55 protein-coding genes (2 of these 55 running past the window's edge) are annotated in these 56,657 nt (G+C 68.9%); 26 read left to right on the top strand and 29 right to left on the bottom strand.

Annotated features, from left to right (window positions below):
* Positions 1–378 carry the end of an ABC transporter permease gene (locus AB0C30_RS17050; protein ID WP_357944271.1) on the top strand. 384 nt of this gene lie to the left of the window's left edge, so 378 of the gene's 762 nt are visible here — the last part of the coding sequence; the start codon falls outside the window, past its left edge; the stop codon is at positions 376–378.
* A gap of 184 nt (positions 379–562) precedes the next feature.
* Here the strand turns inward: AB0C30_RS17050 and AB0C30_RS17055 are convergent, their stop codons facing one another.
* On the bottom strand, positions 563–1,294 hold the full coding sequence (locus tag AB0C30_RS17055; protein ID WP_357944273.1) for a sulfite exporter TauE/SafE family protein: 732 nt from the start codon (positions 1,292–1,294) through the stop codon (positions 563–565).
* Between the two features lie 155 nt (positions 1,295–1,449).
* On the opposite strand from AB0C30_RS17055, the gene AB0C30_RS17060 reads away from it, so the two are divergent.
* The gene (locus AB0C30_RS17060) at positions 1,450–2,148 is read left to right on the top strand and encodes an alpha/beta fold hydrolase (RefSeq protein WP_357944275.1); all 699 of its coding nucleotides are present in this window, start codon (positions 1,450–1,452) and stop codon (positions 2,146–2,148) included.
* A gap of 6 nt (positions 2,149–2,154) precedes the next feature.
* On the opposite strand, the gene AB0C30_RS17065 is transcribed toward AB0C30_RS17060, so the two are convergent.
* From AB0C30_RS17065 to AB0C30_RS17095, 7 genes are all read right to left on the bottom strand, one after another.
* Positions 2,155–7,134 (bottom strand): SDR family NAD(P)-dependent oxidoreductase, encoded by a 4,980-nt coding sequence (locus AB0C30_RS17065; RefSeq protein ID WP_357944278.1) that lies wholly within the window; start codon positions 7,132–7,134, stop codon positions 2,155–2,157.
* Positions 7,135–7,193: 59 nt separating this feature from the next.
* Positions 7,194–8,987 carry an AMP-binding protein gene (locus AB0C30_RS17070; RefSeq protein ID WP_357944280.1) on the bottom strand — a complete coding sequence of 598 codons (1,794 nt, stop codon included), beginning with the start codon at positions 8,985–8,987 and terminating at the stop codon, positions 7,194–7,196.
* 51 nt (positions 8,988–9,038) lie between these two features.
* Complete coding sequence (locus AB0C30_RS17075) at positions 9,039–10,241, bottom strand: peptidogalycan biosysnthesis protein (RefSeq protein WP_357944282.1); 1,203 nt, start codon at positions 10,239–10,241, stop codon at positions 9,039–9,041.
* A gap of 45 nt (positions 10,242–10,286) precedes the next feature.
* Positions 10,287–11,219 (bottom strand): sulfotransferase domain-containing protein, encoded by a 933-nt coding sequence (locus AB0C30_RS17080; RefSeq protein ID WP_357944285.1) that lies wholly within the window; start codon positions 11,217–11,219, stop codon positions 10,287–10,289.
* Positions 11,220–11,382: 163 nt separating this feature from the next.
* Complete coding sequence (locus AB0C30_RS17085) at positions 11,383–12,561, bottom strand: hypothetical protein (protein WP_357944287.1); 1,179 nt, start codon at positions 12,559–12,561, stop codon at positions 11,383–11,385.
* Positions 12,558–13,043, bottom strand: coding sequence for a SigE family RNA polymerase sigma factor (locus AB0C30_RS17090; RefSeq protein ID WP_357944289.1), 486 nt, complete (start codon positions 13,041–13,043; stop codon positions 12,558–12,560). The genes AB0C30_RS17085 and AB0C30_RS17090 overlap by 4 nt, the downstream gene beginning before the upstream one ends.
* Positions 13,044–13,147: 104 nt before the next feature.
* Positions 13,148–14,284, bottom strand: coding sequence for an Mrp/NBP35 family ATP-binding protein (locus tag AB0C30_RS17095; RefSeq protein WP_357944292.1), 1,137 nt, complete (start codon positions 14,282–14,284; stop codon positions 13,148–13,150).
* Between the two features lie 158 nt (positions 14,285–14,442).
* Between AB0C30_RS17095 and AB0C30_RS17100 the strand changes: the two genes are divergently transcribed.
* On the top strand, positions 14,443–14,946 hold the full coding sequence (locus AB0C30_RS17100; RefSeq protein WP_357944294.1) for a MarR family transcriptional regulator: 504 nt from the start codon (positions 14,443–14,445) through the stop codon (positions 14,944–14,946).
* Between the two features lie 56 nt (positions 14,947–15,002).
* Here AB0C30_RS17100 and AB0C30_RS17105 read toward each other — a convergent pair whose 3' ends face one another.
* Together AB0C30_RS17105 and AB0C30_RS17110 are read right to left on the bottom strand one after the other, a co-directional pair.
* The gene (locus AB0C30_RS17105; RefSeq protein WP_357944296.1) at positions 15,003–15,491 is read right to left on the bottom strand and encodes a DUF1003 domain-containing protein; all 489 of its coding nucleotides are present in this window, start codon (positions 15,489–15,491) and stop codon (positions 15,003–15,005) included.
* Entirely contained in the window at positions 15,481–16,692 is a 1,212-nt protein-coding gene (locus AB0C30_RS17110; protein ID WP_357944299.1) for a CBS domain-containing protein, read from the bottom strand. The genes AB0C30_RS17105 and AB0C30_RS17110 overlap by 11 nt, the downstream gene beginning before the upstream one ends.
* 71 nt (positions 16,693–16,763) lie before the next feature.
* On the opposite strand from AB0C30_RS17110, the gene AB0C30_RS17115 reads away from it, so the two are divergent.
* Complete coding sequence (locus AB0C30_RS17115) at positions 16,764–17,750, top strand: EamA family transporter (RefSeq protein WP_357944302.1); 987 nt, start codon at positions 16,764–16,766, stop codon at positions 17,748–17,750.
* A gap of 50 nt (positions 17,751–17,800) precedes the next feature.
* Here AB0C30_RS17115 and AB0C30_RS17120 read toward each other — a convergent pair whose 3' ends face one another.
* From AB0C30_RS17120 to AB0C30_RS17135, 4 genes are all read right to left on the bottom strand, one after another.
* Positions 17,801–18,166 carry a hypothetical protein gene (locus AB0C30_RS17120; protein WP_357944304.1) on the bottom strand — a complete coding sequence of 122 codons (366 nt, stop codon included), beginning with the start codon at positions 18,164–18,166 and terminating at the stop codon, positions 17,801–17,803.
* Between the two features lie 222 nt (positions 18,167–18,388).
* Positions 18,389–18,796, bottom strand: coding sequence for a RidA family protein (locus AB0C30_RS17125; protein ID WP_357944306.1), 408 nt, complete (start codon positions 18,794–18,796; stop codon positions 18,389–18,391).
* Between the two features lie 858 nt (positions 18,797–19,654).
* Complete coding sequence (locus tag AB0C30_RS17130) at positions 19,655–19,876, bottom strand: hypothetical protein (RefSeq protein ID WP_357944308.1); 222 nt, start codon at positions 19,874–19,876, stop codon at positions 19,655–19,657.
* Positions 19,877–19,896: 20 nt separating this feature from the next.
* Positions 19,897–20,187 carry a DUF6247 family protein gene (locus AB0C30_RS17135; protein ID WP_357944311.1) on the bottom strand — a complete coding sequence of 97 codons (291 nt, stop codon included), beginning with the start codon at positions 20,185–20,187 and terminating at the stop codon, positions 19,897–19,899.
* Positions 20,188–20,481: 294 nt separating this feature from the next.
* Here AB0C30_RS17135 and AB0C30_RS17140 point away from each other — a divergent pair, with 294 nt between their 5' ends.
* Positions 20,482–21,420, top strand: a complete 939-nt coding sequence (locus AB0C30_RS17140) for a CoA ester lyase (RefSeq protein ID WP_357944315.1) — start codon at positions 20,482–20,484, stop codon at positions 21,418–21,420.
* 14 nt (positions 21,421–21,434) lie between these two features.
* On the opposite strand, the gene AB0C30_RS17145 is transcribed toward AB0C30_RS17140, so the two are convergent.
* Positions 21,435–21,977, bottom strand: a complete 543-nt coding sequence (locus tag AB0C30_RS17145) for a DUF6529 family protein (protein WP_357944317.1) — start codon at positions 21,975–21,977, stop codon at positions 21,435–21,437.
* Positions 21,974–22,705, bottom strand: coding sequence for a hypothetical protein (locus AB0C30_RS17150; RefSeq protein WP_357944320.1), 732 nt, complete (start codon positions 22,703–22,705; stop codon positions 21,974–21,976). The genes AB0C30_RS17145 and AB0C30_RS17150 overlap by 4 nt, the downstream gene beginning before the upstream one ends.
* 99 nt (positions 22,706–22,804) lie before the next feature.
* Between AB0C30_RS17150 and AB0C30_RS17155 the strand changes: the two genes are divergently transcribed.
* The gene (locus AB0C30_RS17155; protein ID WP_357944323.1) at positions 22,805–23,806 is read left to right on the top strand and encodes a type II CAAX endopeptidase family protein; all 1,002 of its coding nucleotides are present in this window, start codon (positions 22,805–22,807) and stop codon (positions 23,804–23,806) included.
* A gap of 274 nt (positions 23,807–24,080) precedes the next feature.
* A complete protein-coding gene (locus AB0C30_RS17160) occupies positions 24,081–26,954 on the top strand; it encodes a hypothetical protein (protein WP_357944324.1) in 2,874 nt (957 codons plus the stop codon).
* Positions 26,955–27,193: 239 nt separating this feature from the next.
* Here the strand turns inward: AB0C30_RS17160 and AB0C30_RS17165 are convergent, their stop codons facing one another.
* Positions 27,194–28,846 (bottom strand): ATP-binding cassette domain-containing protein, encoded by a 1,653-nt coding sequence (locus AB0C30_RS17165; RefSeq protein WP_357944327.1) that lies wholly within the window; start codon positions 28,844–28,846, stop codon positions 27,194–27,196.
* 82 nt (positions 28,847–28,928) lie between these two features.
* Here AB0C30_RS17165 and AB0C30_RS17170 point away from each other — a divergent pair, with 82 nt between their 5' ends.
* Both AB0C30_RS17170 and AB0C30_RS17175 read left to right on the top strand, forming a co-directional pair.
* The gene (locus tag AB0C30_RS17170; protein WP_357944617.1) at positions 28,929–29,654 is read left to right on the top strand and encodes a TetR/AcrR family transcriptional regulator; all 726 of its coding nucleotides are present in this window, start codon (positions 28,929–28,931) and stop codon (positions 29,652–29,654) included.
* A gap of 884 nt (positions 29,655–30,538) precedes the next feature.
* Positions 30,539–31,282: a class I SAM-dependent methyltransferase gene (locus tag AB0C30_RS17175; RefSeq protein ID WP_357944329.1), complete on the top strand. Its 744-nt coding sequence runs from the start codon at positions 30,539–30,541 to the stop codon at positions 31,280–31,282.
* Between the two features lie 74 nt (positions 31,283–31,356).
* On the opposite strand, the gene AB0C30_RS17180 is transcribed toward AB0C30_RS17175, so the two are convergent.
* Positions 31,357–32,199: an SMP-30/gluconolactonase/LRE family protein gene (locus AB0C30_RS17180; protein WP_357944332.1), complete on the bottom strand. Its 843-nt coding sequence runs from the start codon at positions 32,197–32,199 to the stop codon at positions 31,357–31,359.
* Positions 32,200–32,526: 327 nt separating this feature from the next.
* Between AB0C30_RS17180 and AB0C30_RS17185 the strand changes: the two genes are divergently transcribed.
* The gene (locus tag AB0C30_RS17185) at positions 32,527–33,042 is read left to right on the top strand and encodes a GNAT family N-acetyltransferase (protein ID WP_357944335.1); all 516 of its coding nucleotides are present in this window, start codon (positions 32,527–32,529) and stop codon (positions 33,040–33,042) included.
* A gap of 78 nt (positions 33,043–33,120) precedes the next feature.
* On the opposite strand, the gene AB0C30_RS17190 is transcribed toward AB0C30_RS17185, so the two are convergent.
* A complete protein-coding gene (locus AB0C30_RS17190; protein WP_357944338.1) occupies positions 33,121–33,630 on the bottom strand; it encodes a GNAT family N-acetyltransferase in 510 nt (169 codons plus the stop codon).
* A gap of 125 nt (positions 33,631–33,755) precedes the next feature.
* Here AB0C30_RS17190 and AB0C30_RS17195 point away from each other — a divergent pair, with 125 nt between their 5' ends.
* Positions 33,756–35,060, top strand: a complete 1,305-nt coding sequence (locus AB0C30_RS17195; RefSeq protein ID WP_357944341.1) for an MFS transporter — start codon at positions 33,756–33,758, stop codon at positions 35,058–35,060.
* A 181-nt stretch (positions 35,061–35,241) separates the two neighbouring features.
* Here the strand turns inward: AB0C30_RS17195 and AB0C30_RS17200 are convergent, their stop codons facing one another.
* The gene (locus AB0C30_RS17200) at positions 35,242–35,664 is read right to left on the bottom strand and encodes an NUDIX domain-containing protein (RefSeq protein ID WP_357944344.1); all 423 of its coding nucleotides are present in this window, start codon (positions 35,662–35,664) and stop codon (positions 35,242–35,244) included.
* A gap of 74 nt (positions 35,665–35,738) precedes the next feature.
* Here AB0C30_RS17200 and AB0C30_RS17205 point away from each other — a divergent pair, with 74 nt between their 5' ends.
* The 9 genes from AB0C30_RS17205 (at position 35,739) to pqqE (ending at position 42,595) form a co-directional block, all read left to right on the top strand.
* Positions 35,739–36,362 (top strand): DUF6758 family protein, encoded by a 624-nt coding sequence (locus AB0C30_RS17205; protein WP_357944346.1) that lies wholly within the window; start codon positions 35,739–35,741, stop codon positions 36,360–36,362.
* Between the two features lie 77 nt (positions 36,363–36,439).
* Positions 36,440–37,150, top strand: a complete 711-nt coding sequence (locus AB0C30_RS17210) for an MBL fold metallo-hydrolase (RefSeq protein WP_357944349.1) — start codon at positions 36,440–36,442, stop codon at positions 37,148–37,150.
* Positions 37,131–38,153 (top strand): PD-(D/E)XK nuclease family protein, encoded by a 1,023-nt coding sequence (locus AB0C30_RS17215; protein ID WP_357944351.1) that lies wholly within the window; start codon positions 37,131–37,133, stop codon positions 38,151–38,153. Before AB0C30_RS17210 ends, AB0C30_RS17215 begins: the two co-directional genes overlap by 20 nt.
* Before the next feature lie 101 nt (positions 38,154–38,254).
* Positions 38,255–39,412, top strand: a complete 1,158-nt coding sequence (locus AB0C30_RS17220; protein ID WP_357944354.1) for an MFS transporter — start codon at positions 38,255–38,257, stop codon at positions 39,410–39,412.
* A 108-nt stretch (positions 39,413–39,520) separates the two neighbouring features.
* Positions 39,521–39,676: a pyrroloquinoline quinone precursor peptide PqqA gene (pqqA, locus tag AB0C30_RS17225; RefSeq protein ID WP_357944357.1), complete on the top strand. Its 156-nt coding sequence runs from the start codon at positions 39,521–39,523 to the stop codon at positions 39,674–39,676.
* A gap of 12 nt (positions 39,677–39,688) precedes the next feature.
* The gene (locus tag AB0C30_RS17230; RefSeq protein ID WP_357944359.1) at positions 39,689–40,489 is read left to right on the top strand and encodes an MBL fold metallo-hydrolase; all 801 of its coding nucleotides are present in this window, start codon (positions 39,689–39,691) and stop codon (positions 40,487–40,489) included.
* Positions 40,486–41,157: a pyrroloquinoline-quinone synthase PqqC gene (gene pqqC, locus AB0C30_RS17235; protein ID WP_357944362.1), complete on the top strand. Its 672-nt coding sequence runs from the start codon at positions 40,486–40,488 to the stop codon at positions 41,155–41,157. The genes AB0C30_RS17230 and pqqC overlap by 4 nt, the downstream gene beginning before the upstream one ends.
* Positions 41,154–41,441 (top strand): pyrroloquinoline quinone biosynthesis peptide chaperone PqqD, encoded by a 288-nt coding sequence (gene pqqD / locus AB0C30_RS17240; RefSeq protein ID WP_357944365.1) that lies wholly within the window; start codon positions 41,154–41,156, stop codon positions 41,439–41,441. The genes pqqC and pqqD overlap by 4 nt, the downstream gene beginning before the upstream one ends.
* Positions 41,438–42,595 carry a pyrroloquinoline quinone biosynthesis protein PqqE gene (gene pqqE, locus AB0C30_RS17245; protein WP_357944368.1) on the top strand — a complete coding sequence of 386 codons (1,158 nt, stop codon included), beginning with the start codon at positions 41,438–41,440 and terminating at the stop codon, positions 42,593–42,595. Before pqqD ends, pqqE begins: the two co-directional genes overlap by 4 nt.
* On the opposite strand, the gene AB0C30_RS17250 is transcribed toward pqqE, so the two are convergent.
* The 3 genes from AB0C30_RS17250 to AB0C30_RS17260 all read right to left on the bottom strand — a co-directional run bounded on the left by AB0C30_RS17250 (position 42,546) and on the right by AB0C30_RS17260 (position 46,497).
* Entirely contained in the window at positions 42,546–43,457 is a 912-nt protein-coding gene (locus AB0C30_RS17250; protein ID WP_357944371.1) for an oxygenase MpaB family protein, read from the bottom strand. The two genes, pqqE and AB0C30_RS17250, sit on opposite strands and share 50 nt — an antisense overlap.
* Positions 43,458–43,470: 13 nt before the next feature.
* Positions 43,471–44,367 (bottom strand): alpha/beta hydrolase, encoded by an 897-nt coding sequence (locus AB0C30_RS17255; RefSeq protein WP_357944374.1) that lies wholly within the window; start codon positions 44,365–44,367, stop codon positions 43,471–43,473.
* Positions 44,368–44,538: 171 nt separating this feature from the next.
* Positions 44,539–46,497 (bottom strand): DEAD/DEAH box helicase, encoded by a 1,959-nt coding sequence (locus tag AB0C30_RS17260; protein WP_357944377.1) that lies wholly within the window; start codon positions 46,495–46,497, stop codon positions 44,539–44,541.
* A gap of 337 nt (positions 46,498–46,834) precedes the next feature.
* On the opposite strand from AB0C30_RS17260, the gene AB0C30_RS17265 reads away from it, so the two are divergent.
* Positions 46,835–47,479 (top strand): ferritin-like fold-containing protein, encoded by a 645-nt coding sequence (locus AB0C30_RS17265; RefSeq protein WP_357944380.1) that lies wholly within the window; start codon positions 46,835–46,837, stop codon positions 47,477–47,479.
* 105 nt (positions 47,480–47,584) lie between these two features.
* On the opposite strand, the gene AB0C30_RS17270 is transcribed toward AB0C30_RS17265, so the two are convergent.
* From AB0C30_RS17270 to ligD (AB0C30_RS17290), 5 genes are all read right to left on the bottom strand, one after another.
* Positions 47,585–47,818 carry a DUF3107 domain-containing protein gene (locus AB0C30_RS17270; protein ID WP_225300631.1) on the bottom strand — a complete coding sequence of 78 codons (234 nt, stop codon included), beginning with the start codon at positions 47,816–47,818 and terminating at the stop codon, positions 47,585–47,587.
* 83 nt (positions 47,819–47,901) lie between these two features.
* Complete coding sequence (locus tag AB0C30_RS17275) at positions 47,902–48,522, bottom strand: TetR/AcrR family transcriptional regulator (RefSeq protein ID WP_357944383.1); 621 nt, start codon at positions 48,520–48,522, stop codon at positions 47,902–47,904.
* Between the two features lie 62 nt (positions 48,523–48,584).
* On the bottom strand, positions 48,585–48,797 hold the full coding sequence (locus AB0C30_RS17280) for a hypothetical protein (RefSeq protein ID WP_357944386.1): 213 nt from the start codon (positions 48,795–48,797) through the stop codon (positions 48,585–48,587).
* A gap of 33 nt (positions 48,798–48,830) precedes the next feature.
* Positions 48,831–49,712, bottom strand: a complete 882-nt coding sequence (gene ligD / locus AB0C30_RS17285; protein ID WP_357944388.1) for a non-homologous end-joining DNA ligase — start codon at positions 49,710–49,712, stop codon at positions 48,831–48,833.
* Entirely contained in the window at positions 49,709–50,611 is a 903-nt protein-coding gene (gene ligD, locus AB0C30_RS17290) for a non-homologous end-joining DNA ligase (RefSeq protein WP_357944391.1), read from the bottom strand. Before ligD (AB0C30_RS17290) ends, ligD (AB0C30_RS17285) begins: the two co-directional genes overlap by 4 nt.
* A gap of 60 nt (positions 50,612–50,671) precedes the next feature.
* Here ligD (AB0C30_RS17290) and AB0C30_RS17295 point away from each other — a divergent pair, with 60 nt between their 5' ends.
* Entirely contained in the window at positions 50,672–51,559 is an 888-nt protein-coding gene (locus AB0C30_RS17295) for a Ku protein (RefSeq protein WP_357944393.1), read from the top strand.
* Positions 51,560–51,866: 307 nt separating this feature from the next.
* Here the strand turns inward: AB0C30_RS17295 and AB0C30_RS17300 are convergent, their stop codons facing one another.
* A complete protein-coding gene (locus tag AB0C30_RS17300) occupies positions 51,867–52,223 on the bottom strand; it encodes a hypothetical protein (RefSeq protein ID WP_357944396.1) in 357 nt (118 codons plus the stop codon).
* Between the two features lie 406 nt (positions 52,224–52,629).
* Here AB0C30_RS17300 and AB0C30_RS17305 point away from each other — a divergent pair, with 406 nt between their 5' ends.
* The 4 genes from AB0C30_RS17305 to AB0C30_RS17320 form a co-directional block, all read left to right on the top strand.
* Entirely contained in the window at positions 52,630–53,529 is a 900-nt protein-coding gene (locus AB0C30_RS17305; RefSeq protein ID WP_357944399.1) for an alpha/beta hydrolase, read from the top strand.
* A 47-nt stretch (positions 53,530–53,576) separates the two neighbouring features.
* Positions 53,577–54,758 (top strand): adenylyltransferase/sulfurtransferase MoeZ, encoded by a 1,182-nt coding sequence (gene moeZ, locus AB0C30_RS17310; protein ID WP_357944403.1) that lies wholly within the window; start codon positions 53,577–53,579, stop codon positions 54,756–54,758.
* 91 nt (positions 54,759–54,849) lie between these two features.
* Entirely contained in the window at positions 54,850–55,569 is a 720-nt protein-coding gene (locus AB0C30_RS17315; RefSeq protein ID WP_357944406.1) for a hypothetical protein, read from the top strand.
* Positions 55,563–56,657: the 5' portion of a S8 family serine peptidase gene (locus AB0C30_RS17320; protein ID WP_357944409.1), read on the top strand. It continues 168 nt past the right edge of the window; the window shows 1,095 of its 1,263 coding nt (coding positions 1–1,095); the start codon lies at positions 55,563–55,565; its stop codon lies beyond the right edge, outside the window. Before AB0C30_RS17315 ends, AB0C30_RS17320 begins: the two co-directional genes overlap by 7 nt.

Genomic DNA, 56,657 nt, shown 5'->3' on the forward strand with positions numbered 1-56,657 from the left:
GGCTTCCGCTCGGGGGCGGGAGTGCTGGCGTGGTTGTCGGTGGCGGGCGTCCTGATCCTGTTCACCCTGGCGTTGACCTGGATCGCCGTCATCCCCGGCCTGTCAGCCAAGACCATGGAAGGCGCCAGCGCCTTCTCCTACCCGCTCATCTTCCTGCCGTTCCTCAGCTCGGCATTCGTGCCCACCGACACCATGCCCGGCCCGCTGCGCGTCTTCGCCGAGAACCAGCCGGTGACCTCCATCGTCAACGCCATCCGCGCCCTGTTCGCCCAGCAGCCGGTCGGCACCGACATCTGGATCGCCCTCGGCTGGTGCGTCGGCATCCTCGTCGTCGCCTACGCCTTCGCCATGAACACCTACCGCCGCAAGATCTCCTAGGCCACGTGCGGCAGCCGCTGCTCCTCTCGGAAGCCAGTTGGCGGGAGTCCACGCGGGCGGTCTCACCGTCTCGTCACGGCGGTCGGCCACCTCCACCGGAGGAGCGTCTCCCTGGACAGAGGCCGGCCCCGTGTGGCGGTTGGGGCCCACCGTGCTTGCCGTAAAAGAGCTGTAAAAGCGGAAGTCAGCCGTTGAGTGCGGCGGAGAGGGTTACCACCGCGCTGACCAGGAGGGCCGCCAGCACCACCTTGCGGAAGCGCTCCGGATCGATGCGGCGGAAGACCGCGTTTCCGGCGAACCACCCCAGCTGCACGATCGGCAGGCCCACCACGCCGATCCAGATCGACTGGGTGTTCACCTCGCCGGCCACGGCGAATCCGACCAGACTGAGCACGCTGGTGCCGGCGAACACCACCGAGAGGGTGGCGCGGAACTTCGTGGGGTCGTAGCCCATACCCTGGAAGGCGGCGACCATCGGCGGCCCATTGGTGCCGGTCGAGGTGGAGAGCGCGCCGGAGATGAAGCCGACTCCCACCAGTACGGGAACATTCCCCGGCACCTTCACCCGCCGCCACACCATCACCGTGCAGCCCAGGACTCCGACTCCGATGAGGGCCGTGAGCACTCGCTCCGACGTCACTCCATACACCCAGAGGCCGAGCGGCATGCCGAGCACAATGCCGGCCATGGCGATCATGGCCACCTTCCACTCGGCGTGGTGACGCTGACGCACGGCGATCGTGACGGTCATGGCCAGGGCGGACATCGTCGTGGCGACCACCGCTGTATGAGGGTCGACCGTGAGGGCCAGTAGGGGAGTGGCGACGAGGGCGTACCCGAATCCGGTCACCGCGTGCACTGTTGAAGCGATCAGGATAATCACGGCGGCAGCTAGCAGCGTGGACACCTGCCACACTTTGCCATGATCTACTGAAATGAACCAGTATTCTCGGAAAATTTGCCTCTGGCGGTTGATGTTGCGATATATGGAGACTGTCCGGGATGGGGTAGTTACACGTTGGTAAATGGTTGGCCCTTGTACTTCGTCACTTGTCAATAGGAGCGAATGAAATGGGTGGTCAGGAGCCTGCGAGCTACATTGTCAGCCCGGCACTCGATGGTGGCCAGGCCGTCATCTTCGTTCCCGGTCTGGGCGGCCGGACGAAGTTCGTGGAGCGGTGGAACGAGCCGGGCCGGGAACCTGTCGTCCGCCGGGCCACCTGGAGCGAGCCGATGAATGTGCCCTCCGTTGACGAGCGCGGCGCGGCGCTCGCGACCCTCATCGCGGACTCTGGCGTCACGGATGTCGTGCTCGTGGGCCACAGCATGGGCGCTCTGGTCTGCCTGGAGGCGGCCAAGCACCTGGAGCGACAGCTTCGCGGCGTCGTCGTCATGTGCCAGTACCCGCCGCATCGCACGCCTGTCTCGCCTTTGGCGGAGCTGCCGGACCGGGCATTGGCCGAGGAGTTGGAGGCGCCGTCACACATCATGGAAACGGCGGCTCTCCCCGAGTACGCACGTCTCTGGCGGTCTGAATATCAGCTGCTCAATCGCTATCTTGAGACAGATTCGCGCCCGATGCTCAACGCGCCGATAATCGCGGTCGGTGCCAAGGATGATGCGAGCTCCTGGAACACCGAGTGCCTCAATGACTGGAGCCAGTACACGACGGAATGGCTGTCGGTCCACATGATCGACGGCGGCCATCAGATCGTCGAGCAATTGCCTCCCGAGACTCTTCACGAATGGGTCAGGAAGGTTCGTGGCTGAACGCCGCTATGACGTCAGCCGGTGCAGTTCGGCGGCCAGCTCGGCCACTGTCGGGTGGTCGAAGATCACCGCGATGCCGACGTCCACGCTGAACGCCCTGCGGATCTCCTCGACCAGACCCACCGCGGCGAAGGAGTCGCCGCCCAGCTCGAAGAAGTCCTCGTCGGGGCGGACCGACTCCACACCGAATTCGGCGCACCACATCTCCGTCAGCCGAGCCTCGAGCGACACCTCGTCCGATGGCGCTCCATCCGAGACCCGCTCGGGCGCACGTGCCATGGCCGTCGGTTGTTCGGCGGCGTCTGGCATGTCCTCGGGGGAGTTCTTCAGGACCGAGTCTTCCCCCGACATGGTGATCGCCACTTGCCTGTGGCTGGGCCGACCCAGGAGGCGCAGCAGCATGCCGACCCCGGTCGCGGGCGTGATCCCGTCGTCGGGCGACGACGGGGCATCGGCGCCTCGCTCTTCACGAGAAGTCTCGGAGGCGACCATGGATTCGTCGACGCGGCGCATCGTGAAGCCCCTGACCTCGACGGCGACGTCACCGCCGGCCGTCAGTACGTCGATGTCCGCCACGATCGTGTCCGAACCGCTCGGGCGTCGGCGGATATGGCTGTAGGCGAGCCCCGGTATCGGCCGGTGCACCACGATCGACTGGTACGCGAAGGGCGCGTGCGGAGGCTCAAGGTCAGGATCCCGCGCCAGCGACACCGCCGCGTCCAGAAGGGTGGGATGCAGCGCGTGCTCGTCGAGCTCATGGCCGAACGCCTCGGGAAAGGTGAGTACGGCGAGCTTCGTGCTGATGTCCTCTCCCGAGGTCCAGATCTCCTCTCCCGGCCATCGCGGCCCGATGGTGAACAGCCGGTTCTCAGCGTCGTTCACGGGTATCCGCCGCTCGGGCAGCGACGCGCGCAGCCCGTCCAGGTCCACCGTGTCCGCCCCGGCGTCCACCAGCAGGATCTCCCCCGTCGTGTGGACGCGGTAGCCGTCAAGGGAGTCGGGGGAGAGCGGCGCGGTGCGAACGGTGAATCGCCAGAGGTCCTCGTGCGGTTCGAAGCCGACCTCGAGTGACACGGGCTCCGGGGTGGTGATCGGCTTCCGGAAGACCATGTGGCGCAGCTGCGCGGGCCGCCCGTTCGGGCGATCGATCGCCTCGTGGAAGGCGCGCAGGACGAAGTCGACCTGGGCCGTGCCCGGCAGTACCGGTACGCCGTCCATACGGTGTTCGTCCAGGATCGGATAGTTCTCGGCCGACAGCGGGGTCGACCACCAGCGCACATCCGATGGCGCGTCTTGCGGTGGCCGCCCTTGACGGGCAGCCATACCGACCTCGGCCCACGAGGGCCAGTTGATGGTCATCGAGGCGCAGCCTGCCAAGGGCTGCCGGCGTACCACCGCATCGAGGAAGGCGTTCGCCGCGGCGTAGTCGGCGCCGCCGACCAAGCCCCTGAGCGCCGCGCGGCTGGAGAAGGCCACGAAGAAGTCGAGGTCCGCCCGGCCTTGCAGCACCTCGACCAGCGCCAACGTACCGTGGACCTTTGGCGCGAGCGTTCGCGACACCTGCTCCCGCGTCCGGAACTGGAGCATGCCCCCTCCCGCCACGCCGGCCAGATGGAAGACGCCGTTGATCCCCCCGAAGGAGTCCGACGCCTGGTCGATCACCCGCCGCAGCGCGTCCACGTCGGTCACGTCGCATGCCTCGACGCGGCACTCGGCGCCGAGAGCCCGGATCTCGGCGAGCTCGGCGTCGTGTCCGTCTGTCACATGGCGGCCCAGCAGCAGCAACCGTGGTTGCAGACCGGTGTCCGCCAGGCCACGCGCCACGGCCAGACCGAGGCCGCCCAGCCCGCCGGTGATGACGTAGGCACCCCTGTGACGCAGGTCGACAGGGCCCGCACCGTCAGGGACGAACTCCCGCTCACCGGGCACCCAACGGCGATCCCCCCGCAGGGCGACGATCTCGGATCGCTTCCGGCCGCACAGCTCCGCGACCAGCCGCTCGTCGGTCACGCCGCCCTGGATGTCGATGAGCTTGCACATGGCGCGGGGGTTCTCAAGGATGTAGCTCCGCAGAAGTCCGAGCAGCATGGCTCGCACCGGGTGCACGGTCTCGCCGCCCGTCACGTCCGCGGACAGCTCGGTGACGACCAGGACGTCGCGAGCGCGCTTGTCGGGCGCCCGTCGCGCCGCTTCCTGCAGCAGCTCGACGATCCGCTGGAAACCGGTGTCGAGCTGGGCGTCGATGTCGCTCAGGTCGGGTTCGGCCAGGCCGCCGCCGAGCTGCGTCGCGTCGATGATGAGCTCCGGGTATCGCTGCGAGTCTCTCAGCTCGTCCAGCAGCCGGACGACGTCCGCTTCGTGGCGGGGACGGATCACGAACTCCGAGCCCCGAGCTCCCGAATAGGAGGCACCGTGCCGTACCAGCAACGCGTCATCCCACCCAGCCTTGCCGAGCAGGGCGACCAGCTCGGCGGCTCGTCGCGCGTCGTCGGGCAGGAATACCAGTGGCCGGTCCCAGACGTCGGTGTGCCCGGCCGACTCGGCCTCCACCCACGTGGGCAGACGGAACACCGCACGGCCCGCTGGTTCCCGCGCCTCGTGGACGGGCGCGGGGCCGCTCGGAGACTCGATCCAGTACCGCTCGCGCTGGTACGGGTAGCCCGGCAGAGGTACGCGTTCACCCGTCGCGGCCAGCGCCGACCAGTCCACATCAGCGCCCAGGGTCCACAGCCGGGCCAGCGCGTGAAGGAACGAGGCGCGTTCGGTGGCACCCTTGGACGGCCCGCTCGGGAGCGTCGGCACCGTCAAATGCCGCTTGGCGCGTACCTGAGGATGTGAGCGCGCCAGGGTGGTGAGCGTCCGCCCGGGGCCCACCTCCACCAGCACCCGGTCACCGTCGGACAACACGGCCTCAAGCGCCTGCTTGAACAGGGCGGGTTGGGTGAGCTGCCGGCTCCAGAAGTCCACGCCGCTCACCAGGCCGCCTGTGGACGCGGAGTAGAGCTTCCACCGAGGACGACGTAACTCGATACCGTCGAAGGCCGGACGCGCGCCTCCGGGTGACTCGCCCAACGCTCGGGCTCGGGCGCTCACCAGCCGTACCGCTTCCGGGAGGGTGAACACCTCGGCGAGCGTCGCGGCCGCGAACTCCCCGATGCCGTGGCCGAGCAGCGCGTCCGGCTCGATGCCCAGCGCCAGCCACAGCCGTCCCAGCGCGTACTCGACGCTGAAGAGCGACGGCTCTTCCGGCGCCCGCTCCCAGACCTGCCGCTGGGGCAGGCCGCAGGCATCGAAGAGAGCGAAGCACTCGTCGAGTGCCTCACTGAACGCTGGTTCGGTGCGATAGAGCTCCGCCGCCATGTGGGCGTGCTGCGCCCCTTCGCCCGGGAACAGGAACACGGTGCTTCGGTCTGCCTGCTCCTCCGGGGTGACGATTCGCCGCCCGTGGTCACGCACGGCATTGGCCGCGTCGGACATGCTCTCGACCACCACAGCGCCTCGCACCGGGTGCGGCGTGCGCCCCTGCCGCAGCGTGAACGAGACGCTGGAGAGCGGGTCCGCGCTCTCCTTGAAAGATTGGGCAAGCTGCTCCGGGTACGCCTCGGCCGCGGACGGCGTCCGTCCCGACCACACGATCAGCTGCGTGGGCTCCGGAGCCGGGTCGACCGTACGGGTCGGCGCCTCTTCGAGGATCGCGTGCGCGTTCGTGCCACCGATGCCGAACGAGCTGACCCCCGCCAGGCGTCGCCGGCCGGCCGATCGAGGCCAGGGCCGCAGCGTGTCGTTGACGAAGAACGGTGAGTTCCCGAGCTCGAGGAACGGGTTCACCTCCGCGAAGTTGACGCTCGCGGGGATCTGCTCATGATCGAGCGACAGCGCCGCCTTGATCAGCGACGTGATCCCTGACGCGTGACCCAGGTGGCCCACATTTCCCTTGATCGATCCGATGGGACACCGCCCGGGCGCGAGTCCCGACGTCGCCCGAGCGCTGAACGCCTTTCTCAGCGCCGCGATCTCGATGGCATCACCCAGCCGAGTCGCGGTGGCGTGTGCCTCCACGTACCCGATGTCCTCGGGACCCACGCCGGCGAGCTCCATGGCTCTCAGCACGACCTCCGCCTGCCGATCGGCACTGGGCGCGGTGAAGCCGACCTTGTTCGCGCCGTCGTTGTTGACGGCCACGGCCCGGATCACCGCGGTGATCCGATCGCCGTCGGCCATGGCGTCGGCGAGCCGCTTGAGCACCACGACGCCGACGCCGCTGCCGAAGATCGTGCCGGTGGCCGCCGCGTCGAAGGGACGACAGTGGCCGTCCCGGCTCAGCGGGCCGTCCTGGGCCCACCAGTAGCCGTGACCGACCGGGAACTCGACGTCGGCACCGCCGGCCAGAGCGACGTCGCACTCGTGGAGCCGGAGCGCGTTCACGGCGAGCTGTACGGCCACCAGGGAGCTCGAACACGCGGTCTGCACGGTCATGCTGGGGCCGTGCAAGTTCAGCTTGTACGAGACCAGCGTGGACGCGCTGTCGGGGTTGTTCCACATGCCGGCCGCCATGCCGGAGGCACTCCGGAGTGCCTCAAGGTTTCCGAGGACGCGGCCGACCCCGTAGCGGTTCGCGGCGACCGACGAGAACACGCCTGCCCTACCGAGCCTCAAGGCGTCATAACCGGCGTTCTCGACAGCGGCGTGCGAGGTCTCCAGGTACAGCCGGAGCTGCGGGTCGCACACCTCGGCCTCACGCCGGTTCAGGCCGAAGAACCCGGCGTCGAACAGGTCGATGCCCTCAGGCTCGGCCACCGCCCGCACGTATGCCTGGTCGTCCAGCGCGTCCCGCGAAACGCCGCTCGACCGGAGCTCGTCCTCGGACGGGAAGCGCACCGCCTCCTCGCCGGCCACGAGGTTCCGCCAGAGCCGCTGGGTGTCGACCGCTCCCGGGAAACGACCGGCCATCCCGATGATCGCGATCGGCTCAACGAGGTTGCCCATATCGTCCGTCCTCCGATTCGCTTGCTGCCGCTCCATACGAGGAGCGAGCCGTCGCGGGGTCAGGACACGTCGTCCAGGTTCTCCCGCAGGTAGTTGGCAAAGGCATTCAGGGTGGGATAGCGAAAGACCAGCAGGGGAGAGATCTCCGTTCCGAGCTGTACGGAGACCTCCGACACGAACCGCATGAGGGACATCGAGGTGAAGCCGGCCTCGAAGAAGCCGTCGTCAGGGTCGATCCGGCCGTCGCTCCGGCCTTGGCCGAGAGCGGACCGCGCGCTCTCGTGAAGCACCTCCCACAGCGTCGCCGCCCGGTCCTCAGCCTGCGCGGCGTCCACGACCGCCGGTTCGTCCGGCGATGAGTCACGCACCTCGATGCTCGAGGGCACGACCGCGGGGTCCAGGTGGTCGTGGAGCGCCGCACGAAGCTCGTCGCCGTCGATCGCCGTCGTGGAGCTCCGTACGACGGTCAGGCGTACGGATCCGACTCCGCTGCTGTCTTCGACGAACGTCGCCACCGCTTCGGCGACACCGGCGACCAGCGCGGCCGCGCCCTCGATCTCGTCCAGCTCCACCCGCGTGCCGTTGACCTGGACCTGCCGGTCCGCCCGCCGTAGGAAGCACATCGAGCCGTCCGGTAGCCGACGGACGATGTCGCCGGTGTCGTACCAGCGGCCGTTAGGGCCGGTAGTCAGCAGCGGGGTCCCGTCCGTGTAGCCGAGTGCGCAGGCGGCGGCTTCCACGTGCAGTCGGCCTTCCGTACTCTCACCGTCGGACGCGTCGATGGGAACGATCTTGACCACGGCATGGTCGAGCGCGCGTCCGATGGGAACCGGGTCCTCGCTCGCCACCCCCTTACCGGGCGGCACCTGGTGCACGCACACGACCTGCGGCGTCTCCGACGCGCCGTAGCAGTTGGCGATGGTGGCCTGTGGGGCGAACCGTGCCGTCGACCGCAGCGCCGCTGCCGTGAGCCGGGCCCCCACCGAGCAGACCAGCCGCAGGCTGTCGACGGGAAGCCGCGACGAGCCCGCCATGAGCTGGAGGAGGACCGGCGAGCCCTGGAGCACGGTGATGGAATGCTTCGAGAGCCAGGCCGCCAGCAGCCGGGGATCCGCGGCCGTGCGACTGTCGGGAATGAACAACGTCGCACCGGTGAGCCAGGGTGCGATGAGCTCCCGCAGGCTCGGATCGTGGCCGGGTCTGCTGAGAAAGGCGATCCGATCGGATTCGTCCATGGGCAGTTCCTTGAAGAACGCCACACTGGCGGCCTCGAAGGCCGCTCGTCCGACGATAATGCCCTTGGGCCTGCCCGTCGTGCCGGACGTGAAGAGGATATGACTGACTCCTCCCACGTCCTCTTCGGTCTCTTCGTCCTCTCTGTCGAAACCATCGAGGCGCGCCGGTGACGGGACACCGTCGTCCAGGAGTTCCAGGCCAGCCGGGGCGGACGACGGTCCGAAGGTCGCCACGGCGTCAGTGGCCGTCAATGCTCCACGCACCCGCTCGGCACCCCAGTCTCCCAGGATCGCCGGGACGGCTCCCGCGCTCCAGAGCCCCACGATCCGCGCGATGAACTCCGGGCTCCGGTCCGCCGGTACGCCCACCACGCGGCCCTTCAGATGGTGACCCCGTACGACGCCGCTGATGTCCTCGCTGAGCGCGGCGACGTCGCCGAAGGTGATGCCACGATCCTCGTGAACCAGGGCGACCCTGCTCAGGTCACGAGGCACCCGTCCGAGAAGCCCCGGCGGGACAGCGCTGGTGGCGGTGTTGGTCGCGGTGTTGGATGTGGTGCTGGTCGTCGTTCTGGTCGTGTCACGGACGGGGCCGGCCGGCTCGTCCACTCGGCTCACGCTAACCTCCCTCGCGGGCATGACGTCCAGCCCGTCGGATCGATGTTGCGTTCACAGCAGCTCATCCCACGCCGAGTGAAAGTACCTGGGGTGAGCGCTGCGTAGTTCGCGCCAGTGCCGCCTGCGGTTCTCCGCCGGCGTGGTGTCGATCTGGCCGTCGGTGCCACCTCCGGTCGCCGCCCACGCCAGGTGCATCAGCGGGAGCACGGCCGAACCACGCCGGGCCTTGCCCAGCTCCGCCCCGGCGCCGGTGACGACTCTCGACAGCCCCATCGAATAGGCGTACTTGATGGGTTCGTAGACCGCCGCGTTGAAGTACACGAACGGGTCCGGCGCCGCACCGTCATCGTCGTTGTCGAGACGCCCGAAGTCGGTCACGTACAGCCGGTCATGCCAGCGGCACATGACTCCAGTACCGACGAGACGACCCCGCACACGGCACAGCACGGCCATCGACGAGGCGTCTCCCAGCGCGGACGAGTACGCGGACAGGCGTCGCGTGACCGCCTCCACGCTGTACGCCATCCCGTACTTGGCCCGCACGTTCACGATCATCGGCGCGATGGTCGTGATGGCTTCACGGAGAGGTACGGTCTCGGTCGCACAGTCCTTGGCGAAGAGCCCGACCTCCCTGCGGACGCTGGTGCGGGTGTTCCGTGGCAGCGTCGCCAGGTAATCCTCGAAGTCCCCGCCGGGGAGCTCCAGCTCAGTCTGTGCGACGCTCGCCAATCGGTGATGGTCTCCGTCGCCGACGACCGGAGCGAGGTTTCTCCACGCGGCGGAGTCGAGGAACAAGAAGAAGGTGTACGGAAGCCCGCGCTCGACCGCGACGGCGCGGGCGGCATCCCGAAGTGCGTGCAGGACCATTGTCCTGGTCGAAGTCGGCAGGGTGCGGTCCACGATGAGCCGCGTACTGAATCCCGCGCAGGAACCGGCCAGCAATCCCAGCCGGCCGTCGAGCGAACTCGCGGCGTGCAGCAGGTCTTGGAAGTGGAGCTCCGGCCAGTACAGGTAGTCACCACGACTGGGGAGCGAGTCATAGAGGGGAAGGGCACCGACGATTCGCGGGTGCCCAGATTGTCGGGCGATCAGGTACATGATGGGCCCGTCACCGGATCGCTCAAGAGCCGTCAGCCACGCACGACTCTGGAACATGTCCCGCGGGTCCGCGACGTCATCCCACACACACCCGGCGACGTCGTTCAACGAGGGCACGCGCTCGACCGTCACGAGCCCGGCCGCTTCTGGCGACATTTCCGGAATTTCCTGATGTTTCATCGAAACCCGGCAGTCATACCGTCACCTGGCCCCGTGATGGAGCCATTCGCGCAGGTCTGGCTCCGCGAGCTCGGCTATCCGACGGTCGTAGTGTGCTCGATCCTCATCGGTGAGGAACTGCTGCCATTGGCCCGACTTACCACTGCGGAAAAAGCGTTTGTGATCGCGGATGTAGCCCAACTGCTCGTCGGGTGCGAGTTCATCGGCGCGATTGCGCATCTGCTGGAACGTGGCGGCCTCGACCAGTTCCGGCCACTTGCTCTCGTCGATCTCGATGCCGAGCCGTTCGGCGAGCCGTCGCATCTGGCCGGCGAGATCATTGGAGAGGTCGGCGTAGTGCAGCAGAATGACATTCGGCTCCGCGCGGCGAACCCATGCGCGGCTCTGCGTCCAGATCAGCGCACGCAGCGAGTCGAGATTGTCGTACGGCGAGTCGTCGTTGTCCACCCAGCGTAATAAGTACTCCCGTTCGTCGAGGAAGTCCCTCTCGTCATGATCGTCGACCTGAACGTCAGTCGCCGCGTTTCCGGGGTGGGCGGCCTGATGGATCAAGCGACGAATCACGTCACGCTTGAGATTCTTGCCGTGGCTACGCAGGGAGATGGCCACATCGCGCGGGTCTCGCCCCACCGTGATGTAGGTGACCTGCGGGTCGACCGGGATGCCGTCGAGCGGAATGTGGGTTTTGATGAAACGGCGGTGTTGCTGCGCGGCGAGGTTGTCCCAAACCTCCTGTTTCGGACGTACGAGCATGTCGATCCACGGTGAGAGGCTCGACAGTGGAGCGGGTAGCTGCGGCGTCTGGAAAATCAGGAGCGCGCAGATCGTCTGGGTCCAGGTGGTGCCGCATTTGGCCGGCGAATTAATGACAATATCGCCGGGCCGGAATTCGAACGCGTCCCACCGGGAGCTGTCTTCCATCGGTGTGAGGTAACGGACTGGATGCGTCGTCATCAACGTGAGTTTAATCACATTATGCGAGTTAAGGAAGGTATGTGATTGCCTGTGTGCATTCAGTGATAATAATGCGCAAATTGATGACATTTCCGATCTGGCTGCAGGGGAATTCCAGCAACAACAAATCCCCTGGTAAGACCTGTGCTATTTATCTGACGGCTCACCCGCTGCGCAGGGAATAGGCGGTCACACTCTTAGGCAGGTCGGCGACGCGTGACAGGGCGCCGGTGCCGATGTTCCAGCCGAGCAGCCTGTCCCCGCTCTCGACGATCACCGTGTCCTGGCCGATCCAGCCGCGCACGGGGCACCCGCCCTTCCCGCAACTCCTGCCGGCAGAATCACCCCAGGGCAGGAGCAGCGTCCTGACCACCCGTCCCGTGGCGATGTCGGCCACGACGGCCACATCGGCTTCCTCCGCCCGGTCGTGGTCGGCGAACGCGGACCTGGCGACGAGGCCGCCGCGCTGCCATCCGTGGTTGCCCAGGACGCCCACGGGCATGCTGCCCTTGTCGGTGATGTCCCGGACGTTCAGCGCCACCTCCGACCCGCCCTCCTGGATGACCGTCCAGCCGCCTTTGGCGGGCGAGACGATCCTGAGGTCGCGGTAGCCCGCGACACCCGTGAATCCCTTGTACGGCTGCCGCCGCGCCTTCCCCGTGGCCAGGTCGAGCAGGTAGTTCGCCTTCTCCTGCTCGACGAGGAGTTGCTCGCCGCGCCAGAGCACCATCTCGTTGAACCCCGGCACCGGGTAGCGCCTGGCCTGGCCGATCACGAGGTCGACGACGACCACCTCGTCCTTCTGCGGGAAGGCGGCCATCGTCCCGTCGGGGGCGAGCGAGTTGGGCTTCAGCGGCGTCCCGCCGTTGCCGGCCGAGTCCACGGAATCGCCCAGCTTCACATCGAGAGGGATCCGCCCGCCGGATTTCATGATGTAGATCCGCCCGTCGCCGAACTCGGCCAGCGCCAGGACGGGCCCGGAAACGGTGGTCACGACGGGGATGTCGGCCCACCTCTCCGGCAGCGCGGTCGCCAGCGTGGGCAGCCCCGCCTCATCGCTGGGCGGCGGAGCCGTGTCCATGGGGGGAGTCGGCGGGATCGTGGGCGTGGGTGTGGGCGTGACGCTGGGATACACGGTGACGCCGCGCTCGACCGGCTCCGGAGACACGACGATCCCCACCACGACGAGCACAGTGACCGTCGCGGCCGCCGCGAGCACCGTCCACCGGCGGCGAGTACGGCTCCGCGTGCCCTGCCGCCACAGCTCGCCCGCGCGGGACGACCCCTCAGGCAGAGTCTCGGCCAGGTCATTGAACAGCTCCCGCAGCCCCTGGTCGGTCATATCAACACCTCTTCCAGCTCGGGAGCGACCTCGCGTAACCGCTTCAGGGCCGCGTGCGTCTGGCTCTTGACCGTCCCGGACGAGACCCGGAGGATCGCCGCGACCTCCCCGACCGGCAGGTCCTCGTAGAAGCGCAGCACCAGCACCGCCCGCTGTTTCACCGGCAGCCTGGCCAGCGCGCGGGCGAACACCACCTTCAGGTCCGACGCTTCCGAGGTGTCGTGATCCGCCTGCTCGGGCGGCTCTCCGTAGGCGAATTCCCGTCGCCGCCGCCACGTGGACGCCACGTCCCTGTACAGGGTGGTACGCACGTAATTGACCGGGTCGGTATGTACTTTCGACCAGCGGCGCGCCAGCTTGATCAGGGCATCCTGGAGTACGTCCTCGGCCAGATGCCTGTCACCGCTGATGAGGATGGCGGCACGCAGCAGCCGCGGGTGCCAGGCGGCGACGAAGGCCTCGAACGCCTCGGAATCCGTCATATAGACAAGACGCCCGAGAGGGGATGAACGGTTGGGGCTTCTACGAAATCAGCAGTTGCCGAAGGGGCCCGCTCTGAGGAGCGGGCCCCTATGGACGTTGGACGTCAGCGGTTGGGGGACAGGCCCAGCTGGAGGCCCTTCAGGCTGCTGGAACGCTTGCTCAGCCCGGCGGCGATCGTGCGGAGCTCGGCCGCGGCCGGAGAATCGGGGTCCGTCAGGACCAGCGGCTTGCCCTCGTCCCCGCCCTCGCGGAGGCGCAGGTCGATGGGCACCTGGCCCAGAAGAGGCACCCGAGTCCCCAGCGTCCGGGTCAGAGCGTCGGCCACCGTCTGGCCGCCACCCTCGCCGAAGACCGAGATGCGCTCGTCGCAGTGCGGACACGGCAGCCAGGCCATGTTCTCGATGACGCCGGCGATCTGCTGGTGCGTCTGCGCGGCGATCGAGCCCGCCCGCTCGGCCACCTCGGCGGCGGCCATCTGCGGGGTGGTGACCACGAGGAGTTCGGCCGACGGCAGCCGCTGTGCCACCGAGATGGCGATGTCACCGGTGCCCGGCGGCAGGTCGAGCAGCAGGACGTCGAGGTCGCCCCAGTAGACGTCGGCGAGGAACTGGTGGAGCGCGCGGTCGAGCATCGGCCCGCGCCAGACCACCGCGCTGTTGCCCTCCGGCTTGAACATGCCCACTGAGATGACCTTGATGTCATGCGCCACCGGCGGCATGATCATGTCTTCGACCTTGGTGGGGCGCTCCGAGGCGCCGAGCATGCGCGGGACGCTGTGGCCGTAGATGTCGGCGTCGACGATGCCGACCTTGAGCCCGTTGGCGGCCATGGAAGCGGCCAGGTTGACGGTGACGGACGACTTGCCGACCCCGCCCTTGCCGCTGGCCACCGCGAAGACACGGGTCAGCGAGCCCGGCTGGTTGAAGGGGATCTCCTTCTCGGGGCCTCGATCGCCGCGCAAGGTGGTCTGGAGCTTCTTGCGCTGCTCGGTGCTCATCACGTCGAGCTCGATCTCGACGCCCGTGACACCCTCGAGTTTGGTCACCGAAGTGGCGACGTCGCGACGGATCGTGTCCTTCATCGGACATCCGGCCACGGTGAGGTAGACACCCACGCGAACGACACCGTCGGCACCGATGTCGATGCTCTTGACCATACCGAGATCGGTGATCGGGCGACGGATCTCGGGGTCGATGACGGTGGCTAGAGCGGCCGTCACCTGTTCCTGTGTTGGTGCCATCTAAGTCTCGGCACGAGGGAGTGCCGTCCCTCCTTAGTCGTATATGTGTGACCTGGCGCTGCACGCCGGTGAGGATGCCCCTCCATCGTATGAACCAGGGACCCCGTGCGGATAATCCGTGCTGTTTAGGTGTCCGTGCAACGTTCTAAGGTTACTCCGTGACTCTTCTGCGTGACGAGGGCCTCGCCACCGGCCGCACCACCGGCCTCACTGGCCTCACTGGCCTCACCGCCGAGGAGCTGGCGGTCTGGCGGATGCTGCAGCGAGCTCAGGTGCACATCACCCGCCATCTGGAGGCCGAGCTGCTCGTGGCCCACGGCCTGCCGCTGGCCTCCTACGACGTGCTGACGCAGCTGGCCGAGGCGCCGGACCGGCGACTGCGGATGAACGACCTGGCCGGCCGGGTGCTGCTCTCCCGCAGCGGCCTGACCAGGCTCATCGACCGGCTCCAGCGTGACGGCCTGGTGGCGCGCGAGGCGTGCGCGAGCGACGCGCGGGGGCTGTTCGCGGTGCTGACGGACCGTGGCGCGGCCCGGCTGACCGAGGCCACCCCCACTTACCTGCGCGGAATCAGATCCGAGTTCCTCGACCTGCTGGGGGCCGGCGAGATCCGCCTGGTCCGCGAGATGCTCGCCAAACTGCCCATCACCGCCGCTCCCTGAGCGGCCGCCACCCGTTCTTCGCGGACTCACCGCCGCTCCCTGAGCGCTGCCGCTCCTTAAGCGCCGCCGCGCTCATTGCCGGATCTCGAGTTGAGCTCCTCCGCCAATCGCTGGAGCTCCGAGCGGAGATAGTCCCGGGTGGCCACCTCGCTGATCGCCAGCCGGAGCCCGGCGATCTCGCGGGTCAGATATTCGACGTCGGCCTGGTTGCGGTCGGCCGCCGCCCGGTCCTGCTCGTACTGGACGCGGTCCCTGTCGTCCTGCCGGTTCTGGGCCAGCAGGATCAGCGGCGCGGCGTACGACGCCTGCAGGGACAGGATGAGCGTGAGGAAGATGAACGGATAGGGGTCGAACCGCAGGCCGGCGGGCGCCAGAACGTTCCAGGTCACCCAGACCGCGACGAACGCCGTCATGTAGACGAGGAACCTGGCCGTACCGAGGAAGCGGGCGATCTGCTCCGACAGGCGGCCGAACGCCTCGGGGTCGTAGTGCGGGCGCAGCGAGCGGCGCAGCGCGCGTGGCTGGTCGAGGCGTTCAGTCGTCACGGTGTGCCCTCTCGCGCCAGTCCTTGGGAAGCATGTGGTCGAGTACGTCGTCGACCGTCACCGCGCCGACGAGCCTGCCCAGCTCGTTCACGACCGGCGCCGCCAGCAGGTTGTAGTTCGCCAGGTAGGAGGCGACCTCGTACACGGTCAGCTCCGGCCTGATCGGGTCGACCGAAGGGTCGATGGCCGAGCCGAGCAGCGTGGAGGGCGGTTCGCGCAGCAGCCGCTGGAAGTGGGCCATTCCCAGGTAGGCGCCCGTCGGCGTCTCGGTGGGCGGCCTGGTCACATAGACCTGCGCCGCGACGGCGGGCGCCAGATCCTTCTGCCGCATGTGGGCCAGCGCCTCGGCGACCGAGGCGGTGGGCGGCAGGATCACCGGCTCGCTGGTCATCATGCCGCCCGCGGTGTCGTCGGCGTAGGTGAGCAGCCGCCGTACGGGCGCCGCCTCCTGGGGCTCCATCAGCGCGAGCAGCTGGGTGGCCTGCTCGCTGGGCAGGTCGTGCAGCAGGTCGGCGGCGTCGTCGGGGTCCATCGCCTCCAGTACGTCGGCCGCCCGCTCCACCTCCAGTGACCGCACGATGGCGATCTGGTCGTTGGGCGGCAGTTCCTGCAGGGTGTCGGCGAGGCGGTCGTCGTCCAGGGCGCGGGCGATCTCGATCCGGCGCTTGTCCGGCAGGTCGTGCAGGGCGCTGGCCAGGTCGGCGGCCCGCATCGACTCGAAGGCGGCGATCAGCCCGGCGGCTCCCTGGTCCTTCTGCAGGACACCGAACCCCGACACCTCGCTCCAGTCGACGATCCTCGTCTCGCGCCGCCGCCGGCCCCGGTAGACGGCCACCTTGGTGATCTGCCAGAACGACGGCTTGGTCTCCTCCATCGCCACGTCGTAGACGGTGACCGGCTCGCCGTCGAGTTGCACGGTGAGGTCGAGCATCTGGGCGATGACCAGCGTCTCGGTGTCACGCTGCTCGAACCTGCGCATGTTCAGCCGGCCCGTGAAGACCACCGCGCCCGCTTCGATGCCGCGCACCCTGGTGATGGGCAGGAAGACCCGGCGCCGCGGCTGGATCTCGACCACCATGCCATGCACGCTCGGCGGATTGCCGTCGTGCGGCCCGACCACGACATCTCTGATGCGGCCGATCTGATCGCCCGCGGGGTCGAAGACCGGGGTCCCCGCCAGGCGGGCCACGAAGATCTTCACGTCAGCAGGCTAACAGTGCCCCTCCATTGCGCTCCGGACGCCTGACATGTCAGTATCAAAAGTCGATTACGGTGATTACGAAGTTGGGGTTGATCGTGAAGTACCCAGGGCTCGCGCTGGCTTTCGTGTCCTCGTGCTGTTTCGCGTTCTCGGGCCCGATGGCCAAGTACCTGATCGCCGCCGGACTGGCCCCGATCGAGGCGGTCTGGACGCGCATGGCGGGCGCCGGCGTGCTCATGGTGGTCGTATTGGCCCTGGTCAAGCCGCGCGCCCTGCGGATCCCGCGGTCACGGCTGCCGTTCTTCGCCATGTACGCGATCGTGGCGGTGGCCGCGGTTCAGTCACTGTACTTCGTGGCCATCACGCGGCTGCCGGTGGGGATCGCGTTGCTGCTGGAGTTCATGGCGCCGGTGATGGTGGTGCTCTGGGTACGTTTCGTCCGCCGGGTACGGCTGGCCCGCGCGGCCTTCGTCGGCGCCATAACCGCCGTGGCCGGCCTCGCGATCGTCGTGGAGGCCTGGCAGGGCCTGCGACTCGACGCCCTGGGCCTGCTCCTCGGCCTGCTCGCCGGAGCCTGCTGCGCGGGCTACTTCCTGATGAGCGACAGCTTCGGCGACGACGTGGACCCCCTCGGCCTGATCGGCTGGGGCCTGATCGGGTCGGCCGTGATCCTGGTGCCCTTCGCCCGCCCGTGGAACATCCCGTGGGACGCCTTCACCCGTACCGTCACCCCCTCGGCGGGCGCGCACACCTTGCCGGTGCTCGGGGCGTACCTGTGGATGGTCCTGATCGCCACGGTCGTCGCGTACATCCTGGGCGTGAACGCGGTCCGCAGACTGACGGCGGCGGTGGGCGCCACGGTGGCCTCACTGGAGGTCATCGGCGGCGCGGTGGTGGCGTGGGCGCTGGTGGGGGAGACGCTGGGCGTGTTCCAGATCGTGGGCGGCCTGATCGTCCTCACCGGCGCCCTGCTCGCCCAGACCGCCACCGAACAACGGCCGGAACTCAATACGAAGCCCAGCCCGGACGACCTCGAGCAGCCGGTCAGCGTGGTGTGAGTTTCGGTCGGCCAGCGCTGTGGGTTTAGAGCCGTGTGGGTTTAGATCGGTCAGCGGCGTGTGAGCTTCAGTACGGTCGACTCGCGCGCCCAGCGGTCGGTCAGGTGCTCGCTGTCGGGGGCGTTGAGCCGCTCCTTGGCCAGCGCGGCGACGGCCTCGGGCTCCGCGGCCTGATCCACCACCCGCACCTCGGCCTCGAAGTCGGCCAGCCTGGCGCCGTTGTCCTTGCTGCGCAGGATGACCTGGATGGTGTCAAGCCCCTCGATGCCCGGCAACTGCTGCTCGCCGCCGCCCGTGACGAGGTAGATGGCACCGTCGTGCCAGGCATGCCAGGCCAGGCGCGGGCGATCGAGGGTGAGCCAGAGGACGCCGGACTTCTTCGCGCCCTCTTCGATGGCCGCGGATATGTCGCTCACGCCTCGACTGTACCGGGGCGGTAGGCGCTTCGGCGGCGCCGATCAAGGCATGACGCATCCGCAGCCGCACCAGCGCCTTAACGTCTTTGTCCAGCTGATCGCCAGAGATGCCGCGCCTCTTCAGCATCGCCCGCAGGTCGCACCTCCACGCTGATGCGCGGCCCGTACTTCGGCTGTCGAGAGCGGTCGCGCCCCTCATTGCACAGGTCCGCGGCCACGGCCTTACGCGCCGAGGGCGGCGGTCAGGTCGAGCTCGACGAGTTGGCCGGCGAAGCCGAGCTGGGCAACCCCCAGCAGCGTGCTCGCGGTGGTGAAGGCGGCGGCGAGGGGTGAGTCGAGCAGACGCTGCCATACTCCGCCGAGCGCGGTGGTGTCCTGGCTCACCACCACATAGATGACCGAGCGGACCACCTGCTCCGGTCGTGCGTTCACGGCCGCGAGCGCGGTCAGGGCGTTGGCGACGACCTGGTCCACCTGGGCGTCCAGATCTCCTTCGCCGACCAGGGCGCCGGTCACATCCAGCGGACACTGTCCGGCCAGGAACGCTGTCCGCCCGGCCTCGACCACGGTGATGTGGCTGTAGCCGGGAGTCTTGTGCAGTTCGTCGGGGTTCAGGCGGGTGATCGTCATGCGGAGATTGTGGCGGCTCCGGGGTCGGCGGATCATCTGGTTTATGTCAGCGTCTCTCGAAGGTCCTGAAGGGTACTACCGCCTCCTCGCCCGACCGGGGCGGGAAGCCGGTGGCGCGAGCCGCCACCTCGCTCAGGGAGCCCACCGACTCTCGGGCAGAACGCCCACGCCTAGCGGCAGAACGCCCACGGATCTTCCGGCAGAACGCCCACCGATCTTCCGGCAGACTGCCCACACAACCGCATTCAACTGCGGTAACGTGCGGCGAGTGATGGATCCTCTCTGTTCCCGCGAGGCGGCGAGGCAATGGCACTCGAAGCGCTGGCGGACACGCGGGTCGTTGTCGTGAACGGCGCTCGGCAAGCGGGCAGAAGCATGCTGGCGAGCTTGAGCGCCGCGCCGCTATCTGGATCTCCTGGAATTGATCTTTATCATCAAGCGCGGCCTGGCCATCGGATCTCACCCGCCGCGCCATCTCCTCCCCCCAACTGATCGTTACAGACAGTGGGCTCTGCGGTCGACTCATCGACAAGTCGCCTGATCACGCCGAGCCTGGTACGGCAGGAGCCGGTCCCGAGCTCGCAGGACAGTTGGGGGGTCTTCGAGGGTCGGGTGTGATCCGTAAGGCATCCGTCCCGAACACCCACGAGCACCCTCGGTCATTCAGGAAGTCATTTATGAAGCTAGATGACGTAAAGGCGGGGTGAGTGTCTACGTGAGACACATGCCGCCATGGTGATCCCCGGTCGTCCATGGCCGTTGTCACTCAGTTTGTCATTCAGGTCTTCGCGCGCGGCCGTCCAACATAGATCGAGCCCGCGCATACGGCCGGCCGCCGGACTGACATTGCTGCCGCTATCAGCCCGTCCAGGTCACGTTGAAGATCCAGATCAACTCGGCGGCCTCGTCGACCTTGAAGTACATGATGCCGAAGTCGCCGAAGGTCGTCTGTCGATACTCAGGCTGATCCGCGTACACCATGCGGGCATCCCACGGCTTCTCGACCAGATCCACGGTTCTGGCGAGGAGCGCGTCGAACGCCTTGCTCGGCAACCCTTTCATCTGGGCCAGTGCTGCCACGTGGAGCTCCACGCGATAGTTCACCGACGGTCGGCCCAGCCTGGGAACGCCATGTCCATCGAAACGAACTCATCGGTCCGTCCCTCACGCACTGCCCGTTCGGCGTGGTCGAAATCAGGGTTGGAGACCGCGATCGCATGCAACCGCCAGACATGCAAAAGCTCTTGAAGCTGCTTGAAGCGCCACACCTCGTGGGCTGCGTCCAAGGCGGTGTGATAGTCACTGAGGAACTGCTCGTGCCACCTCTCCGGCAGGAGACGCAAGATCTCCGCAGGGTCATCCCCGATCTCATGCAGTGGCTCAGCGGTCATACCCGCAGTCTAGGCGCCTCCTTCTCGGAGTGTGTTGATTTCCCGGTCGGCCGTAACGGGGAGCCCTTGGTGACAGAGTGCCATCGCCTGTTGCGCCATGCCGCAGCAGAAGTCCCTATACCACCTCCACCGGACACGGCTTCGTGTTCGTCCACCCGCTGCACGCGCATGCCGCCTTTCGAAGGACATGGCGGGCTCCGGAGCCCGGGCAACTCCTGCCCTTCAAGTCTCACTGTGGGGGGCGTGGTGGGTGGGGGTGCGAAGGGGCGGTGGCGAGGGGGCTAGCGTGTGCGCATGCGCTCACGTCGATCTGTTCTCGCCGTCCCCGGTAGTAACCCGAGGTTTCTGGAGAAGGCCCAGACTCTGCCGGTCGACGAGGTGTTCCTCGATCTGGAGGATTCTGTCGCGCCCCTGGTCAAGGATGAGGCTCGCAAGAACGTCGTGACCGCGTTGCGGGAGGGGGACTGGACGGGGAAGACGCGGGTCGTACGCGTTAATGATCTGTCGACGCAGTGGACCTACCGTGACGTGATCGAGGTGGTGGAGGGTGCGGGGGACAATCTCGACTGCCTGATCCTGCCCAAGGTGCAGGACTCGACCGAGGTCGTCTGGCTCGACACGCTGCTCACCCAGATCGAGAAGACGATGGGGCTGGGGGTCGGGCGGATCGGGATCGAGGCGCAGATCGAGAACGCGCGCGGGCTGGTCAACGTGGACGCCATCGCGGGGGCGTCCAGGCGGCTGGAGGCGCTGGTGTTCGGGCCGGCCGACTTCATGGCGTCGGTGAACATGCGCACGATGGTCGTGGGGGAGCAGCCGCCGGGTTATACCGAGGGCGATGCGTACCACTACATCCTGATGCGCCTGCTGATGGCCGCGCGGATGCACGATCTGCAGGTGGTCGATGGGCCGTACCTGCAGATCAGGGACGTCGAGGGGTTCAAGCGGGTGGCCAGGCGGGCCGCGGCGCTCGGGTTCGACGGGAAGTGGGTGCTCCATCCGTCGCAGGTGGAGGCGGCCAATGAGGTGTTCTCGCCGACGCAGGAGGACTACGACCACGCCGAGCTCATCCTGGAGGCGTACGACTACTACACGACGGTGGAGAAGCGCGGCGCGGTCATGCTGGGGGACGAGATGATCGACGAGGCCTCGCGCAAGATGGCGCTCGTCGTGGTGGCCAAGGGGCGGGCTGCCGGGCTGAGCCGTACGAAGACGTTCAGCCCGGAGAGCTAGGGTCGTAACAGCTGTCAGACCTTGAAGCCGATCGTGGTGAAGAACCAGAACGACGACGTGAGCCAGAGCCCGACCAGTGCCGTGAACGCGAGCCCGCCGATCACGGGCAGCGTCCAGCCGGGCGTGCCCCGCTTCGGCAGGGCCAGCATCTTGGCCGTGAACAGCCCGTAGAAGAAGCAGCCGAGCAGCGAGTGCGCGAGCACCCTGGGCACGTCGTACTGCAGCCCCAGGGCGTACAGGCAGTGGAAGGCGACGGGGATGGTCAGCAGGAAGGCCAGCCGGCCCGACCAGCGATGTACGCCCGGCGGAATGGAGACCCCGAGCTTGCCCCACATCGACAGGGCGGAGATGACCTGGACGGCGGCGAGCACGAACGCGCCCGTCGTCAGCCACGCCTTCATCGGCAGCGCGGCGGAGAAGCCGGCGGGGCCGACCGCGAAGCCGGTGGGGGCGTGGATGCGCCCGAAGACGCCGAGGGCGATCGCCACCATTCCGCCGATCAGCAGCGGGACGGACAGGGGGTGGAAGCTGGTCGGCCGGTGCGAGGTGACGCTCATTGCATCTCCTGAATGAAGCCGTCGACGTCCTTCGGGTAGAGGGTGGTGTTGTCGTCGAGCGGCACCGGCGCGGTCGGCTGGTAGGCGTTCAGCTGCGGGATCTGCAGCTGCTTCTCGTCCACGAACGCGGCGCCGACCTGCGTGAAGCCGCCTTGCGGGCGCTTCAGTACGATCCAGCCGGCTCGTAGCTTGGCGCCCCTTACCTGGGCGGTCGCCCGGTAGAGGCCGGAGGGTTTGACGACGGTGTTCGCGGCGAAGGTCCACTTCTTGCCGCCGATCTTCAGCCAGCCGGTGGCCTTGCCGCCGCCGAGCGTGCCGCCGACGGCCGCGGCGCCGAAGCCCCGCAGGGTGATCTTGCCGTCCTTTTCGTTGCCCTTGAACCAGGCCTCGGACTTGCCGTCACAGAAGTAGCCGATGGTCTTGCCGTCGCGCGTGGAGATGGCGATCAAGCCGCCGTTGCCGCGTACGTAGCCTCCGTAGTCCGCCTTGTCGATGGTCTTCGGGGCGGCTTCGGCGGTTTCGGTGGGTTCGGGGGTAACGGTGGCGGCGGTGGCGGCGGGTTCCGCCGAAGGTTCAGCCGCGGCGGCGGTCTCGGTCGCGGGGGGTTCGTTGGAGGTGGCGGCAACCGTTGTGTTCGCCGCCGGTGTCGCGGTGATGCTGGCGACACCCAGCCCGACGGCGAGCGCGGCGCCCGCTGTCAGGGTGATGACAGGTCCCAGCCTTGACATGAACTGCTCCCAGGGTCGAAATGCTTACTCCACCGAGCATCCGCTCAAACTAACGGATCGTCTGTGAACTAATGCTCATCTCCCAGACAGAATGTAGAGATGCAGGAAAATCCTGGACCCCAGCTTCCGTACGGGACGCAGCCGCCGGGCCGGCCGGCCTACCCTCACCAGCCGCCGCCCATGCCCGCGCGGGAGCCGTGGTTCCGGCCGACGCCCAGGGGCGCGCGATACGACTACCTGGCCCGAGTCGGTGACCGCGGTGCCTGGCGGGAGATCGTCGGGACGATCCTGGTGGGCGTCGCGTTCTTCGTCATCGGTGCGGTGGTCATAGGCGTCGGCGCGGTGCTGGCGATGATCCTCGGCATCCCCGCGTCGCTGACGCCTGAAGAGCTGTTCGGCGATCCGGTGTTCTCGCTGGTGGTGCTGCTGCTCTCGATCGCGGCCGTGCTCCCGGCGGTGTTCGGTACGGTCGCGCTGATCCAGCGGCGGCGGCCCGGGTCGCTCTCCTCGGTCGCCGGGCGGTTGCGGTGGGGGTGGCTGCTGCGCTGCCTGGGAGTGGCGGTCATAGCCCTGGCGCTGGGGCAGGTCGCCCAGCTCGCCATGATGACGGTGACCAGGGAGCCGGTCACGGACATGTTCGGCTGGGCCGGGTGGAGCGCGTTCCTTCCCGCGCTGATCGTGATCGTGCTGCTGGTGCCGTTCCAGGCCGCCACCGAGGAGTACATCTTCCGCGGCTGGGTCATGCAGGCGTTCGGAGCCCATCTGCGGAGCCCGGTATGGGGGATCGTGCTGGGTTCGGCGCTGTTCGCGTCCCTGCACGGGTATTCGTGGATCGGGCTCATCGACGTCTTCGGCTTCGGCGCCCTCATGGCGTGGCTGGCGGTACGGACCGGAGGGCTGGAGGCCCCGATCGCCCTGCACGTGGCGAACAACATGCTGGCGTTCGGGATCAGCGCGGCCGCCGGGCATCTGGACAAGGCGCTGCAGCAGGGGGACGTGCCCTGGCAGGCGTTGGTGGGGACCGTGGTGCAGTTGGGGGCGTACGCGGTGGGGGTACTGTACCTGGCCAAAAAACGGTCAGTTAGCGATCTTTCGGGATAAATAGCTAGCTGGTGCCAGGAATCTCGCTAGAGAGGTCTCGCCATTCGGGCTCAGTCGTGTTGCTCTGGATCCAGTGGGTGGGCGAGGATTCCGGAGGTGATCATCTCGGCGAGACAGGGTAACTAGCCCTCATGTGCGATATTTCACGCCGCAGTGACATGAAAAACGAAATAAGCGCATAAACGTGGACAGGCGGCCCTGGAACGATCTGGCATACCTCTCTCTACCGGGTCGTTCGCTCAGTTCGATCAGTACGTACTAGGAGGTGCGACGCGTGGCCTCCGGCCCCAGCGACCCGCCACGGCGACCGCCGGGTGATGACGACCCGCGGCCCGAGAGAGCCGCCGACCCCCATGCCGCCAACGAGCCGCGGATCCGGCACTCTCCGCCGGGCCCCACCGATGATCGGGCTCGTGGCCTGCCTGCGGCCTCACCGTGGGGTATGCCGCCGTTCTCCTCCCCCGTCCCTGGGGACGAGCCTCCGGACCCGCCGAAGGGGCGCCGGCCGTACAGCTCCCCGACCGCGGAACCCGAGACGGAGCCGCGCCGCCGCCGGGTCGTGAACCACCCCGACAAGCTCGTGGCCGGCGGCCCACCCCGGACTGAGCCCGAGCCCCGGACCGAGGATGAGCCCCCCGAGGCCGCACCCCGATCCTGGTTCGAGACAGAGGACCAGCCGCAGCACGAGGATGAGCCCCAGTACGGCACGCCGGAGGATCCGGAAGACGCCCCCGAGGACCTTCACGAGCCCGAGGTGCGGCGCGTCGGACGCCCGCCCGCCGGCCGCCCCACCAGACCGGACCGCCTTGTCGCGTCGGGCCCGCCGCGTCCCGGCGGCTCCAGCGGCAGGCACCACCGCGGCCCCGCCCCGTCGGCGGTCCGCCGGTCGAGTCCGGTACGGAGGCGCAGCCTGGCCGCGCCGACGGCCATACTCCTGGCGCTGGTGCTGCTCGTGGCGGGCGGTGTGCTCGTGTGGCAGTGGCGCTCCTCCGACAAGCCCGGACTGGCGCTGTCCGAGGGCACGGAACGTTCGGGCGACGAGCTGTTCACGGTGCCGTCGGCCGGTGACGGCTCCGATCAGAAGCTCAACGACATGACCTCCGTGGGCCGTGCCGTGGTGGCCGTCGGCAGTGACACGACGAGCCCGACGCCGCGGCCGCTGTTCCTGTTCTCGCCGGACAGCGGGAAGACGTGGCAGCTCGGCCAGGTCAACGGGGCGACCACAGCGACGGTCCAGCGGGTCGTGGGCGGAGACGGGCGCTGGCTGGCCAGCGGCGGCGACGGGGTGGGCGCCGAGCGCGGCCTGTGGACCAGCACCGACGGGTTCACCTGGGCGGCCGTGGAGCAGAGCGGTCTGTCCGCGTTCAGGAACGGTGACCTGATCTCCGGTATCGCCCGGACGTCGTCGGGGTTCGTGGCGGTCGGCCGTACGACGCTCACCGGCGGCGCGACGGGACCCGCGGCCTGGCAGTCGCCGGACGGGCGCGCATGGGAGCGCGTGAACATGGGCGGGCTGGACGTACGCGAGCTCAAGGCGGTCGTGGCCAAGGGGAACACCGTCGTGGCCATCGCCGAGTCCGCCCCGGGCGACGGCTCAAGGGTCGTCCGGTCGAGCGACGGCGGCGCCACGTACCAGGCCACCGGGTTCCAGTTGCCCGAGGCGCGGACCGGGTCGTCGCTGGCCGTACTGCCCAAGCAGTTCGTCCTCGTCCCCACCAGGCAGCGAACGATCACCGGCGACGTGCGCGTCTACTGCTCACCGACCGGCGCGCAGTGGGCGCAGTGCGGCTCGATCCGCGGCCTGAGCGGTACGAGCCCCGGCATCGACTCACTGATCAGCTACCCGTCGGGGATCGCCGCGGTCAGCCAGGCGGACCTCGGCAAGTACTCCATCCTGACCAGCGCCGACGGGCGCGGCTGGGCCAAGCGGACCGACCTCCGCAACCTGCCGGGCGCCACGCTGCGCGGCTTCACGATCTCCGACTCGGGCACCCTGTTCGCGGGCGGCGACCAGGCCACGGCGGACGTCGAGAACCAGCTCGTCCTCATGACCGCGCCCCCGCGCGGCGACGCGACGCGCGTACGGCTGGCCGGCGTCGACGGCCTGTCACGGATCGCCCGCCAGACCAACCGCCTGGCCGGTTTCGACGGCCGGTACGTCGCGGTCGGCTCGGCCTCCGGCGACGCCGGCATCTGGACCAGCCTGAACTGGCAGTCCTGGACCTCCATGAGCCTCGGCGGGGCGAACCAGCAGACCCTCGACGACGTCGCCCACGGCCGCCGCGGCTGGCTGGCCGTCGGCAGCACCCAGGCGGACACATCGGTCACCGACCCGCTCCTGGTGTCCTCCGAGGACGGCCGCACCTGGAAGAAGGTGACGGCCTCCGGTGACCTGGCCCGTACCCAGGACCATCCGTACCTGGCCCTCCACGTCGTGGCCGCCGGCGAGTCGGGCTATGTGCTCGCCGGCGAGGACCGGAACGCGGCGGGCATTCCGGGCGCCGCGCTCTGGTTCACGCCAGACCTGCGCAAGTTCACCCGGTCGAAGAAGCTGCCGCAGGGGGGCTCCGGTGTGCGCGTGTACGACGTGGCCGCCACACCATCCGGATATGTCGCCATAGGCGGCTCGGGCAGCGGCGACCGGGAGAGCGCCGTGGTCTGGTTCTCGGAGGACGGCGTCAACTGGAAGTCCCGTGACCGCGTCTCGCCACCGGAGGCCAGCTCCGCCGGACTGCGGGAGGTGGTGGCGTACCAGGACAAGCTCATCGCCATCGGAACAGCCCAGACACCCGGCTCGCGCCGCGCCTTCGCCGCGGTCTCGGAAGACGACGGTACGACCTGGCGTACGGCCTGGCTGCCGGCCGACCAGGCGGCGGCCGTGTACGACCTCGCGGCGGCCGACCAGGGGCTGGTGGCGGTCGGCTGGCACGGCACACCGGGAGAGGGGGACAGCGCGGTCTGGCTGTCTGAGGATGGTTTGACGTGGAACCGGGTGGACCTGACGAAGGGGCGGCTGGCGGGGGTGGGGATGCAGTGGCTGGCGGCGGTGACGGTGATGGGATCGGAGGTGGTGGCATTGGGCCGTTCGACGACCTACAACGCCGATCACATGATCCTCTGGACCTCTTCTCTTTCGTCTGACCGCTGAAGTGCCGAGCGAGAAGGGGACGCCAGGTGATTGAGCGCACGACGCTGGGATCAGTGGCGAAGGTGGACCGTGGCGACTCCTCCTTCGGGGGCGGTGCCGCGCTAGGTGGTGGGCGGGTGAGTTGGATGTTCAGGCACGGCCGAAGCCGACAGCGTGTGCTGCTTGTCGGCCGTGTCGGATGAAGGGCGAGGTCAGGCCGGCCCAACGCTGGTGCGGCTCACCCTGCAACATCTTCTGCGTCAGCCCAGGTCGGCGGCTCGCCTCCCGGGAGCGCGCTCGCCGCGGCCCTCGTGCCAGACGGGCTCGTCGCTCTCCTGGATCGTGCCGTCGGCGCCGAATATGAGGAACCGGTCGAAGTCGGCGGCGAACCACCGGTCGTGGGTGACCGCCAGCACCGTGCCGGAAAAATTATTGAGTCCCTGTTGCAGGGCCTCCGCGCTCGCCAAGTCGAGGTTGTCGGTGGGCTCGTCCAGCAGTAGCAGGGTGGCGCCGGACAGCTCCAGCAGCAGGATCTGCAGCCGGGCCTGCTGGCCGCCGGAGAGGGTGTCGAATTTCTGGTTTGCGGCGGGAGCGAGCTCGTAGCGGGCCAGCGCCGCCATCGACTCGTTCAGGATGAGGGGGTGGCGGGTCATGATCAGCTCGACCGGGGTGCGGCCGTGCAGGTCCGGACGGGCGTGGGTCTGCACGAACCGGCCGGGCACCACCCGCGCGCCCAGCCGCACCGTACCGCTGTGGCTCATCGCGGGCACCGCGCCGTGCGCGGCCTGTTCCAGTATCTGCAGGAAGTGGGACTTGCCCGTGCCGTTGGAGCCGAGCACGCCCACGCGTTCGCCGTACCAGATCTCGGTGCCGAACGGCCGAGTCAGGCCGGTGATCTCCAGGTTCGCGCAGATGACGGCGCGTTTGCCGGTACGGCCGCCGCGCAACCGTATCCGCACGTTCTGCCGCTTGGGCGGGCGCTGCGGCGGGCCGGCCTCCTCGAAGCGGACCAGCCGGGTGCGGGCGGCCCGGTAGGACGAGGCCAGCGCGTCGTTGTTGGCCGCGGTCTGCTGCAGGGTGTTGACCATCTGCCGCAGCCTGGCGTGCTCTTCGTTCCAGCGGCGGCGCCGCTCCTCCAGTCGGTTGACGCGCTCCTCGCGGGCCTTGGCGTACGTGGCGAAGCCGCCACCGTGCGTCCAGACGCCGCGGTCCTCCACGGTGACGATCCGGTCGGCGGCGTTGGCCAGGAGCTGGCGGTCGTGGGAGACCAGCAGCACGGTCTTGGACGCGGCCTGCAACCGACCCTCCAGCCACTGCTTGCCGGCCACGTCGAGGTAGTTGTCGGGCTCGTCCAGCAGCAGGACCTCGTCGGGGCCCCGTAGCAGCGCCTCCAGAACCAGGCGTTTCTGCTCTCCGCCCGACAGGGTGGTCACCGGGCGGTCGCGGATCGCGTCGTAGGTCAGGCCCATGGACTCGGTGACGCAGACGTCCCAGACGACCTCCATGTCGTAGCCGCCAACGTCGGCGTAGTCCGCGGCGGCCTGTGCGTAGGCGAGTTGGACCGCCTCGTCGTCGTGCGCGGCCATTGCCTCTTCCGCCCGCGCCAGAGCCGCCGCCCCGGCGCGGATCCGCTCCGGCGCGACGGACAACAGCAGGTCGTGCACGGTGCGGTCGTCACGGATGCTGCCGATGAACTGCCGCATCACCCCCAGCCCGCCCGAGGAGACCACGCGACCGGTCTCCGGCTGGAGGTCGCCGGCGATCAGGCGCAGCAGCGTGGTTTTGCCCGCGCCATTGGGCCCCACGAGACCGGCTTTGGCCCCGTCACCGACGCGGAACGAAACCTCGTGCAGGAGCAGCCGCCCGTCGGGCAGCACGTAGGTCAGCCCGTCCACCTCCACATGTCCCGCCACGGTCGCGCCTCCTCAGGGGTACTCGATCATTGGTCGAGTACAGGATCAACGATCCAGTAATATTAGACTTGCGTCCGTGGACATGAGCAAGGCGGGACCAACGACCAAGGGAGCGGCCGGAGGCGTGTGGCTGCGGCCGGCCACGCGGGCGGGCCGCGAAGGGCCACCGCTCACCCGGGAGCGCATCGCCGCCGAGGCCTTGGCCCTGCTGGACGGGGAGGGCGTCGACCGGCTGACCATGCGCAGGCTCGCCCAGCGCCTCGGCACCGGCTCCACCACCCTCTACTGGCACGTCAAGACCAAGGAAGACGTCCTGGATCTGACCCTCGACATGATCTTTGGGGAGATCGAGATCCCCGAGGAGGACGCGGACTGGAGGGCAGCCGTCACCACACTGGCCGGCCGGTGGCGTTCCGTCCTGCTGAAGCATCCCTGGTCGGCCGTGCTGCTGGGTCGGCCGATGCTAGGTCCCAACGTGCTGGCACGCAGCGAGTTCTTGTACTCCACGCTGATCAAGGCGGGGTTCGGCGGGCCCTCTCTCACCGCTGCGGCGTACGGACTGTCCAACTACATCGTCGGCTCCGCCCTGATGCAGGCGACCTGGCAGACGAACGCCGACCCGGACATCCGGCAGGCCGCTCGCGAACACTTGCGCACCAGCAGGGACAGGTACCCGAGTCTCGCGGAGCACGGCCCGATGGTGGCGGGCGACGACTGGGACTCGGCCTTCAGGCTGGGTCTCGCCTGGCTGCTCGACGGCATCGAGGCCGCCGCCACCTCACCACTGGGTCAACCCGCCTCCTCGTAAGGAACCACCCCGCGAAAGGACCCGAGGTCGCGTGGTCGGGGCCTGCCTGCGCGACAGCTGCGCCTGGCGCGGTGTGCTCCGCTCGACCGGGCGATGCGGATGAGATCTCAAGGTCGAGTGCCCACACGGACCCGTTGACGACTCTGCCCTCATCGCCGCCCAGGGCGTCGACGACCTCGTCCCATGCCGGGTACATCTCCTCAGCTCATCACGAGCCACCATTGGCGCCGAGTGTGCGCGCGATGTCTGCCGCATGTCTCGGTTTGCCGACGGCTGCCCCCGTCGGTTCCGGTGGTGACACGACCATGACACGGCGCGGACGAGGCGGGGACACGGCTGGCCGACAGTGGACGGGTTGGCCGGCGGGCGAGTTACGGAGCGCGCTGCGAGGCGAGCCGGCCGCCCGTACCGGGACGACGCTGTACGGCCCGGCTGGCCCCGGCAACGCGGTCTCGCCCTCGTCAAGCAGGGCGAGCGGCACCACGGTGTCGCCCTCATCAAGCAGGGCGAGACGAACCGGCCGGAGGTGTCGTGCCCACTGGGCGTTTGGGCACGGCCGAAGCCCGGACATCTACCGGGGGTACGGCGTGTGACCGACAAGGGCACCTCGCCGGCGGTCTCTGCGAAGAAATTCGACTGCTGCCGTAGAACGGGGCTTGGAGTGACGCTCAGAAGCCCTATGGGCGCCTCTGACGCGGGCGTTGCCGGGCAAAGACAGCCCTCTCCAAGGAGAGGTGCGGCGGGCTCTTCATGTCGCTCTGCCGCCCCTTGAGGCGCCGCTGGATGATCTCGGAAATGGCCGCTGACGTGGGCAAATGTGGCCAATAACGGCTAAAATTCAGGGACCCGATTGCATGGGCGGCCGGGGTCTGAGGAGGCTGTGAGTGAACCGGGATATCCGTACGGTAGAAGACGTCCTGTCCATGTTGGACCGCCTATTCGCCGCGGATGCCGACCGATGGACGCCGAACGCCTCCTCCTGGTGGGACGACTTCTACTCCGACCGCTCCACACCCATCCCCTTCTTCGTCGACAAGCCGGACGAGAGCCTGGTGTCCTACCTGGACCGTGGCCTGCTCACCCCAGGACGAGCCCTGGACCTCGGCTGTGGGCCAGGGCGCAACGCCGTTCATCTCGCCTCGCTCGGGTTCGAGGTGGACGCCGTCGATCTTTCTCCGGCCGCCGTGACCTGGGGGAAAGAGCGGGCCCGTGAGGCGGGCGTCGAGGTCCGCTTCCACTGTGGCGACATCTTCGCCGTCGACCTGCCGCCCGGGCACTACGACCTGGTCTATGACTCCGGCTGCCTCCACCATCTGCCGCCGCATCGCCGGGTGAGTTATCTGAGCCTGCTGGAGCGTCTGCTCGCCCCCGGCGGTCATCTTGGCCTCACCTGTTTCGCCGCCGGTGTCATGGGCTCCGAGCTGCCGGACGAGGAGTTCTATCGCCAGGGTCGCCTGCACGGAGGGCTGGCCTACACGCCTGAGGCGCTGCGCTGGATCTTCTCGGACTACACCGAGATCGAGTTGCGGCTCATGGAGGAGCAGGCGCCCGACGCGCTCGCCTTCGGCGTTCCCTTCCTGCTGGCCGCCCTGTTCCGGCGGCCGGCGGATAACGCGGCCGATAGGTGACTGAGGGCGTGCGCCATAGAGTGAAGCCGTCTAAGAAGTCACGCTGACACCCGGAACGAGAGTCCGACACCGCTTCAGGGCCAGCCGGCGCCGGGGACCTCGACCTCGGTGGAGAGGACTTGGCCGGTTCCGGGTGGCACCATCTCGGGCATGCCGCGCCACTCCGCGGCCACGATGAAGAGCGTCGAGCGGTTCGCGCCGCCGAGTTCGCAGGCGAAGGCGCCGCGGTCGAGTTGGACGGTCTGCACCTTCTCTCCGCCTTCGCGGACGCGTACGCACTGCCGGTTGGGCACGTCGGCGTACCAGACGGCGTGCTCGGCGTCGACGCAGATCCCGTCGGGGACGCTGTCACCGAGGTCGGCCCACACCCGGCCGTTCGCCAAGCTGCCGTCGGGTCCGATGTCGTACCCCATGAGCCTTTTGCCGTACGAGTCGGCGACGATCAGCGTTGCGTTGTCCGGCGTCACGGCCAGCCCATTGGGGAACGAGATGCCGTCGGCCACGTCACGTGCCAAGCCGTCGGGGCCGACATGTGTGACGGCTCCGGGAGCGAACTCCCCGCCGCTGAGCATGTCGAAGCCCGCGCGGTCGACGTAGATGTTGCCGCGGCCGTCGATGACGATGTCGTTCCAGCCCTGCCCGACGCCGGTCAGGTCGGCATGGGTCACCAGCGAACCGTCGGGTTCCATGCGCAGCAGCAGGGCCCGCGCCGAGTCGACGATCACCAGCCGCCCGTCAGGCTGCCAGGCCGTGCAGAGGGGTATCGACTCCACCCGGGCCACGACCTCGTGCTTGCCGTCGAGGTCCAGCGCGATCACCTCGTGCGCGGTCCAGTCGGAGAAGTACAGGCGGCCCTCGTGCCAGCGCGGCGCCTCGAGCAGTCCGAGGCCGGTGAGCCAGGTACGCAGTTCAGACATCGATGTCTCCCTTCGCGACGTCTTCGAGCGTGACGCCTATGAGGACGAGGAGTGCACATGGAGAGCGTTCACGACCTCCATGTGTCAGGGACGTCGAGGCCGAGCGACCCGGTTCGACATCGTGAGCGGACGAATTCTGGCGAAACAACGATTTGCCCGGCCCGTCGACCCATCGATAGCATCGCGCCAGCGCGAGGGGCGCGTGATCGCCGTGTGACGAGGGAGGTTGATGAATATGGCTGCGAACAGCCCTCATCAGCATGCCCTTGTCCGGCCCGCGCGAAGCTAGCGCGGTCCGGGTCGTACGAAAACGACCAGGAGTCACACGTGTCATCTTCCCCTTCACCGACCCACCCCGATCTGACCACTGCCCGCCTCATCCTGCGGGCATGGACCGACGGCGAGGCCGCCGCCGTCCTGGGCGGCACCCGGCAGGCGCACTGGGCGGCGGACTTCCCCGCCGAGGGCGACGGCGTCATCGTCGGCCTCTTCGCCGAGCATCCCGCGTGGCTGGGCGAATACGGCCACCGGCAGGTCATAGAGCGCGAAAGCGGCCTGGTGGTCGGCTCGATCGGCCTGTTCTGGCCGCCCGGCGACGGCGCCCTTGAGCTCGGGTACGGCATCGTGGCCTCCCGGCGCGGCCGTGGCTACGCCCCCGAGGCCACCCGGGCCATGACGGCGCACGCCCTCACCGCACCAGGTGTGCACACCGTGTACGCCAATGTGGAGCTGTCGAACCCGCCCTCGATCCGAGTGCTGGAGAAGGCCGGCTTCGAGCGGTGGAGCATTGAGCAGGACATGGCCAGGTACCGCGCCACGACGGCAGACCTACCGCAGCGGTAACAAGCGGTAACAGTCTCCGCGCCGAGTGTCGAAGCGGACGCGCTTTCGGCACTCGGCGCGGAGAGGGGCTGGAGTTGTTCAGTCGTCAGCGTCACCTCTGATGGCCAGCTTCTTCGCCATCACCAGCTCCCGCAGCCCGTTCGGCAACTCGTCTCCGATTTGCGAAGTGTCCTCGAACCCGTGCCGCCGATACAGCGCGATCGCCTTCTCATTGAACGGCGCGACCGCCAGCTCCAGGACCTCGGCCCCCACCTCCACGGCCCACGCCGCCACGGCGCGTATCAGGTGATCGCCGACCCCACGCCCCCGCGCCTCCGGAACGACCCACATCGAGATCAGTTCGGTCACGCCGTCCCGTTCGCCCGGGATGCCGCTGGCCATCCCCGCGGGCTTGCCGTCGAGCAGGGCGATCAGGTTCCGCGAGCCGGGGATGCTCAGACGGTCCCGCCACCGCTCCTCCCGGTCGCCGTCGCCCTGCCATTCCGAGAGCGGGACTCCGAACGCGTACGGCGCCTCCTCCAGCGCGACGAGCCGAAGCTCTCGCCAGAGGGCCCAGTCATCGGCCGACAGCTCCTGCAATTCGATCATCCGGGCAGCCTGGCGCCCTGAACGTCCTGATCGCAACTGCTTTAGGCGGCCCCCTGAAGGTAATTGACACGCCTATAGGCATCTATGAAGCTTGTCGTCATACCGGACAGCCGAAAGGGCACCACATGACGGCGACGGCCCCCGACCCCCAGCACACCGACCCCGCCCGCTCCCGCCGGGCCCTCATCGCCGGCTCGGTCGGCAACTTCATCGAGTGGTATGAGTTCGGCGTCTATGGCTATTTCGCCACCATCATCGCCGCCAACTTCTTCACCCCCGACGGCGCGAGCGACATGGAAGCGCTGGTCAAGACGTACGCCTCGTTCGCCCTGGCGTTCTTCTTCCGCCCGCTCGGCGCCGCGCTCTTCGGACGGCTCGGTGACCGGGTCGGCCGTAAGCCCCTGCTCATCCTGGTCGTCCTGCTCATGTCTGGCGCCACGACGCTGATCGGCGTACTCCCGACTTACGCCACGATCGGCGCGGCGGCCCCGTGGCTGCTGACGCTCGTCCGGATCGTGCAGGGGCTGTCGGCCGGAGGGGAGTTCGGGGGCGCGGTTTCGGTCATGACGGAATTCGCGCCGCGTGGCAGGCGTGGGCTGTACGGGTCGTGGCAGTCGTTCACCGTGGCGCTGGGGCTGCTCGGGGGAGCCGGCGCGGCGGCCGTGCTCGCGACCGCGCTGCCCGAGCAGGACCTGGCGGCCTGGGGATGGCGGGTGCCGTTCCTGCTGGCCCTCCCGCTCGGTCTCGTGGCGCTCTGGCTGCGGCTGCGGCTTGAGGAGACGCCGTCGTTCGAGCGGGCGCGTACGGCGGGACCGCTCACGAAGCCGAGCGCCGGTGAGGTGACCAAGGCGATCGTGCTGGGTATCGGGCGGCTCATGGGCTGGTCGGCCGCCGGGTACACGTTCCTGGTCGTCATGCCCTCCTACCTCCAGACCACGCTGAACGCCACCTTCCAGCAGGCGCTGGTCGCCACGGTGCTGGCCAACCTGGGCTTCGCTCTGGCGATCATCCCGGCGGGCGTGTTGAGCGACCGGGTCGGCAGGCGGCCGGTCATGCTGGCGGGGGCGATCTCGGTCATCGTGCTCGCCTTCCCCCTGCTGAACCTGCTCCAGGACCCCGGCGCTCCGAGCTGGGCCAAGGGGCTGGCCGTCCTGGTGGCCGGGGTGGCGGTCGGCCTGATGGCGGGGCCGGGGCCCGCGATGCTGGCGGAGATGTTCCCGACCACGGTCCGCTACACGGGGTTGGGGCTGGCGTACTCGCTGTCGAACGCGGTCTTCTCCGGGTCGGCGGGGCTGATCATCACCGAGCTGATCAAGACGACCAAGGACGTCGACATCCCGGCCTACTACGTGGTGGCGGCCTGCGTCGTCAGCGCCGTGGCACTGGCCGGTCTGCGCGGGAGCGACCACCGAGAGGAACTGCGCGGCTGACGAGGCAGGGACAGATCGCGCATAAAAGTGGGGACAGATCGCGCATAAAACCGGGGACGATCCTGATATAAAACAAGGGACAATCCAGAGTTATACCAGGTCGGGAGGGTAGATCGATGGATCTGGACGCCCTCGTAGAAAGACATCTGAAGGAGGTGATCTGTCGACGACCGGCTCTACGTCATGGCGATGGATCGGCTCTGGACGCCTGTCCCGGTAGCGCGTCCCAGGACGTCAGTGCCTCCAGCAGGCCGTCCGTGAGCGGCAGTCGTACCAGGTCCTCCCGTGAGCACCAGCGGGCGTCGGCGGCGTCGTCGCCCGCCGCGAGAGTGCCGTCCGTGACCGTGGCGTGGTAGTCGCGGATCTCGTACGTCACGCCGCCCGGCCCCGGACGGTCCACGGTGCCCACCAGAGGACCGATCGTGACGACCAGGCCGGTCTCCTCCAGGACCTCGCGGCGCAGGGCGGCGGCGTCCGTCTCGGCGGCCTCCACCCGGCCGCCCGGGATCGACCACAGGCCCGCGCCCGGCGGGTGACCGCGCTTGATCAGCAGGAGCCGGCCCGAGGCGTCGCCGATGATGGCGCCCACGCAATTTACGCGCACATGGTCAAGATTACGGCTGGACAACAGCATGCGGCCTTGACGGGGCGGTGCCCTAGGACGCAGCGTAAATAGCTGTGAGAGCGGTACCAACCTGCCCACGGTGTTTTGGTTCACTTCACGGGCCAAGTGCGTGGTCGAGCGCCTGGCGGTGTGACGCGCACGGTGATGTCCTGCCCTACCAGCCACCTTGGCCCCCGTCCGCCAGGGCGGTCGAGACGATGCGGAAGAGCTCGATGGTGCCCGTCTGGCTGCCATGGCCCTTGCCGCCCGGCTGGCTCGTCACCGGGTTCGCGGAGGCGGGCGACGAGCGTACGGGGGGCCGGGCCAGCGTGGTCGCGCTGTGCGGCCCTTCGCTGACGCGGGGGCCCGCCGACCTGCTGGTCATCGCGGAGGAGCCCGGCGTCGGGCTGGGGGCCGCGTTCGCGGGACTGGACGGGCCCGATCCCGGCGAGGGGTTCGACTCCGGGCCGCCGAACGCGAAGATCGTCGTGCTCGGGCATCCGACCGCGCTGTGGTGCGTGGGCGCGGCCGCCGATCGGGCCGTCTACGCCGGCGAGGCGATGGGAAACTGGCTGTGGACGATCGCCTGGCCCGCCGAGGCCGGGTGCCTCATCGCGCTGGCCGAGCTGAGCCTTCACGACCTGCGTGACCTTGAGCTCGACCTGCCTTTCGGCGCTTTCTCGCCGAGGCTGGAGTAGTCCGTACGGACGCCTCTCGACCGCGGCACGGTCAACGAGATTCGCTCTGTCACTCAGACGGACTAGAGTGCGGAGGCGTGACAGCGCGTATCGAGCGAGTGGTGAGCGAGGGTGTCGTCGACATCGACGGCACCGAGCACAAGGTCGAGAACAACATCTGGATCGTCGGCGACGACGACGAGGTGATCGTGATCGACCCGGCGCGTGACGCCGACAAGATCCTGGAGAAGGTCGGCGAGCGAGAGGTGCTCGCCGTGATCTGCACCCACGGTCTGCCTGACCACGTCGGCGCGGCCATCGAGGTGGCCAGCAGGGACGAGGCGGTGATCGCCCTCCACCCCAAGGACAAGCCGCTCTGGCGGGAGACCTGGTCGCAGACCTGGCCCGACATCGACATGGAGGACGACGGCATCTTCGAGGTGGCCGACGTCCGGCTCGACGTCATGGATACGCCCGGCGTCACGCCTGGCGGGGTCTCGCTCTACTGCGAGGCGCTCGGGGTGGTGTTCAGCGGCGAGACGCTGCAGGCCGACGGGCCCGGCAAGATCGGCGGCGAATACCCCGACCTCAACTTCCAGCTCAACGCGATCGGGGCGCGGCTGTTCACGCTGCCCCCCGAGACGCGGGTGCTGGCCGCACACGGCGACGAGGTGACGATCGGCGACCTGGAGCCGCACTTCGGCGAGTGGCGCATCAGCGAGCCGGACGACGCGGACGAGGGCCCGCTGACCGACGGCACGAAGGCCGCCGGGATCAGGCTCGATCCGGATGACAACCGGGGTGTATGACCAGCTGCCGCTGGAAGGGATGCCGCGACGGCTCTATTCGTGTACGCCGTCGCGGCTGAACGCCTGGCTCGACTGCCGCCGCCGCTACCGGTTCACCTACCTCGACCGGCCGCAGCCGTCCAAGGGGCCGGGGTGGGCGCACAACAGCGTCGGAGCCAGCGTGCACAACGCGCTCGCGGCCTGGTGGCGCGAACCCTATGAGCGGCGGACGCCGCTGACGGCGGCCATCCTGCTGAGCAACGGGTGGATCACCGAGGGGTTCAGGGACGCCGAACAGTCGGCGCAGTGGCTCGGGCGCGCCCGCGACCTCGTGTCCGGATATGTCGGCACACTGGATCCGTCGGATGATCCGGTCGGCGTCGAGCGTACGGTGGCCACGCGCACCAAGGTCATCGCCGTGTCCGGCCGCATCGACCGGCTCGACCGGCGGGGCGACGAGCTGGTCGTGGTCGACTACAAGACCGGACGGCGGCCTCTCACCCAGGACGACGCGCGGTCCTCGCTCGCGCTGGCCATCTACGCGATCGCGGCCTCCAGGATGATGCGCACGCCGTGCCATTCGGTCGAGCTGCACCACCTGCCGACCGGCGAGATCGTCGAATGGCGCCACACGGACGAGTCCCTCGGCCGTCACCTGGGGCGGGCGGAGGAGGTCGCGGTCGAGGCCGCCACCGCCGACGAACGCTACCGCGAGGTGATGGGCGCACCGGGCCCGATACGCCCCCGCGGTCGAGCATCCGGTACGACGAGCGGCGGCCATGGCGCGACTGGTCAGGGCGTTCGGGACGGCGCCGAGGCGGTCGCAGGCGTGCCCGCCGCCCGGGAGGCGAGTGGTCCCAAGGAGCGGCCGCACGTCGGGCCTCCGGCGGTGTCGCCCGAGCTGGACACGATGTTCGCCCCCAGCCCCGGCCCGATCTGCGGCTGGTGCGACTTCCGGCGCCACTGCCCCGAAGGGTTGGCCGCCGCACCCGAGCACCGCCCCTGGGACGGCCTGGCCGAATAACGCCTACAACCTGACACCCGGTCGGTGGTCGTACGACGCCTCCGGCCGGGTGGCCAGGTGACCATGGTGAGACATCCGGTTATGGTCGGATAGTGGGTCGGGTGGGGCGTTTGCCGGTGGCGGTGGCGCTCGGCGCCCTGTTCAACCCACTGAACTCCTCCATGATCGCCATAGCCCTGGCCCGCATCGAGACGGAGTTCCGCGTCGGCGTCGTCGCCGTCACCTGGCTGGCCGCGGGCTTCTACCTGACCGCCGTCGCCGTGCCGCCCCTGATGGGCGCGATGGCCGATCGGTTCGGTCCCCGGCGGGTGTTCTGCGGCGGGCTGGTCATGGTGGGCCTGACCGGCGCTCTGGCCGCTTTGGCCCCCTCCTATCCCGTCCTGGTGGTGGCCCGGCTGCTGCAGGCGTTCGGGAGTTGCGCGACGCTCCCGGCCGGGATGGCGATCATCACGGCGACGGCGGAGAAGGGGCGGCCGGCGCCCCGCGTCATCGCGCTGATCTCGATGGTGCTGACGGCCAGCGCCGCCGCCGGGCCGGTGCTGGCGGGGTTCCTGGTCAGCCTGTGGGGGTGGCGGGCGATCTTCCTGGTCAACGTCCCGCTCGCGGCGGTGGCGCTCGTACCGGCGCTGCGCTGGCTGCCCAAGGTGGCCCCCGTGCGGCAGCGGCAGGCGTGGCTGCCGAGGCCGAAGCCGGCGCTGCTGGCCACCTACGGGGTGTTCGCGATGGTCAACGTGGTGTTCTATCTGGCGTTCATCATGGTGCCGCTCTGGGCGCAGCGCTCGGCCGGGCTGCCGCCGCACCTCGCGGGACTGCTGGTCCTGCCCATGGCCGTGTCGGCGGTCCTCATGACGCCGGTGGCGGTGGCGCTGGCCGCGCGTGTGGGGATGCGGGCCGTGCTGCTGGTGAGCGCGGGGCTGCTGCTGGCGGGGTCGTGCGTCATGTTCTTCGTCGGGCCCGTCGGGGTGGTGCTGGTGATCACGTCGCTGATCGGCCTGGCGTCCGCGTTCAGCCAGTTCGGCCTGAACTCGCTGGTGTTCGTACACGCCGACCGGAACGAGACCGGCCTGGCCGTGGGGCTCTTCCAGGCGTCGCGGTACATCGGAGCCGCGACCGCCGCCTCGATCACGGGCGTGCTGTACGCCCCCGAGACCATGGCCCCAAGCGGCTGGGTCATGGTGACGGCCTCGTCGCTCATCCTGCTCGCCGGATTTGTCATCCCCGTCGAGACATCGGATGAAGAATCTCGTCAAAAGAGCTAAAAACCAGGAATAGGGAGAAATCCCAGGGCATAGCTCCGATCTCAGCCATTGACGCAAAGCTTCCAAAGCGGTCATATCTGGTGTAACCCCTATGGAAGGCAGGTGCGCATGTCCCAGCCGAAGGAACAGGGCAAGAGGCAGCCACGCAGGATCCATGAGAAGAAGGTCAGGGCCCGCGGCGAGGAGATGACCTGGCACAAGCCCGACTACCAGGTCGTCGAGGCGTCGATGGAGATGACCGCCTACTTCCTGGCCACCAGGTAACCGGGCACCGCCATGCGACTGCAGGTGCTCGGCACCGCGGCCGGTGGCGGCGTGCCCCAGTGGAACTGCGCGTGCCCTGGCTGCTCCGGGGCACGCGCTCATCCGGGCCGCCGCAGACGCCACGCCAGCCTGGCCGTACAAATGGACGATGGGTGTTACGTCGTCAACGCCACGCCCGACATCGCCGAGCAGATCGAGGCGTGCGCGTGGTTGCGGCCGGGGCCGGGGCCGCGCGAGTCGCCGCTGAAGGGCGTGATCCTCACAGACGCCGAGCTCGACCACACGATCGGCCTGCTCAGGCTCAGGGAGGCGGACGAGCTGGAGGTCCGCTGCACCCCGGTGGTACGGCAGGCGCTGCGGCCCCTCGCCGACATCCTCCGCCCGTACGTGCGGATCTCCTGGGCCGAGGCCGACCTCATCCCGATATCGGCGAAGCGACCCCGGTACGCCGACTCCCCGGAGGCTCCGGACTGGGTCTCCGCCCTGCGCCTGATGGGGGGAGCCGTGGTGTACGCGCCCGCCATGGGCGTGTGGCCCGAGGCGCTGGACGAGGCCGAGTGCGTCATCATCGACGGCACGTTCTGGGACGACGAGGAGCCCCGCCGCACCGGGATCTCGGCGAAGACCGCCACCCAGATGGGCCACCTCCCGATAGAGGCGACCATGGAGCGCCTGTCCCGGTTACCGGGCCGCCGCCTGTACACCCACCTCAACAACACCAACCCCCTCGTGGACCCGGCGGCCGAGCAGCACAAGGTGCTCGCCGAGCTGGGGATCGACGTGGCCGCCGACGGGATGGTGATCGACCTGTGAACGGCTTCGAGGCCGAGCTGCGTGCCGTACCGGAGAAGCGCTACCACCACCTGCACCCCTTCAACCAGCGCATGCACGCGGGCGAGCTGACCCGTGACGAGCTGCGGGGCTGGATACTCAACCGCTTCCACTACCAGCGGCACATCCCGATCAAGGACGCGTTCATCCTCGCCAAGCTGGCCACGCCCGAGCTGCGCAGGACATGGCTGCGCCGGATCCAGGACCACGACGGCAGCGCGCCGGGCGAAGGCGGCATCGAGCGGTGGCTGCGGCTCGGCGAGGCGGCCGGACTGGACCGGGCCCTGCTGCTGTCGGGCGAGGGCGTGCTGCCGGGCGTGCGGCTGGCCGTCGACGGCTACGTGAATCTGTGCCGCAACGGCTCCGCGCTCGAAGCCGTGGCCGCCTCGTTGACGGAGCTGTTCGCGCCGGACCTGATGCGTACCCGGATCGCCGCCTTCGAGCGGCACTACCCGTGGATCGACCCCGAGGGGCTGCGTTACTTCCGCGTACGCGTCTCTCAGGGCCGCCAGGACAGCGGCGAAGCACTGGCCCTGGTCCTGGAGTGGGCACGGTCCCGTACGGACCAGGAGAGGGCCATTGCGGCGCTCGGCTACAAGTGCGACGTGCTGTGGGCGCTGCTCGACGCGGTGGACGGGGCCTACCGATGACCGAGCCGACGACCGGCCCGACGGCCGAGCCGACCACAGCGCCGGCCACCTGGCGCCCCGTGCTGTCCCGCGCGGCCATGCTGCGCCACGATCCGGTACGGCAGGCCGACCTGCTGATCGTGCCTGAGCGGATCGTCGTGCTGAACGAGGAGGCGGCGGCCATCGTCGGCCTCTGCGACGGCGAGCGGACCGTGGCCGACATCGTCGCCGAGCTTCCCGAGGGCGCGGAGGCCGACGTGGTGGAGTTCCTCGACCGGGTGCGCGCCGAGGGGTGGGTGCGATGAGCGCCCCGTGGGCCATGCTGGCCGAGCTCACGCACGCGTGCCCGCTGCGCTGCCCGTACTGCTCCAACCCGACGGAGCTGGCGGCCAGGTCGAGTGAGCTGAGCACCGCCGAGTGGCAGCGGGTGTTCGCCGAGTCGGCAGCGCTCGGCGTCGTGCACGCCCACCTGTCCGGTGGGGAGCCGCTGCTCAGGCCGGATCTGGCGGCGATCGTGGCGGCGGCCGCGGGGGAGGGCGTCTACACCCAGCTCGTCACCAGCGGCGTCGGGCTCACGGAACGGCGGCTCGGCGAACTCGCCGCGGCCGGACTGCGCAGCGTGCAGCTCTCGGTCCAGTCGGCGACGAGCGCGGAGTCGGACCGGATCGCCGGCGCCGCCTCGTTCGCGTGGAAGGAGCGGGCCGCCGACGCCGTGGCGGCGAGCGGGCTGCCGTTCGGGCTCAACGTGGTGCTGCACCGGGAGAATCTCGACGCCGTCGGCGAGATCATCGAGCTCGGGCTGGCGTGGGGCGTGGAGCGCATCGAGCTGGCCAACACCCAGTTCTACGGGTGGGGGCTGCTCAACAGGACCGCGCTGCTGCCCACCAGGGAGCAACTCGCCCGCGCCGAGGCCACAGTCACGAAATATCGGGAAAAGACGGATGTTGAGCTGATCTGGGTGATCCCCGATTACTTCGACGGTGTGCCGAAGCCCTGCATGGGCGGCTGGGGCGCGATCTCGATCACCGTCGCGCCCGACGGCCGGGTGCTGCCCTGCCCGGCGGCCTACGCCCTGCCCCTGGAGCTGCCGAACGCCCGTGACCACTCGATCGGCTGGATCTGGGAGCATTCGCCCGCCTTCAACGCCTACCGGGGCGCCGACTGGATGGGCGAGCCCTGTGCGAGCTGCCCGCGCAAGGAGCTCGACTTCGGCGGGTGCCGCTGTCAGGCGTACGCCCTCACCGGCGACGCGAGCCGCACCGACCCGGCCTGCCGCCTGTCACCCGACCACCATCTCCTCGACGACCTGGCGAGCGGCGGCACATGGACCTTCAGGCGACCGGCGCCTACGGTGGGTGCCGACACGGAGACCTTCAGGGCGCCTTTGGCAGATGGCGGCACGGGGACCGTCAGGCGGCCAGCGCCTTCGGCCGGCGGCGCGGATCGGTCAGCCCCCTGAGCCCCTTGCCGGTGTCGTAGCCGGCGGCGGCGAGCCGCTCGCGGGCGGCCCGCAGCATCTCCCTGGTCGCCGGCATGAACGCGTGGTCGTGCAGCGGCTCGGGCAAGGAGTTCATGGCCAGCCGGAACGCTCTCAGCCCGGCCGTCACCGTGGCCCGCGGCACCGCCGGCAGCACCCCGTACATCCGCCTGGCCCACTCCGGCAGCGAGTAGTAGCACAGCGCGCCGAACGGGAAATAGGCGGGTTTGCCCGGCGTGAGCGCCCGCAACTCCTGCGGCAGCCTCGGCCACAGCAGGAACCGCACGGTCGCGGCGGCCTCCTCGGTGACGCGCAGCGCGGGACGTACCCGCTTGAAATAGGCGTCCATCTCCGCGCACGAGCCCGGCACGTCCTCGGGGTGCAGGCCGACGTAGGAGGCGCTCTTTCGCTGCTCCCGCAGGTAGGCGTCGGCCTGGCGCTCGGTGAGCCCCAGCCCGCCGCGCCTGGCCACCTCCAGGTACGACGAGACCTCCGCGCAGTGCACCCAGAGCAGCAGCTCGGGGTCGTCCACCCGGTGCGTCCGGCCGGTGTCGGGGTCGCTGATGCGCAGGCTCTTGTGGATGCCGCGCACCCGCCGGCCGATCTCGTCGGCCTCGGCCGGACTGCCGAACGTCACGCGGCCCACGAAGTCGGCGGTACGGCGCAGGCGGCCGAACGGGTCCTCCTGGAAATTGGAGTTCTGCCAGACGCCGCGCATCGCGAGGGGATGCAGCGCCTGGAGCATCAAACCGCGCACGCCGCCGACCCACATGGCGCGGTCGAGGTGCACCAGCCAGGTCACGCTGTGCGGCGGCTGGACGACGATATCTTCGATGCTCGTCATAGTAAGTACATGGTTACAGATCATTGGATCGAATGTCCAATTGCTGATGCTCCGCGGCGTTCCAGAACCGGACCAGTGCCGTGGCAGTGGTCTCCGGAGCCTCCACGGCCGGTGAGTGGGCCGCGCCGGGCAGCACCACGCACTCCGCCTCCAGCCGGGCCGCCATCTCCGACTGCAGCTCGGCCGGCCAGCCGTCGTCGCGCTCGCCGTAGAGGACGAGGGTGGGCACCTCGATCTGCCTGAGCTCGTCGGTACGGTCGGGCGCGGCCAGCACCTGCTCGGCCATGCGCGACAGCGCGGTGGGGGAGTTGGCCAGCAGGCGCTTGTGAAGAAAGGCGATGATCTCGTCGGGCACGCCGTTGGCCAGCGCCTCGGGCTCGAACCTGGTGGACCAGAGGTGTTCGAGCCCCAGGGTGGGGAGCTCCTTCATGATCGTCTTGCCACTGCGCGCCCGCTCGCCCACGATGCCGGACGGCCCCGAGCTCATCAGGGTGAACGAGGCGAACTTCGTCCGGCCGTCGATGACCGCCTCGCGCGCGACCAGGCCGCCGAAGGAGTGCCCGACCAGATGCATCGGCTCGCCGCCCGCGCCGCCGAGCGTCTGGGCCAGCAGGTCGACGTCGGCGCCGAGCGCGGCGAACGAGTAGGCGGCCGGGTCGTCGGGACCGGGCGTCTCATACTGCCCGCGCAGGTCGACGGCCACCACCCGGCGGCCCGACTGGGCCAGGGTCTGCAGGATCGCGATGAAGTCTTCCTTGCTGCCGGTCAGACCGGGAACCAGGAGCGCGGGCCAGCGCTCCACCACACCACTGACCGGAAGCGCCTCAAGGGCCGCGAAGGTGCCCTGGGACGTTTCTATCTTTTGTGGTGCAACGCCAGGAGGCAGGTCGAGGAAGCGCGGCGTACTCACGTGAGGCAACAATACCCAGAGGTCAGCGCCTCGACACCGGCATACTCCCCACGCTGGTGCGAAACGGCGCAGGCGCGCACCGCGGGATGCGGTGCGCGCCTGCGTCTGTCAGGTGCCTGCGTCTGCCAGGAGTCTGGCCGACGTGCTTGCGTCGGCCAGAGGCCGAGCGGTCTAGCCGGCGCGACGGCGGTTGCCACCGCCGCCGTTGTTGCCGCCGCCACGCGGCTGGCGGCGCTGCTGCTTGCGCTCGGTGGCCGCGGACGGGGCGATGTCGTCGTCGTCCGTGGCCAGGTCGGGTGACTGGAAGATCACCATGAACGGGCTGGCCGGCACGATGCGCTCCGGCTCCTGGCGCGCCGCGGGCTGCGGCGTGGACAGGAAGCTCGGCTCGGCGATCGGTGCACGCTCCATGACCCGCTCCTCCACGACCTGCTCCTCCACAATCCGCTCCACAGTGGGAGCCTGCTCGACGATCCGCCCGGCGGCGGGCTTGCGCGTACGGGCCGGCCGGCGCTCGCCGGCCTGAGCCTGCTCAGCGATCGGCTCAGCGACCGGCTCGCGGGTCGACGCACGGGACGCCCTGCGGGCCGGCTTCTGCTCGGTGACCGGCTCGCGCTCGGTGAGCGGGGCCTCCGGGGCGTCGGCGAGGGCGTTCTCGATGGCGGCCGTCGCGGCCCCCCTCCGAGTGCGACCGCGCCGCGGCTCGGCGGCCGCCTCGATCTCGTCCGCTGAGATGATGGCGGGTGTCTCCTCCGTCTTTCGGGCGCTCGCCTTGCTGGAGCGACTGGGCACAGGCTCGACCTCCGGCGTCTCGACGGGTGCGGTGCCCTCTTCCATGGGCATGCCGCCGCGGGTGCGGCGGCGCTGGCGCGGCGTGCGCGCCGGACGCTCCTCCCGCTCGTCACGGCGACCCTCCCGCTCGTCACGGCGGCGGCCGCCGTTGCGCGTGCGGGTCCTGCCGGTCTCGCCGAGGTCCTCGATGCGCTCCGCCGACAGGCCCGCCCGCGAACGGCTGGCGTGCGGCAGGACGCCCTTGGTGCCCTCGGGGATGTTGAGCTCGGTGAAGACGTGCGGCGAAGTGGAGTAGGTCTCCTCGGGTTCGGCGAAGTCGAGCCCGAGCATCTGGTTGATCATCTTCCAGCGGGTCAGCTCCTCCCACTCCACGAACGTGACAGCGATGCCCGTGCGCCCGGCCCGGCCGGTGCGGCCGGTGCGGTGCACGTACGTCTTGTCCTCGGTGGGGCAGTCGTAGTTGACCACGTGGGTGACGTCGTCGATGTCGATGCCGCGCGCCGCCACGTCGGTGGCGACCAGCACGTCGATCTTGCCACTGCGGAACGCGCGCAGAGCCTGCTCGCGCTGGCCCTGGCCGAGGTCGCCGTGGACGGCCGCGACCGCGAAGCCGCGGGTCTCGAGCTGCTCCGCGACCATGTCGCAGGCCCGCTTGGTCTCACAGAAGACCATGGTGAGCCCGCGGCCCTCGGCCTGGAGCAGCCGGGCGACGATCTCGATCTTGTCCATGCGGTGGACGCGCCAGACGATCTGGCGTACCTGCGGGTGCGGGATGCCCTCGCCGCCCTCGCCGTTCTCGTGCTCGGCCCGTACGTGCGTGGGCCGGTTGAGGTATTTGCGGGACAACGCGACGATCTCGCCGGGCATGGTCGCCGAGAACAGCATGGTCTGCCGCTCTTCGGGGATCAGCTTGAAGATCCGCTCGATGTCGGGCAGGAAGCCCAGGTCGAGCATGCGGTCGGCCTCGTCGAGCACCAGCGAGGTGATCTGGCTCAGGTCGAGGTGCTTCTGCTTGACCAGGTCGAGCAGGCGGCCGGGGGTGCCGACGATCACGTCGACGCCGGCCTTGAGCGCTTCGACCTGCGGCTCGTACGCCCGGCCGCCGTAGACGGTCAGGACCCGCGAGCCGAGCTTGCCGGCCGCGGTGACCAGGTCTTCGCTGACCTGTACGGCCAGCTCGCGGGTGGGCACGACGACCAGCCCGCGTGGCTTCTTACGGTTCTTACGCGGTTTGCCGATGCCCTGGAGCATCGCGATGCCGAACGCGTAGGTCTTTCCCGTGCCTGTGCGTGCCTGACCGATCAGGTCCTGGCCGCTCAGCGCGAGCGGGAGTGCCATCTCTTGGATGGGGAACGGTGTGGTGATGCCCTCGGTCTCGAGGGCATCAGCGATCTCTGGTGTGACTCCGAGGTCTCGGAAAGTCGTCAGCGTGGCCTGCCTCAGTCTCAAATGAAGGCGGGCCTGCCGGGACCGACGGGCGGAAAACAAACCCCGTGCCTGGGTCCTCGCGGTAGAGCCAGCCCTCTCGCGTCATCGCGACCGCAGACCCGGAAGCGGGGGGTTAACGGGGAATTCCCCCGAATTAACACAGTGCGGTCGCACTTTCACAGAGCAGTGTACTCGATACCACAACGTTGGCCGAGTTTCCGAATGTTCCCGAAGTACGCTGCCTTCCATGAACGAGTCTCCAGGAGTCGTCGATCTGCTCGGTGTGCTGGCCTATGCCGAGCTCAGCGCCTTCGCGCGGATGACCGAGGACGCGGCCTCCCTGGCCCCCTCCTTGGCCGATCAGGCCGCGCTCAGCGAGCTGGCCGTAGCCGAATATGCCCACTTTCGTCTCCTGCACGACAGGCTGACGGAACTCGGCGCCGATCCCGAGCAGTCGATGGCGCCGTTCGTCGAGGCGTTGGACGCCTGGCACACCCAGACGGCCCCGGCCGACTGGTTGCAGGCGTTGGTCAAGGCGTACGTGGGCGTGGGCATCGCGCTCGACTTCTACCGGGAGGCGGCCAGGCACCTCGAACCGTCGATCGCGAAGCTGGTCGACGAGGTGCTCGTGGACGAGGGCCGCTCGGAGTTCGCGGTGGAGCGGGTCAGGGCCGGGGTCGCGGCCGACCCGGCGGTGAGCGGCCGGCTGGCGCTGTGGGCGCGACGGCTGGTCGGTGAGGCGCTCAGCCAGGGGCAGCAGGTCGCGGCGGCCCGGCCGGAGCTGGCGCTGCTGGTGGTCGGCCCGGCGGCCGACGACCCTACGCAGATCTCCCGCCTGTTCGCCAAGCTGACCGAGGAGCACGGCAAGCGGATGGCCGCCCTCGGCCTCTGAACCGTCCCGCGCCCCGTGAGCGCGCGGCTCGAGCGAGGGTACGGCGTGTGCCGCCGCACCCCGCTTGAGCCGCTCTTGAGCCGCTGGAGAGTCGCTGCGGAGGCGCTAGAGGGTGCCGCCGAAGCCCACGGGCCTCGACTCGTCCTCGCCGATCTCGATGAAGCCGATCGACGCGACCGGCACGATCACGCGCCGCCCCTTCGCGTCGGTGATGGAGAAGACGCCACGATCGGCGGCGAGCGCCTTTCTGATCTCCTCTTCGACCTGCTCGGAGGACAGGTCGGTCTCGACAACGAGCTCGCGGTGTACGGAGCGTACGCCGATCTTGACTTCCATCATGCTCCCTTTCGACGGGGCTGGCTCCTCCCATCGTCGCCGCTGGTGAGCCAGGAATCGCCGATGATCGCGCCCAGCGAACGGGTTTAAGCCGTACGCGGAAAACCGCTGATGCCGCGCCAGGCCAGCCGGGCCATGAGCTGCTCGGCGGCGTCCTTCGGGATGGAGCCCTGCGTGGTCACCCAGTAGCGGGCGCTCACCTCGGCCATGCCGACCAGCCCGACGCCGAGCAGGTGGGCCTCGTCGCTGGTGCAGCCGGTGTCCTCCTGGATCACCGCGCTGACCATCTCGGCGCACTCGCGCAGGGAGCGCTCCACCCGCTGGCGCACCGGCGCCACGTTGCGCAGGTCGGACTCGAAGACGAGCCGGAACGCCTCGCCCTGGGTGGAGACGAAGGAGTAGAACGCGCTGAACGTGGCCTGGACGCGGAGTTTGTTCTCATGGGTGGAGGCCAGCGCCTCACGGCAGCGGTTGACCATGTCGTCCACGTGCAGGTCGAGCAGCGCGAGGTAGAGCTCCAGCTTGCCGGGGAAGTGCTGGTAGAGGACGGGTTTGCTGACCCCGGCCCGCTCGGCGATCTCGTCCATGGCGGCCGCGTGATATCCGTTCTCCACGAACACTTCCTGCGCGGCGCTGAGCAGTTGCCGGCGGCGGGCTAGTCGGGGCAGCCGAGTGCCCCGGGGCTTGGCGTCCGGGGTTGCGGTCACGCTGGTCTCCATGGGGCTCCGAGTCGGCTGTTCGGACATCCTACGTGCGACTCAACGACTCATCAGCGATAGTCGTCATCATCGAGGTCCACCTCGCGATACTGCTCGGCGGCGTCGGCTGGATCGACCTCCAGCGGGGTCTCGCGGGGGCTCCCGCCCTCCGCGTCGCGCACGTCACGGTGCTGCTCGGCGGCGTCGGCCTCGGGGGCCTCGATCGACAGCTCTTCCAGCTCGTCGAAGGGGAGGTCGTCCCCACGTACGTCCATCTCCGACATTGCAGTCCCCTTCTAGGTGCGGACGGAACCAGACTACGCCTGACCGAAAAGGTCGCCGTGCTCCTCGACTCTGGCCAGTACGTCGTGTGTCGCGAACACCAGGTCCTCCGGATGCTCGCAGCCCTCGACCTCCTTCCACAGCAGCGGCGTCGAGACCGTGGGCCGTGGCCCGGCGCGCAGTGAATAGGGGGCCACGGTGGTCTTGGCCGGGTTGTTCTGGCTCCAGTCGATGAACACCTTGCCGGGGCGCGCCTTCTTGGCCATCACGCTGACCACCTGGTCGCGGTGGGCCTTCTCCAGTAGCTGGGCCAGTCTCTTGGCGTACGCGGAGGGCTCCTCGCGGCCGTCCCACTCCGCGTACAGCTGCATGCCCTTGTTCCCGCTCGTCTTCGGCCGGGCGGTGAGGCCGTCGGCGCGCAGCACCTCGCGCAGCATGAGGGCCACCCGGCAGCACTCGACGATGGTCGCCGGCGCCCCGGGGTCGAGGTCGAACACGAGGGTGTCGGGCGGCAGCGCCTCACCGTCGTCGGACACCCGCCACTGGGGCACGTGCAGCTCCAGCGCCGCCAGATTGGCGTAGTAGACGAGCGACGGCAGGCCGTCGATCACGGCGAAGTCGATTTCGTCGCGGTTCTTGGTGCTGCCCGGCACGGGCAGGGTGGCTCTCCTGACCCAGTCCGGGGTGTGGTCGGGGGCGTTCTTCTCGAAGAAGGACTGGCCGGTCACCCCGTTCGGGTAGCGCTTGACGGTGAGCGGCCGGCGTTTCAGGTGCGGCAGGAGCGCGGGGGCGACGCGGCTGTAGTAGTCGATCACCTCGGCCTTGGTGAAGCCGACCTCGGGATAGAGCACCTTGTCCAGGTTGGTCAGCACCAGCTGCCGCCCGTCGACCCGCACCGGGACCTTCGCTGGGCTCACAGCGTCACCTCCGAAGGGAGCTTGTCCGGGCGCAGGCCGCGCCACACCGGGTGGCGCAGCCGCAGATCGTCGGTCCACATCGTGTAGGCCACCTCCCCGACGAGTTCGGGTCTAACCCAGCGGTTGCGCCACGGGACGACGTTCTGGAAGGGGCTGCGGGGGATCTCCAGCGGGCTCAGGAACGCGTGGAGCTGGTCGAGCACGGCCTCGGTGAAGCCGGTGCCGACGTGACCGACGTACGTCAGGCCGTGCTCCGTGAACACGCCCATGATCAGCGAGCCGATCCCACCCGACCTGCGGCCCTTGCCCGGCTTCCAGCCGCCGATCACGACGTCCCTCGTACTGAGGTGCTTCACCTTGATCCACGACGGCGAGCGCGTGCCCGGCCGGTACGGCGAGTCGAGCCGCTTGGCGACGACGCCTTCGAGGCCCTGCTCCTGGGTGGCGGCGAGCAGGTCGGAATCTCCCGAGAAGTATGGCGGGGCGCCGATCTCCAGCTCGTCGAGGAGACTGCGCCGGTCGCGGTACGGCAGATCCAGCAGTGTGGTGCCGTCGAGGTAGAGCAGGTCGAACGGCAGGTACGTGACCGGGTACAGCTCCAGCATCACCTCCTCCGGGTCGGTGAGGTGCATGCGGTGCTGCAGCCGGACGAAACTGGGCCGCCCGCGCGGATCGAGCGCGACCACCTCGCCATCGATCACCGCATTCTTCACCCCGAACCCCGAAATTTCGGGATATCGGCGGGTGTACTCGACTCCGTGCCTTCCCGTCACCTTCAGTTCACGGTCCAGGTAGAGGATGGCGCGGATGCCATCCCACTTGACCTCCAAGCCATACCGCTCGCGATCTTCCGGTAGTTGTCCGGGTACGGCGAGCATTGGTTCGATGGGGTATGGCATTGGTTGCACCATGACGGGTATGTGCCCATAGGGCGAGCCCGCTAGAGCTGAGGAGTGCCCATGCGCAGCATCTGGAAAGGGGCGATCTCCTTCGGCCTCGTCACGATCCCGGTGAAGCTCTACTCCGCGACCGAGCAGAAGGACGTGACCTTCCACCAGGTACACCGCGAGGACGGCGGCAGGATCCGCTACAAGCGCGTGTGCACGGTCGACGGCGAAGAGGTCCCCTACTCCGACATCGCCAAGGGCTACGAACTGGCCACCGGAGAGATCGTGGTGCTGACGGACGAGGACTTCGAGGATCTGCCGCTCAGCACCTCGCGCAGGATCGACGTCCTCCAGTTCACGCCGGCCGACCAGATCGACCCCATCTACTTCGCCAAGTCGTACTACCTGGAACCGGACGGCCAGGGCGACAAGCCGTACGTGCTGCTGCGCAACGCCCTGGAGAGCTCGGGGCAGGTCGCCGTCGTCAAGGTGGCGCTGCGGCAGCGGGAGTCGCTGGCCACGCTCAGGGTGCGTGACGGGGTGTTCGTGCTGGAGACCATGTACTGGCCGGACGAGATCCGCGTGCCCGACTTCGGGTTCCTCGAAGAGGACATCGAGGTACGGGCCCAGGAGCTCAAGATGGCCGAGTCGCTCATCACCACGATGAAGGCGGACTTCGACGCGACCGAGCACCACGACGCCTACCGCGAGGCCCTGCAGCAGGTGATCGAGGCCAAGGTGGAGGGCAGGGAGGTCATCGCGCCGCCGGAGGGCGAGGAGGAGGCGGGCCCCGCCGTCGACCTCATGGCCGCGCTGCGGGCAAGCGTCGACGCGGCCAAGCGCGAGCGTTCCGGCGAGGCCGCCAAGCCCAAGCGGGCCACCAAGGCGTCGAAGGACGCGGGGGACAAGGACACGGGGGAGAAGGCCGCCCCCAAGCGCAAGGCCCGCAAGTCCGCCTGATCCGCCACCGCAAATGCTGATCCGCCACCGCAAATGCAAAGGCGCCTTCGGCATCAAATGCCGAAGGCGCCCCGCATTTATCGGAGGGGGAGGCTTGGCCGGAGGAATTCCGCTTCACTGCTCCCCCGAAATGCCATGGGAATTAATTCCCGCCGAGCCCGGACGCGTTGGCGTGGCGACTTTTACCGAGCGCCTGTGTCCTTTATCGAGAACACAGGCACTCGGCGGTGCGTCCGGAGCTCACCTCAACCGCGTAACCGGTTGCATGGCTATCTCCTCGACGACCGGATCGGCCGTCTCCGAGTTGTTACTGAAGCGCCTCGCGACGAGCGCGCTCCTCTTCCTCACGCTCGAAGTTGAACGAGCGAGCGTTGGCGTCGGCGTCAGAGTCCGTACGCACGGTGTTCTGGTTGTTGTTGTGCAGGTGGATGTGGACCTTGACCCGGCCACTGCGGTGCCCGCCGCGACGGCCCCAGCCGCCCCAGCCGCCCCAGCCGCCACAGCGACGGCCACAGCCCCACGAGAAGGTGGAGGCGCTGGTGCTCGCGGAGGCGGTCGTGGCGCTGGCGGAGGTGGCGGTGGTCAGGGCGCCGAGGCTGATGAGGCCGCCGGACATACCCGTGCTGATCACAAGCCCTGCGATGACACTCTTGAACTTGGGCATTGAATTCCCCCCTAAAGGATCGGTTGCCCTGTTCCAGATATTTGCCGGAGTGAACGGTAAATATCTTGGATGACATTGAATGCGTCATCCGTGCTGATTTATTTCCGACGTTCCGGCGGGATAAACGGCCGTAGTTGTGTTTTGCTATACGCTAACTCTCTCATTGCTCTTATTAAGCATTTATGAAATGAAATGAAATGATTTGTCCGTTTTATGGGGGCAGGTCGTCCGCGATGCGGTCGCCCCGATTCCGGCTCGCGGCGACGGCCCCGGAAGCGAGGCGCCGCCGAGAAATCCGGCTAAAGGCCGCGAAACGCGTACCGATAAATGCCAATAAAGGAGCATTTATCCGAAATGTAGGCTGGAGGGCGACGGCGGTTATCGTTGGAGGAGGCGAGGAGGACGCATGACTGCAGCACCGATCCCGCACTGGCCAGGACGGATGTTCGGGTCGGTGCACGTAAGGAAGACCCCCGAAGGCGCCCCCGAGAAGGCGGTCTTCGTGCACGGCCTGGCCGGCGCGGCCACCAATTGGACCGACCTGATGGACGAGCTGAAAGACCTCGTCACCGGCTACGCCATTGACCTGCCCGGCGCGGGGTTCTCACCCGAACCCGCGAACGGCGACTACACCATCGAAGCGCACGCCCGCGCGGTGATCGGCCTGCTGGAGGAGACCGGTCCCGCCCACCTGTTCGGCAACTCGATGGGCGGCGCGGTCGCCGTCAGGGTGGCCGCCACCCGCCCCGACCTGGTGCGCTCGCTCGTCCTCATCTCGCCGGCGCTGCCCGACCTGCTGCCCAGGTACGGCCCGATGCGCATCGCCGCCGCGGCACTGCCCCGGCTGGGCGAGTGGGTGGCGGGCAAGCTCCAGCTGATCCCCGCCGAGCAGCGGATCAGGTCCTCCTTCGCCATGGTCTGGGCGGACGTCGCCGCGGTCCATCCGCTACGGCTGCGCGACGCGATCGAGGAGCAGCGCAGGCGCGACGGGCTGCCCCATGCCGCCGCCGCCATGATCGGCTCGGCCCGGGGCATCGTGGCCGAGTACTTCCGCCGCGGCGAGGCGAACCTGTGGCGCCAGGCCGCCCTGATCGAGGCGCCCACCCTGATCATCCACGGCAGACACGACCGCCTGGTGCGCCCCGCCATGGCCGCCAAGGCGGCCCGTACGTTCCGGCAGGTCAGACTGGTACTCCTGCCGCGAGCCGGGCACGTGGCGATGATGGAGACGCCCCGCGTGGTCGCCGCGGAGGCCCGCCGTCTGATCGGTGAGACACGGTTGGGGAATGCCCCACTCGCCAACTAGGTTTCACAGGTGGATGGGATAGTCCCCCTCGAACGGGAGCGTAGAAAGTGTCGTTGCCACCGCTGGTCGAGCCGGCCGCAGAGCTGACCGTCGACGAAGTGCGCCGCTACTCGCGCCACCTGATCATTCCCGACGTGGGGATGGCCGGGCAGAAGCGGCTGAAGAACGCCAAGGTGCTCTGTGTGGGCGCCGGTGGCCTGGGCTCGCCCGCGCTGATGTATCTGGCGGCGGCGGGCGTGGGCACGCTGGGGGTCATCGACTTCGACGTCGTCGACGAGTCCAACCTGCAGCGCCAGATCATCCACGGCCAGTCCGACGTGGGCCGGCCGAAGGCCGAGAGCGCCGCGGCCACGGTCCGCGAGATCAACCCGCTGGTCAACGTCGTCGTCCACAACACGGCGCTGACCAACGACAACGTGATGGAGATCTTCTCCGGCTACGACCTCATCGTCGACGGCACCGACAACTTCGCCACGCGCTACATGGTGAACGACGCCGCGGTGCTGCTCGGCAAGCCGTACGTCTGGGGCTCGATCTACCGCTTCGACGGCCAGGCGAGCGTGTTCTGGGCCGAGCACGGCCCCTGCTACCGCTGCCTCTACCCCGAGCCCCCGCCTCCCGGCATGGTGCCCTCGTGCGCCGAAGGCGGCGTGCTCGGCGTGCTGTGCGCCTCGATCGGCTCCATCCAGGTCAACGAGGCCATCAAGCTGCTCACCGGCATCGGCGACCCGCTGGTCGGCCGGCTGATGATCTATGACGCCCTGGAGATGAAGTACCGCGACGTCAAGGTCCGCAAGGACCCCGAGTGCGTGCTGTGCGGCAAGAACCCGACGGTCACCGAGCTGCTCGACGACTACGAGGCGTTCTGCGGCGCGATCTCCGACGAGGCCGCCGAGGCCGCAACGGGCTCGACGATCACCGCCCGCGAGCTCAAGGCCATGCAGGACAACGGCGACGACATCTTCCTCGTCGACGTCCGCGAGATCAACGAGTACGAGATCGTCTCCATCCCCGGCGCCACGCTGATCCCCAAGGGCGAGTTCCTCAACGGCTCGGCCCTGGAGAAGCTGCCGCAGGACAAGCGCATCGTGCTCCACTGCAAGTCGGGCGCGCGCTCGGCGGAGGCGCTGGCGATCGTCAAGAACGCCGGGTTCTCCGACGCGGTGCACGTCGGCGGCGGGGTGCTCAGCTGGGTCGCGACCGTCGATCCCAGCCTGCCCTCCTACTGATACTTTTTCCGTGATGTCCGTTCCGTGAGTCCGTCCACTGGCGTCTGGTTTCTGCGGATGGCGCCCGGTCGCCCGCATTAAGGTCGATGCCGTGGACGACGCCCGCCCCTGGCCCGCTCTCGTGGCGGCCTCCGTGCTGACCATGGTCTGCGCGGTCGCCGCCGGGGTCGCGGCCAGTGTGGCGGGCGCGGAGTTGTCCCGCGGCCCGAGTCCGGCCGAACTCCACTCGGCGGCCAGGCGCGAGGTCGCCGAGCGGTGGCGCACCTGGGCGAGCGGGCGCATCTTCCCCGCCAGCCTGCCCTACTCCGCCGAGCAGGGCGGCCGCGAACGTGCCAGCCGGATCGGCATCTCACCGGCCGTCACCTGCGCCGACTCCGTCGACGCCAAAGCCGCCAAGGCCCTGCGCAAGGCGGGCTGCCTGGGGGTGCTGCGCGCCACCTACATCGACGCCCTGCGGGGCGTGCTCGTCACCGTCGGCGTCGTGGCCCTGCCCGACGAGCCCAAGGCCGTACGCGCCAAGTCCGCCTTTTCCGCCGCCGGCGCCCCCGTGCCCGGCCTGCGGCCCGTGGCCTTCCGGGACACGGTCTCCGACCGTTTCACCCCTTCCGTACGTCAGGCCGGCTCGGTACGCCAGGCCGGCCCGTACCTCGTGCTGACCACGGCGGGCCAGGTCGACGGCCGTCCGGCGCGCACGGTCGGTGAGCAGCGGCCGGCCATCTTCGCCTTCGCCGGCGAGATCTCCGAGCGGATCCTGGCCGACCTGAGCACGCCGCGGATGCCCGACTGCGCCTCCCAGGAGTGGCGGTGCTGACCCGCGCGGCCGTGCTCATCACGGCGACGCTCCTCTTCAGCGCCGGATCCGCGCTGGGGGCCTTGAGCGCCGGGCCCACGCCGGGGCTCTTCAACGCCGCGCCCGCGCTGGCGGACGACGTGCGCGGCGGTCAGGAGCCGGTGATCAGCACGCTGGAGCTGAAGAAGGCGTGGCGGATCAGCAAGGGCGCGGGCGTCACCGTGGCCGTGCTCGACTCGGGCGTCGATCCCGGCCACCGCGACCTGGCCGGCTCCGTGACCGTGGGCAAGGACTTCACCGAGGGCGCCAACCCGCCGGACGTGCCGCCGCGTCGCTTGCACGGCACGTACATGGCCTCGCTGATCGCCGGGCACGGCCACGGACACGGGGGGAAGCTCGGCGTGATCGGGGTGGCTCCGAAGGCGCGGCTGCTGTCGGTCCGGGTGATACTGGAAGACGAGGAGCCGGGGTTCAGGGAGTTCAACACCGCCGTGCGCTTCGAGAACGTGGTGGCCAGGGGCATTCGCTACGCGGTCGATCGGGGGGCGCGCGTGATCAACATGTCGATCTCCAAGGATCTGGCGACCGCTGAGGAGCGGGCGGCCGTGCGTTACGCGATCTCCAAGGGCGTCGTGCTGGTGGCCGCCGCGGGCAATGACGGCGCGGGCAAGCCCGATGAGACGGGATTCGCCCCCTTCTCCTATCCGGCCGCCTTCCCCGGCGTCGTGTCCGTGGGCGCGACGGACCGGCGGCTGCGGCGGGCGACATTCTCCAACTGGAACTCATCGGTGCTGGTGGCCGCGCCCGGCGTCGACATCATGGGCGCGGGCCCCGACGACGAGTACTGGGTCGGCAGGGGCACTTCGCAGGCCACCGCGCTGGTGTCCGGGGTGGCCGCCCTCATCAAGGCCAAATATCCGGCGATGTCGCCGCCGCTGGTCGCGCAGGCCATGACGGCGAGCGCCACCGACCGGCCACCGGGCGGCTACGACACCGCCACCGGCTTCGGCGTTGTCAACGCCGCCAAGGCGCTCGCCGAGGCGGCCCGGCTCGCCAAGCACACCGAGACGGCCGCGGGGGCGCAGGCGCAGGACCCCGCCCGGCCGCTC

This window comes from Nonomuraea sp. NPDC048901, assembly GCF_040649695.1.
Lineage (GTDB): Bacteria > Actinomycetota > Actinomycetes > Streptosporangiales > Streptosporangiaceae > Nonomuraea.

Excerpts from the sequence above, each read along its gene's own strand:
- AB0C30_RS17060 (WP_357944275.1), top strand. The coding sequence starts at position 1,450 with ATGGGTGGTCAGGAGCCTGCGAGCTACATTGTCAGCCCGGCACTCGAT.
- AB0C30_RS17065 (WP_357944278.1), bottom strand. The coding sequence starts at position 7,134 with ATGGGCAACCTCGTTGAGCCGATCGCGATCATCGGGATGGCCGGTCGT.
- AB0C30_RS17075 (WP_357944282.1), bottom strand. The coding sequence starts at position 10,241 with ATGTCGCCAGAAGCGGCCGGGCTCGTGACGGTCGAGCGCGTGCCCTCG.
- AB0C30_RS17080 (WP_357944285.1), bottom strand. The coding sequence starts at position 11,219 with ATGACGACGCATCCAGTCCGTTACCTCACACCGATGGAAGACAGCTCC.
- AB0C30_RS17085 (WP_357944287.1), bottom strand. The coding sequence starts at position 12,561 with ATGACCGACCAGGGGCTGCGGGAGCTGTTCAATGACCTGGCCGAGACT.
- AB0C30_RS17090 (WP_357944289.1), bottom strand. The coding sequence starts at position 13,043 with ATGACGGATTCCGAGGCGTTCGAGGCCTTCGTCGCCGCCTGGCACCCG.
- AB0C30_RS17095 (WP_357944292.1), bottom strand. The coding sequence starts at position 14,284 with ATGGCACCAACACAGGAACAGGTGACGGCCGCTCTAGCCACCGTCATC.
- AB0C30_RS17125 (WP_357944306.1), bottom strand. The coding sequence starts at position 18,796 with ATGACGATCACCCGCCTGAACCCCGACGAACTGCACAAGACTCCCGGC.
- AB0C30_RS17135 (WP_357944311.1), bottom strand. The coding sequence starts at position 20,187 with ATGACCGCTGAGCCACTGCATGAGATCGGGGATGACCCTGCGGAGATC.
- AB0C30_RS17140 (WP_357944315.1), top strand. The coding sequence starts at position 20,482 with ATGCGCTCACGTCGATCTGTTCTCGCCGTCCCCGGTAGTAACCCGAGG.
- AB0C30_RS17145 (WP_357944317.1), bottom strand. The coding sequence starts at position 21,977 with ATGAGCGTCACCTCGCACCGGCCGACCAGCTTCCACCCCCTGTCCGTC.
- AB0C30_RS17150 (WP_357944320.1), bottom strand. The coding sequence starts at position 22,705 with ATGTCAAGGCTGGGACCTGTCATCACCCTGACAGCGGGCGCCGCGCTC.
- AB0C30_RS17155 (WP_357944323.1), top strand. The coding sequence starts at position 22,805 with ATGCAGGAAAATCCTGGACCCCAGCTTCCGTACGGGACGCAGCCGCCG.
- AB0C30_RS17170 (WP_357944617.1), top strand. The coding sequence starts at position 28,929 with ATGAGCAAGGCGGGACCAACGACCAAGGGAGCGGCCGGAGGCGTGTGG.
- AB0C30_RS17180 (WP_357944332.1), bottom strand. The coding sequence starts at position 32,199 with ATGTCTGAACTGCGTACCTGGCTCACCGGCCTCGGACTGCTCGAGGCG.
- AB0C30_RS17190 (WP_357944338.1), bottom strand. The coding sequence starts at position 33,630 with ATGATCGAATTGCAGGAGCTGTCGGCCGATGACTGGGCCCTCTGGCGA.
- AB0C30_RS17195 (WP_357944341.1), top strand. The coding sequence starts at position 33,756 with ATGACGGCGACGGCCCCCGACCCCCAGCACACCGACCCCGCCCGCTCC.
- AB0C30_RS17215 (WP_357944351.1), top strand. The coding sequence starts at position 37,131 with ATGACAACCGGGGTGTATGACCAGCTGCCGCTGGAAGGGATGCCGCGA.
- pqqA (WP_357944357.1), top strand. The coding sequence starts at position 39,521 with ATGTCCCAGCCGAAGGAACAGGGCAAGAGGCAGCCACGCAGGATCCAT.
- AB0C30_RS17230 (WP_357944359.1), top strand. The coding sequence starts at position 39,689 with ATGCGACTGCAGGTGCTCGGCACCGCGGCCGGTGGCGGCGTGCCCCAG.
- pqqD (WP_357944365.1), top strand. The coding sequence starts at position 41,154 with ATGACCGAGCCGACGACCGGCCCGACGGCCGAGCCGACCACAGCGCCG.
- pqqE (WP_357944368.1), top strand. The coding sequence starts at position 41,438 with ATGAGCGCCCCGTGGGCCATGCTGGCCGAGCTCACGCACGCGTGCCCG.
- AB0C30_RS17250 (WP_357944371.1), bottom strand. The coding sequence starts at position 43,457 with ATGACGAGCATCGAAGATATCGTCGTCCAGCCGCCGCACAGCGTGACC.
- AB0C30_RS17260 (WP_357944377.1), bottom strand. The coding sequence starts at position 46,497 with ATGGCACTCCCGCTCGCGCTGAGCGGCCAGGACCTGATCGGTCAGGCA.
- AB0C30_RS17265 (WP_357944380.1), top strand. The coding sequence starts at position 46,835 with ATGAACGAGTCTCCAGGAGTCGTCGATCTGCTCGGTGTGCTGGCCTAT.
- AB0C30_RS17270 (WP_225300631.1), bottom strand. The coding sequence starts at position 47,818 with ATGATGGAAGTCAAGATCGGCGTACGCTCCGTACACCGCGAGCTCGTT.
- AB0C30_RS17280 (WP_357944386.1), bottom strand. The coding sequence starts at position 48,797 with ATGTCGGAGATGGACGTACGTGGGGACGACCTCCCCTTCGACGAGCTG.
- ligD (WP_357944391.1), bottom strand. The coding sequence starts at position 50,611 with ATGCCATACCCCATCGAACCAATGCTCGCCGTACCCGGACAACTACCG.
- AB0C30_RS17295 (WP_357944393.1), top strand. The coding sequence starts at position 50,672 with ATGCGCAGCATCTGGAAAGGGGCGATCTCCTTCGGCCTCGTCACGATC.
- AB0C30_RS17300 (WP_357944396.1), bottom strand. The coding sequence starts at position 52,223 with ATGCCCAAGTTCAAGAGTGTCATCGCAGGGCTTGTGATCAGCACGGGT.
- AB0C30_RS17305 (WP_357944399.1), top strand. The coding sequence starts at position 52,630 with ATGACTGCAGCACCGATCCCGCACTGGCCAGGACGGATGTTCGGGTCG.